The organism is Pseudomonas sp. H1_D05, assembly GCF_054682705.1.
The window spans coordinates 4122031-4179701 of sequence record NZ_CP162825.1 but is presented as its reverse complement, the minus strand read 5'-3'; the positions used below and the strand labels follow the sequence as shown (position 1 = coordinate 4179701).

At 55.4% G+C, this 57671-nt stretch carries 49 protein-coding genes, 4 tRNA genes and 2 pseudogenes (2 of these 55 only partly in view); 16 read left to right on the top strand and 39 right to left on the bottom strand.

Going from position 1 to position 57671, the window contains the following annotated elements; genetic code table 11:
* From AB4O11_RS18850 to AB4O11_RS18815, 8 genes are all read right to left on the bottom strand, one after another.
* Positions 1-639: the 5' portion of a nucleoside hydrolase gene (locus AB4O11_RS18850; RefSeq protein ID WP_093432149.1), read on the bottom strand. The gene continues 390 nt to the left of window position 1, outside the view; the window shows 639 of its 1029 coding nt (coding positions 1-639); the start codon lies at positions 637-639; the stop codon falls past the left edge of the window.
* Between the two features lie 31 nt (positions 640-670).
* Complete coding sequence (gene rbsD, locus AB4O11_RS18845; protein WP_414926907.1) at positions 671-1075, bottom strand: D-ribose pyranase; 405 nt, start codon at positions 1073-1075, stop codon at positions 671-673.
* On the bottom strand, positions 1072-1989 hold the full coding sequence (gene rbsK, locus AB4O11_RS18840; protein ID WP_460127843.1) for a ribokinase: 918 nt from the start codon (positions 1987-1989) through the stop codon (positions 1072-1074). The genes rbsD and rbsK overlap by 4 nt, the downstream gene beginning before the upstream one ends.
* A 24-nt stretch (positions 1990-2013) precedes the next feature.
* Entirely contained in the window at positions 2014-3033 is a 1020-nt protein-coding gene (locus AB4O11_RS18835; RefSeq protein ID WP_186624928.1) for a LacI family DNA-binding transcriptional regulator, read from the bottom strand.
* Between the two features lie 3 nt (positions 3034-3036).
* Complete coding sequence (locus AB4O11_RS18830) at positions 3037-4014, bottom strand: ABC transporter permease (RefSeq protein ID WP_007913478.1); 978 nt, start codon at positions 4012-4014, stop codon at positions 3037-3039.
* Positions 4011-5564, bottom strand: a complete 1554-nt coding sequence (locus tag AB4O11_RS18825) for a sugar ABC transporter ATP-binding protein (protein WP_093432137.1) — start codon at positions 5562-5564, stop codon at positions 4011-4013. Before AB4O11_RS18825 ends, AB4O11_RS18830 begins: the two co-directional genes overlap by 4 nt.
* Positions 5565-5620: 56 nt before the next feature.
* Complete coding sequence (locus tag AB4O11_RS18820) at positions 5621-6577, bottom strand: sugar ABC transporter substrate-binding protein (RefSeq protein WP_016984936.1); 957 nt, start codon at positions 6575-6577, stop codon at positions 5621-5623.
* Positions 6578-6777: 200 nt separating this feature from the next.
* On the bottom strand, positions 6778-7233 hold the full coding sequence (locus AB4O11_RS18815) for a hypothetical protein (RefSeq protein ID WP_093432134.1): 456 nt from the start codon (positions 7231-7233) through the stop codon (positions 6778-6780).
* Between the two features lie 350 nt (positions 7234-7583).
* Between AB4O11_RS18815 and AB4O11_RS18810 the strand changes: the two genes are divergently transcribed.
* From AB4O11_RS18810 to AB4O11_RS18800, 3 genes are all read left to right on the top strand, one after another.
* On the top strand, positions 7584-8672 hold the full coding sequence (locus AB4O11_RS18810; RefSeq protein WP_034152752.1) for an asparaginase: 1089 nt from the start codon (positions 7584-7586) through the stop codon (positions 8670-8672).
* 196 nt (positions 8673-8868) lie between these two features.
* Complete coding sequence (locus AB4O11_RS18805; RefSeq protein WP_371748305.1) at positions 8869-9138, top strand: DUF1654 domain-containing protein; 270 nt, start codon at positions 8869-8871, stop codon at positions 9136-9138.
* 4 nt (positions 9139-9142) lie between these two features.
* Entirely contained in the window at positions 9143-9832 is a 690-nt protein-coding gene (locus AB4O11_RS18800) for an endonuclease (protein WP_093432123.1), read from the top strand.
* A gap of 106 nt (positions 9833-9938) precedes the next feature.
* Here AB4O11_RS18800 and AB4O11_RS18795 read toward each other — a convergent pair whose 3' ends face one another.
* Both AB4O11_RS18795 and AB4O11_RS18790 read right to left on the bottom strand, forming a co-directional pair.
* On the bottom strand, positions 9939-10130 hold the full coding sequence (locus AB4O11_RS18795; RefSeq protein ID WP_460090350.1) for a hypothetical protein: 192 nt from the start codon (positions 10128-10130) through the stop codon (positions 9939-9941).
* A gap of 11 nt (positions 10131-10141) precedes the next feature.
* Positions 10142-10510 (bottom strand): penicillin-binding protein activator LpoB, encoded by a 369-nt coding sequence (locus AB4O11_RS18790; protein WP_093432120.1) that lies wholly within the window; start codon positions 10508-10510, stop codon positions 10142-10144.
* A 249-nt stretch (positions 10511-10759) separates the two neighbouring features.
* Here AB4O11_RS18790 and csrA point away from each other — a divergent pair, with 249 nt between their 5' ends.
* The gene (gene csrA / locus AB4O11_RS18785; protein WP_003179932.1) at positions 10760-10954 is read left to right on the top strand and encodes a carbon storage regulator CsrA; all 195 of its coding nucleotides are present in this window, start codon (positions 10760-10762) and stop codon (positions 10952-10954) included.
* 225 nt (positions 10955-11179) lie between these two features.
* Here the strand turns inward: csrA and AB4O11_RS18780 are convergent, their stop codons facing one another.
* Positions 11180-11635, bottom strand: a complete 456-nt coding sequence (locus tag AB4O11_RS18780; RefSeq protein ID WP_460090348.1) for a DUF2214 family protein — start codon at positions 11633-11635, stop codon at positions 11180-11182.
* On the opposite strand from AB4O11_RS18780, the gene AB4O11_RS18775 reads away from it, so the two are divergent.
* From AB4O11_RS18775 to AB4O11_RS18755, 5 genes and pseudogenes are all read left to right on the top strand, one after another.
* Positions 11624-11836, top strand: a complete 213-nt coding sequence (locus AB4O11_RS18775) for a hypothetical protein (RefSeq protein ID WP_139213399.1) — start codon at positions 11624-11626, stop codon at positions 11834-11836. The genes AB4O11_RS18780 and AB4O11_RS18775 overlap by 12 nt on opposite strands.
* Before the next feature lie 538 nt (positions 11837-12374).
* Entirely contained in the window at positions 12375-13331 is a 957-nt protein-coding gene (locus AB4O11_RS18770) for a tyrosine-type recombinase/integrase (RefSeq protein WP_460127839.1), read from the top strand.
* 192 nt (positions 13332-13523) lie between these two features.
* Positions 13524-13821 (top strand): annotated as a pseudogene (locus AB4O11_RS18765) (site-specific integrase); the annotation flags it as partial.
* A gap of 736 nt (positions 13822-14557) precedes the next feature.
* On the top strand, positions 14558-15382 hold the full coding sequence (locus AB4O11_RS18760) for a phage antirepressor KilAC domain-containing protein (protein ID WP_460127837.1): 825 nt from the start codon (positions 14558-14560) through the stop codon (positions 15380-15382).
* Positions 15383-15706: 324 nt separating this feature from the next.
* Positions 15707-17095, top strand: a complete 1389-nt coding sequence (locus AB4O11_RS18755; RefSeq protein ID WP_460127835.1) for a primase-helicase family protein — start codon at positions 15707-15709, stop codon at positions 17093-17095.
* Positions 17096-18006: 911 nt separating this feature from the next.
* Here AB4O11_RS18755 and AB4O11_RS18750 read toward each other — a convergent pair.
* Together AB4O11_RS18750 and AB4O11_RS18745 are read right to left on the bottom strand one after the other, a co-directional pair.
* A complete protein-coding gene (locus AB4O11_RS18750) occupies positions 18007-18378 on the bottom strand; it encodes a hypothetical protein (protein ID WP_460127833.1) in 372 nt (123 codons plus the stop codon).
* A 35-nt stretch (positions 18379-18413) separates the two neighbouring features.
* Positions 18414-18770 carry a hypothetical protein gene (locus tag AB4O11_RS18745; RefSeq protein WP_460127831.1) on the bottom strand — a complete coding sequence of 119 codons (357 nt, stop codon included), beginning with the start codon at positions 18768-18770 and terminating at the stop codon, positions 18414-18416.
* Between the two features lie 249 nt (positions 18771-19019).
* Between AB4O11_RS18745 and AB4O11_RS18740 the strand changes: the two genes are divergently transcribed.
* Complete coding sequence (locus AB4O11_RS18740; RefSeq protein ID WP_460127829.1) at positions 19020-19187, top strand: helix-turn-helix domain-containing protein; 168 nt, start codon at positions 19020-19022, stop codon at positions 19185-19187.
* A gap of 119 nt (positions 19188-19306) precedes the next feature.
* Here the strand turns inward: AB4O11_RS18740 and AB4O11_RS18735 are convergent, their stop codons facing one another.
* The gene (locus AB4O11_RS18735; protein WP_460127827.1) at positions 19307-20239 is read right to left on the bottom strand and encodes a hypothetical protein; all 933 of its coding nucleotides are present in this window, start codon (positions 20237-20239) and stop codon (positions 19307-19309) included.
* A gap of 829 nt (positions 20240-21068) precedes the next feature.
* Between AB4O11_RS18735 and AB4O11_RS18730 the strand changes: the two genes are divergently transcribed.
* Both AB4O11_RS18730 and AB4O11_RS18725 read left to right on the top strand, forming a co-directional pair.
* The gene (locus tag AB4O11_RS18730; RefSeq protein WP_460127825.1) at positions 21069-24101 is read left to right on the top strand and encodes a phosphorylase family protein; all 3033 of its coding nucleotides are present in this window, start codon (positions 21069-21071) and stop codon (positions 24099-24101) included.
* A 462-nt stretch (positions 24102-24563) separates the two neighbouring features.
* On the top strand, positions 24564-25277 hold the full coding sequence (locus AB4O11_RS18725; RefSeq protein WP_460127823.1) for a recombinase family protein: 714 nt from the start codon (positions 24564-24566) through the stop codon (positions 25275-25277).
* Positions 25278-25577: 300 nt separating this feature from the next.
* Here the strand turns inward: AB4O11_RS18725 and AB4O11_RS18720 are convergent, their stop codons facing one another.
* From AB4O11_RS18720 to AB4O11_RS18710, 3 genes are all read right to left on the bottom strand, one after another.
* A complete protein-coding gene (locus AB4O11_RS18720) occupies positions 25578-27374 on the bottom strand; it encodes an ATP-binding protein (RefSeq protein WP_460127821.1) in 1797 nt (598 codons plus the stop codon).
* The gene (locus AB4O11_RS18715) at positions 27371-28552 is read right to left on the bottom strand and encodes a hypothetical protein (protein WP_460127819.1); all 1182 of its coding nucleotides are present in this window, start codon (positions 28550-28552) and stop codon (positions 27371-27373) included. The genes AB4O11_RS18720 and AB4O11_RS18715 overlap by 4 nt, the downstream gene beginning before the upstream one ends.
* Positions 28553-29184: 632 nt before the next feature.
* Positions 29185-32388, bottom strand: a complete 3204-nt coding sequence (locus AB4O11_RS18710; protein ID WP_460131113.1) for a P-loop NTPase fold protein — start codon at positions 32386-32388, stop codon at positions 29185-29187.
* A 415-nt stretch (positions 32389-32803) separates the two neighbouring features.
* On the opposite strand from AB4O11_RS18710, the gene AB4O11_RS18705 reads away from it, so the two are divergent.
* Positions 32804-33022 (top strand): hypothetical protein, encoded by a 219-nt coding sequence (locus tag AB4O11_RS18705; RefSeq protein ID WP_460127817.1) that lies wholly within the window; start codon positions 32804-32806, stop codon positions 33020-33022.
* Positions 33023-33185: 163 nt separating this feature from the next.
* Here the strand turns inward: AB4O11_RS18705 and AB4O11_RS18700 are convergent, their stop codons facing one another.
* Positions 33186-34178 (bottom strand): YiiX/YebB-like N1pC/P60 family cysteine hydrolase, encoded by a 993-nt coding sequence (locus tag AB4O11_RS18700; RefSeq protein WP_460127815.1) that lies wholly within the window; start codon positions 34176-34178, stop codon positions 33186-33188.
* 102 nt (positions 34179-34280) lie between these two features.
* Between AB4O11_RS18700 and AB4O11_RS18695 the strand changes: the two genes are divergently transcribed.
* On the top strand, positions 34281-34988 hold the full coding sequence (locus tag AB4O11_RS18695; RefSeq protein ID WP_460127813.1) for a hypothetical protein: 708 nt from the start codon (positions 34281-34283) through the stop codon (positions 34986-34988).
* Positions 34989-35060: 72 nt separating this feature from the next.
* On the opposite strand, the gene AB4O11_RS18690 is transcribed toward AB4O11_RS18695, so the two are convergent.
* Together AB4O11_RS18690 and AB4O11_RS18685 are read right to left on the bottom strand one after the other, a co-directional pair.
* Entirely contained in the window at positions 35061-35318 is a 258-nt protein-coding gene (locus tag AB4O11_RS18690; RefSeq protein ID WP_460127811.1) for a bacteriocin immunity protein, read from the bottom strand.
* A gap of 8 nt (positions 35319-35326) precedes the next feature.
* Positions 35327-36142: pseudogene (locus AB4O11_RS18685) on the bottom strand (S-type pyocin domain-containing protein); the annotation flags it as partial.
* Positions 36143-36363: 221 nt separating this feature from the next.
* Here AB4O11_RS18685 and AB4O11_RS18680 point away from each other — a divergent pair.
* Positions 36364-36954: an abortive infection family protein gene (locus tag AB4O11_RS18680; RefSeq protein ID WP_460127809.1), complete on the top strand. Its 591-nt coding sequence runs from the start codon at positions 36364-36366 to the stop codon at positions 36952-36954.
* Positions 36955-37395: 441 nt separating this feature from the next.
* On the opposite strand, the gene AB4O11_RS18675 is transcribed toward AB4O11_RS18680, so the two are convergent.
* A tRNA-Val gene (locus AB4O11_RS18675) sits at positions 37396-37472 on the bottom strand.
* A gap of 183 nt (positions 37473-37655) precedes the next feature.
* On the opposite strand from AB4O11_RS18675, the gene AB4O11_RS18670 reads away from it, so the two are divergent.
* The gene (locus AB4O11_RS18670) at positions 37656-38939 is read left to right on the top strand and encodes an NAD(P)/FAD-dependent oxidoreductase (RefSeq protein WP_093432114.1); all 1284 of its coding nucleotides are present in this window, start codon (positions 37656-37658) and stop codon (positions 38937-38939) included.
* A 47-nt stretch (positions 38940-38986) separates the two neighbouring features.
* Here the strand turns inward: AB4O11_RS18670 and AB4O11_RS18665 are convergent, their stop codons facing one another.
* The 18 genes from AB4O11_RS18665 to AB4O11_RS18580 all read right to left on the bottom strand — a co-directional run.
* Positions 38987-39958: an XdhC family protein gene (locus tag AB4O11_RS18665; RefSeq protein ID WP_460127807.1), complete on the bottom strand. Its 972-nt coding sequence runs from the start codon at positions 39956-39958 to the stop codon at positions 38987-38989.
* 1 nt (position 39959) lies between these two features.
* Positions 39960-41195, bottom strand: a complete 1236-nt coding sequence (locus AB4O11_RS18660; RefSeq protein WP_460127805.1) for a c-type cytochrome — start codon at positions 41193-41195, stop codon at positions 39960-39962.
* Between the two features lie 2 nt (positions 41196-41197).
* On the bottom strand, positions 41198-41737 hold the full coding sequence (locus tag AB4O11_RS18655) for a (2Fe-2S)-binding protein (RefSeq protein ID WP_038369461.1): 540 nt from the start codon (positions 41735-41737) through the stop codon (positions 41198-41200).
* Positions 41730-44561, bottom strand: coding sequence for a xanthine dehydrogenase family protein molybdopterin-binding subunit (locus AB4O11_RS18650; RefSeq protein WP_460127803.1), 2832 nt, complete (start codon positions 44559-44561; stop codon positions 41730-41732). The genes AB4O11_RS18655 and AB4O11_RS18650 overlap by 8 nt, the downstream gene beginning before the upstream one ends.
* A gap of 411 nt (positions 44562-44972) precedes the next feature.
* Positions 44973-45049: transfer RNA gene (locus AB4O11_RS18645), tRNA-Asp, on the bottom strand.
* Positions 45050-45142: 93 nt separating this feature from the next.
* Positions 45143-45219: transfer RNA gene (locus AB4O11_RS18640), tRNA-Asp, on the bottom strand.
* Between the two features lie 56 nt (positions 45220-45275).
* A tRNA-Val gene (locus AB4O11_RS18635) sits at positions 45276-45351 on the bottom strand.
* A gap of 216 nt (positions 45352-45567) precedes the next feature.
* Entirely contained in the window at positions 45568-46344 is a 777-nt protein-coding gene (locus tag AB4O11_RS18630; protein WP_093432102.1) for an SDR family oxidoreductase, read from the bottom strand.
* On the bottom strand, positions 46341-47552 hold the full coding sequence (locus AB4O11_RS18625) for an O-succinylhomoserine sulfhydrylase (RefSeq protein ID WP_093432099.1): 1212 nt from the start codon (positions 47550-47552) through the stop codon (positions 46341-46343). Before AB4O11_RS18625 ends, AB4O11_RS18630 begins: the two co-directional genes overlap by 4 nt.
* Before the next feature lie 73 nt (positions 47553-47625).
* Positions 47626-49131, bottom strand: a complete 1506-nt coding sequence (gene purF / locus AB4O11_RS18620; RefSeq protein WP_016984539.1) for an amidophosphoribosyltransferase — start codon at positions 49129-49131, stop codon at positions 47626-47628.
* A gap of 41 nt (positions 49132-49172) precedes the next feature.
* Positions 49173-49733: a CvpA family protein gene (locus AB4O11_RS18615; RefSeq protein ID WP_007913461.1), complete on the bottom strand. Its 561-nt coding sequence runs from the start codon at positions 49731-49733 to the stop codon at positions 49173-49175.
* 98 nt (positions 49734-49831) lie between these two features.
* Positions 49832-50482, bottom strand: coding sequence for an SPOR domain-containing protein (locus AB4O11_RS18610; RefSeq protein ID WP_116255297.1), 651 nt, complete (start codon positions 50480-50482; stop codon positions 49832-49834).
* The gene (gene folC, locus AB4O11_RS18605) at positions 50466-51773 is read right to left on the bottom strand and encodes a bifunctional tetrahydrofolate synthase/dihydrofolate synthase (RefSeq protein ID WP_460127801.1); all 1308 of its coding nucleotides are present in this window, start codon (positions 51771-51773) and stop codon (positions 50466-50468) included. The genes AB4O11_RS18610 and folC overlap by 17 nt, the downstream gene beginning before the upstream one ends.
* Entirely contained in the window at positions 51770-52690 is a 921-nt protein-coding gene (accD, locus tag AB4O11_RS18600) for an acetyl-CoA carboxylase, carboxyltransferase subunit beta (protein ID WP_007913458.1), read from the bottom strand. The genes folC and accD overlap by 4 nt, the downstream gene beginning before the upstream one ends.
* Before the next feature lie 203 nt (positions 52691-52893).
* Positions 52894-53520, bottom strand: coding sequence for a phosphoribosylanthranilate isomerase (locus AB4O11_RS18595; protein ID WP_460127799.1), 627 nt, complete (start codon positions 53518-53520; stop codon positions 52894-52896).
* A 65-nt stretch (positions 53521-53585) separates the two neighbouring features.
* The gene (gene truA, locus AB4O11_RS18590) at positions 53586-54410 is read right to left on the bottom strand and encodes a tRNA pseudouridine(38-40) synthase TruA (RefSeq protein WP_034152768.1); all 825 of its coding nucleotides are present in this window, start codon (positions 54408-54410) and stop codon (positions 53586-53588) included.
* A gap of 272 nt (positions 54411-54682) precedes the next feature.
* Positions 54683-57322, bottom strand: a complete 2640-nt coding sequence (locus tag AB4O11_RS18585; RefSeq protein WP_460127797.1) for a FimV/HubP family polar landmark protein — start codon at positions 57320-57322, stop codon at positions 54683-54685.
* A gap of 208 nt (positions 57323-57530) precedes the next feature.
* A protein-coding gene (locus AB4O11_RS18580; RefSeq protein ID WP_093432083.1) for an aspartate-semialdehyde dehydrogenase crosses the window boundary here: on the bottom strand, positions 57531-57671 show its final stretch. 870 nt of this gene lie beyond the right edge of the window; 141 of the gene's 1011 nt are visible here — the last part of the coding sequence; its start codon lies off the right edge, out of view; its stop codon occupies positions 57531-57533.

Here is a 57671-nt window from a genome sequence, read left to right as displayed (position 1 = left end):
GCCGCTTTTCAGAACCACTTCAGCCGCTTGCGGGTCAGCAAACAGGTTGAATTCCGCCACCGGAGTGATATTGCCACCGTTGAAGTGCGCCCCACCCATGATCACCACTTCCTTGATGCCCTGAACAATTTCAGGCTCCTGGATCAGCGCCAGCGCCAGGTTGGTCTGTGGACCGAGCATGGCGATCGTGATGCTGTGCGGCTTGGCTTTTTTCAGGGTATCGATCAGGTAATTGACCGCATTGCCTTCAGCCAGCCCCTTTTTCGGTTCGTGCACGGTGACACCCGACAGGCCTTCCTTGCCATGGATGTTCTCGGCGTAGATCGGTGTGCGCATCAGCGGCTTCGGCGCGCCAGCATAAACCGGTACGTCCTCGCGCCCTGCCCACTCGCGCGCCAGTCGTGCGTTACGCGAAGTCTTGTCGAGGCGCACGTTGCCGGCCACGGTGGTCAGCGCGCGAATGTTAAGTTCGTCCGGCGAGGCCAGGGCGAACAGCAAGGCGACCACATCGTCGGCACCCGGGTCGGTGTCGATGATCAGGTCGATTTTTTCCGCCGCCTGGGCGCCGGTGGCAGTTATTACGGACAAAAGCAGCAGGCTCCGGATGAATTGATGCAGTTTCTGAGCATAGCGTTGCATGGCGCATTCCTTGTGCTTGTGAAATCAAAGGTTAAAAGGTGACTCCAGCGACCAGCACGATGTTGCAGTACGGCTGGCATTCCCCTGTACGAACAATCGCCCGAGCCTGTCGGCTGAGAACCTTGAATTGCTCGTGACTGAGCAGATCACGACGGCCCAGAGCGCCCTCTTCACTCAACTGCTCCAGGGTATTCAGCGCGGTCGGTTGCTTGTCGAAGATTTCTTTGGCCAATGCATGGCTTTCCACTTGCATCTCGCTGAGCACGACCTTCAGGGTGCTGACGAAATCCGGGACACCGTGGGTCAGCGCCAGATCAATCAGCTCGACACCCGGCGGCACTGGCAGCCCGGCATCACCAATGACCACCATGTCGCCATGGCCCAGGGACGCGATCAGCCGCGACAATGCGACGTTGAGCAGAGGAGTCTTTTTCATGCGGGTTTAAAGGCCTGTACGTCGGATAGGGTTGGAATGGACGGCTGTGCGCCGGCGCGGGTTACCGATAACGCGGCGGCGATCTGCCCGAAACGAATCGACTCGGCCTCGGACTTGCCATTGGCCAGCGCAGCGGCGAAACCACCCACGAACGTGTCGCCTGCGGCCGTGGTGTCGACAGCCTTCACTTTGGGCGCCGGGAAATGCTCAAAGCTTTGGCCATTGGCGAACAGCGAGCCTTGCGCACCAAGGGTAATAATGACTTTGCCCGCACCCATGGCGATCAACTGACTGGCTGCACTTTCTGCCGTTTCCTGCGAGTCCACCGGCAAGCCGCTCAACACGGTCGCTTCGCTCTCATTGGGGATCAGGTAGTCGATCGCCGCAAACCAGTCCGCCGGCAGTGGACGACTGGCCGGTGCCGGATTGAGGATGACAACTTTACCCAGCGCGCGCGCACGCTTGAGCGCATGCCCCACCGTGGCATCCGGAATTTCGAGCTGGCAGATGATCACGTCTGCGGCTTGCAGCACCGCATCAAACCGGTCGATCACTGCGGGCGTCATGGCGCCATTGGCGCCGGCGACGATGACAATGGCGTTCTGACTGTTGTCATCGACCACGATCAACGCCACGCCACTGGAGTCATCGACGATGCTCACTGCCTGGCAATCGATCTGTTCGGCCAACAAGGCGTTGCGTAGTTGCACGCCATAATCGTCGCTGCCAACACAGCCAACCATCGCCACCTGCGCGCCCAAACGCGCTGCGGCCACCGCCTGATTGGCGCCCTTGCCACCGGAAACCGTGGCAAACGAATGACCGATCAACGTTTCGCCGCCGACCGGCAGCCGTGGCGCCCGGGTCACCAGATCCATGTTCAGGCTGCCTATTACCACTACATTTGCTGGCATACATCATTACTCGTCAATTCGGTTTCAGCGGTATTCGGTGAACACGCCGGACAACGGTGCAGTGGATTCGCGCAAGACAATACTCGGGGTCACGATCCGTTGATCAGTGCCCAGGCTCGGCGTGGCAATCCTGCGCAGCAACACTTCGGCCGCCATCTCGCCCAGTTGCAGGATTGATTGCCCCACCGTGGTGAGTGCCGGGTAGACGTAACGACTCATCTGGATATCATCGAAACCAATCACCGACAGCTCGCTCGGCACGCGCACATTGCGCTCCGCCGCCGCTCGCAGCACACCAATGCCGATCATGTCGTTACCGGCAAAGATTGCGCTCGGCGGATTGCGCTCGAGCAGAATCGCCGCTGCGTTGTACCCGCCAGTACTGGTGAAATCGCTTTCCAGCATGCGCTCCTGACGGACGTCAACGCCCGCCTCTTTCAGCGCTCGGCAATAACCGGCCAGACGCATCTGCGCAACACTGGTGCTGGCCGGGCCGCCGATGGTGGCGATGTCGCGGTGCCCCAACTCAAGCAAGTGCCGGGTCGCGAGGTAAGCGCCGTATTCGTGGTCGATACGCACCAGATCGGCATCGACGCCATCCAGACCTCGGTCGACGATGACCATCGGCGTTTTCACCCCGGCCAACCCCTGCGCCAGACCGCTGTCACCGCCAGCGGAAGCAACGATCAAACCGTCGATGCGTTTCTCCAGCAACACGCGCAAATAGCTGCGCTGCTTGTCGGGATTGTCGTCGGAGTTGCAGAGGATCACGCAATAGCCGTTACGCTCGCAATAATCCTCGATGCCCCGCGCCAACTCGGCGAAATACGGGTTGAGACTGTTGGGCACCAGCAGGCCGATGGTTGCAGTGGTCTTGGCTTTGAGCGAGCGCGCCACCGCACTCGGCACATAGTCGAGGCTCTTGATCGCCGCCTCGACTTTCAACCGCACCTCCCGACTCACCGGCCGGGTGTTGTTCACCACATGCGACACCGTCGTGTAGGAAATCCCCGCGAGGGCTGCCACATCCTTGATCGTTGCCATCTCTTAGCCCCGGCGACTGGCGCGCTGACTGCGATAAGTGTCGAGCACCACCGCGATCACGATGACGGCGCCGGTGATGATTCGTTTGGTCGGCTCAGTCGCACCGATCTGCGCCAGACCTGCCGCCAGGACCGAAATGATCAACACGCCAAAGAATGTGCTGATCACCGAACCACGCCCGCCCATCAGGCTGGTACCACCGATAACCACAGCTGCGATTACCTGCAACTCCAGACCGGAACCGGCATTCGGGTCAGCGGCTTCCAGACGGGAAATCTGGAACAGCGCAGCGATACCGGCCAGCAGCCCCATCAGGCTGAAGACCAGAATCTTGTAGGGTTTCGGATTGATCCCCGCGAGGCGCACCGCCTCTTCGTTGGTGCCAATGCCGATCAGGTAGCGACCGAATACGGTACGGGTCAACACGGCCTGAGCGATGATAATCACCAGCAAAGCAATGATAAACGATGGCGAGATGCCGAACGCGATCGGGTTCGACAGCCAGGCAAACGAATCACCGATGTACGCGGTGCGCGATCCCGTCATCTGATAAGCCAGACCCCGAGCCATTTCCAGCACGCCCAGGGAGACGATGAACGATGGAATCCGCCACGCCACCGTGATTGAACCGGTCACGGTGCCAGCCAGTGCCGCCACTGCCATGCCGAGCAACGCTGACGGCAACACGCCCCAGCCCCAACCGAGAATGGCGACGCTGACCGTCGAAGCGGCAAGCGCCAATACCGAACCCACCGAAAGGTCGATGCCGCCGATGATCAACACGAAGGTCATGCCGACCGCCAGCACCATCAGATCAGGGATCTGGTTGGCCAGCGTACTGAAGGTGTTATAGGACAGAAAGTGGCTGCTCAAGACCGAGAACAGCGCAATCATCGCCAGCAAGGCGCCGGCCAGGCCCAGATAAGTGCCCAGACCGTAGAAGTTGCCACTACGTTTGCCGGCAGGAGATGCAGTTTTCATGGGAGATCCCTAGGCGCCGCTTCATTGAGCAACGCATCACGTTTTTGGTAGCCGGCGAACGCGGCGGCAAGCAAGTCATCCTGGGTCCAGCTGTCGCGCTCGAAGGTGTCGATCAACCGGCCGGCCGACAACACGCCGATGCGGTCACAGATCAGCATCAACTCACGCAGATCACTGGACACCACCACCAGCGCTTTGCCCTGGCGCGTCAATTCGCCGAGCAAGGCATAAATGTCGAACTTGGCGCCGACGTCGATGCCACGGGTCGGCTCGTCGAACAGCAGCACCGAACAGTCGCGCTCCAGCCAGCGGCCGATCACGACCTTCTGCTGGTTGCCACCGGACAACTCTGAAACCAGTTGTGTCGGACTCGAACTGCGGATGCGCATGGCGTCGATCTGACGCTGCGCCAAAGCGATCTCGTCGCCATTGTTGACGACACCGCCACTGGAGATTTCCGGCATGTTGCCCAGTGCGATGTTGGCGCTGATCGATTGACTCAGCAGCAGGCCTTCACCCTTGCGGTCTTCGGTAATCAACGCGATACCGTTGCGCACCGCATCGACCGGCGAGCGCACACTGACCACTTTGGCCGGGGAGCCGAGCGCGATGGTGCCGCTGTCGGCAACGTCCGCACCAAAAATCAGTCGCAGCAGTTCTGTGCGCCCTGCCCCGATCAATCCGGAAATCCCGAAGATCTCGCCGGCACGGACTTCGAATGAAACATCGCGCACTTTGTCAGAGCGATTCAAACCCGTGACAGTCAGCGCCGGGGCGCCGATATTGCGCGGGCCCATGTCGATGTGTTCGCCCAGTTCACGACCGACCATCAGCGTAACCAATTGCTCGCTGTTGTAATTGGCCATCGGCTCGACACAGACCAGATTGCCGTCGCGCAGCACGGCAATGCGCTGTGCGACACGGGCCAGCTCTTCGAGACGGTGGGAAATGTAAATGATCGAAACGCCGCGCGCCTGCAACCGGGTGATCTGCTCGAACAGCATTTCGACTTCACGTGCGGTCAGCATCGCGGTCGGCTCATCGAGAATCAGCACATGGCAATCGCCAATCAGGTTACGGGCAATTTCAACCATCTGCTGATGCCCGATCCCCAACTCGCCGACCAGCGTATCCGGATCAATCGCGTCGAGACCGACTTGCGCCATGGCTTCGATCGCTGCTTTGCGCAGTTGTTTTCGGCTGATCCAGCCGCCGTTGCTTGGCAGGTTGTCGAGAAACAGGTTTTCCGCGACCGACAGTGTCGGCAACAGATTGAGCTCTTGCATGACCATACGCACGCCGAGCTCTTCAGCCTGGGTGCGGCTGCCCGGACGATAGTCCTTGCCCTGGAATTGCATCTGGCCGGTGGTCGGCGTGACCAGTCCGCCAATGATTTTCGACAGGGTACTTTTGCCGGCACCATTCTCGCCGGTCAGCGCCAGCACTTCACCGCGCATCAGCGTCAGATCGATGCCGGTGAGCACCGGTTGCGCATAGGTCTTACCGATACCGCTGACCGAGAGGACAGCGTTCGGGGCGGAAACTGACATAAAAACTCTCCATGCGCTCGCCCGGACGGACGAGCGCCGTTGTGTCGCCAGAAGACTTACTTGGTGACCAGCTCGACCGGTGTTTCGATCACGCCGTTGGCGCCGCTGTCGACTTTCTCGCCCTTGATGATTTTCAGCGCGGTTTCGATGCCGAACACTGCCTGCTTGGCAGCGAACTGGTCAGCCGTGGCCAACACGCGGCCATCCTTCAACATTGGCTTGATGGCGTTGATGTTGTCGTAACCGACCACCTGAACCTGACCGGCCTTGCCAGCGGCACGTACTGCGGAAACGGCGCCGACGGCCATGCTGTCGTTACCGGCCAGCAGTGCTTTGACGTCCGGGTATTCGCTGAGGATCGAAGCGGCAACCTTGTTGCCCTTGTCGATTTCCCAGTCACCTGATTGCAACGAAACGATCTTGATCTGTGCGGCGTCCATCGCATCCTTGAAGCCAGCGGTACGTTGCTGAGCGTTGGTCGTGGTGGACACGCCTTCAATGATGCCGACTTCGTCACCGGCCTTGAGCTGCTTGGCCAGGTACTCACCGACCAGACGCGCGCCTTTGCGATTGTCCGGACCTACGAAGGGCACGCTGATGTTTTTGCTTTTGACGATGGCCGGATCGAGTTGGTTGTCGATGTTGATCACGGTGATACCAGCATCGACGGCTTTCTTGATCACCGGCACCATGGCCTTGGAATCGGAAGGCGCGATCACCAGTGCATTGACCTTGGCCAGGATCATTTGCTCGACGATGCGGGTCTGGCCAGCAGTATCGGTTTCATCCTTGATGCCATTAGAGATCAGGTCGAAATCGGCGGAGTGTTCTTTCTGGTACGCCTTGGCGCCATCTTCCATGGTCAGGAAGAATTCGTTGGCCAGAGACTTCATGACCAGCGCAACTTTGGGTTTTTCGGCGGATTCGGCGAATGCCGAGGAGACAGGTAGTGCGGCGGCTGTGGCAGCCAGCATAGCGACAGCAAGAAGACGTCCAGCGAATGGCAGCTTCATGGGTTCACTCCGATCTTATGATTATTGTGAGCAACGCTTGCGCTGGCGTAAGCTACTTGGCTATCTGCAGGGCCATAGTGCCCCGAGAGCGCCGCGCAAACGTTTGCGTAGACCGAACTATGCGAATCCCGCCGACATTTGTCAACAATCAGAAATCGGTATTGATTAAAGGACGAATCCGTTGCTTCGTCCCTTGATGCTCAGGCTGTGGTGTTGACCACGTTGCCGCTGGTGGAGCCCTGGGACATTTCCTTGAGCAACGCCGCCGCGACCTCCATGAGTGCGCCGCTGGTCTGCGCGATCTGACCCTGAATGGACATCACCGCCTGCGACTTGGCCTCAGGCGTCGGATAGCTCGCAGCCTGAGCCGCCGCCAGTTGCTGTTGCTGCTCCTGCAGTTGCTTCTGCAACTCTTTCATCCGCTTGAGCAGCATTTTCACGGTGACATTCAGACTGTCGCCGCTGTCCGCGCTATCGGCCTGACTGGCTTCTTGCGCAGGGCCGCCGGTCCTGACCTGGTTGCTCGGCTCTTTTTCAACGCCCAGCGCCTCGTCGGAAGCGTCCGCTTCTGCCTGGTTCATTGCATTGATCGTCGCTGCGGTTTTACCGCCGATGGTGACTGTACCCGGGTTTGAAAAACCGATCGTCAGTGACATGTGAACTCCCTAAAAAAGCGTTTCCCAGAACAACCATCGGCCTCAAGGCCGGTTTCTTTAGTAAAGAATCCCGAGCCGGCAACCGGTTTCATTCGAAAAGAAGCCGTAGTCCCTTTCGGTGAACCGAACGCGAAAGCGTCCATTGTTCGGAAACCCGGATAAACGCTTCGCCCCACCATTTGCAAATCCATAAAATCTTGATGTAAATCATCAAGTTAAACATTTCTCTAAAGCAAAGTAGGGCTGGTACAGATCCTGCTCCCTAGCCTGCACCCCGAGCATTCAGATCGGCTTGGGGCGCATCTAGATGAACCTGCATCAGCACCGTCTCACTACTAGAGAGAAAAATAATGAAATCTGCTTTCAACACTTTGGTTCCGGGCGCTTTGGCCCTTCTCCTACTCCTGCCCACCGCCCTTCAGGCGAAAGAAGTCGAAACCCAGACCAAGCTCGCTAACGTCGTAGTCCTTGCCACCGGCGGCACCATCGCCGGCGCCGGCGCGAGCGCCGCCAACAGCGCCACCTATCAAGCGGCGAAGGTTGGCGTCGAACAATTGATCGCCGGCATTCCCGAGCTGAGCAAACTGGCAAACGTGCGTGGCGAACAAGTCATGCAGATTGCTTCGGAAAGCATCACCAACGAAAACCTGCTGCAACTGGGTCGTCGCGTGGCCGAACTGGCCGATAGCAAAGACGTCGATGGCATCGTCATCACCCACGGCACCGACACCCTGGAAGAAACCGCTTACTTCCTCAACCTGGTAGAAAAAACCGACAAGCCAATCATCGTCGTCGGCTCAATGCGTCCGGGTACCGCGATGTCCGCCGATGGCATGCTCAACCTGTACAACGCCGTGGCCGTGGCCAGCAGCAAAGAAGCGCACGGCAAAGGCGTACTGGTGACCATGAACGATGAAATCCAGTCCGGTCGTGACGTCAGCAAGATGATCAACATCAAGACCGAAGCGTTCAAAAGTGCCTGGGGCCCATTGGGCATGGTGGTTGAAGGCAAATCCTACTGGTTCCGCTTGCCAGCCAAGCGTCACACCATGGATTCGGAATTCGATATCAAAAATATCAAGAGCCTGCCTGACGTAGAAATCGCTTATTCCTACGGCAACGTCAGCGATACTGCCTACAAGGCTCTCGCACAATCCGGTGCCAAGGCGATCATCCATGCCGGCACCGGTAACGGCTCGGTCTCCTCCCGCGTGGTTCCAGCCCTGCAAGCGCTGCGCAAGGATGGCGTGCAAATCATTCGCTCGTCCCACGTAAACGCTGGCGGCTTCGTTCTGCGTAACGCCGAACAACCAGACGACAAATACGACTGGGTTGTCGCTCACGACCTGAACCCGCAGAAAGCCCGCATCCTGGCAATGGTCGCCCTGACCAAAACCAATGACAGCAAAGAGCTGCAACGGATGTTCTGGGAATACTGATGGACTTTCGCCCGGTCAATTCTTGATTGGGCACCCTGCACCACTCGCCTGACGGGCGGGTGGTGCAACGCTCACAAAGCTCTCGCACTTTTCCTACAAAAAACTCGACACGACCTACACCAAAATCCGAAAACCGCTGTCAGAGGATTTTCTTGTATTTTAAGCAGTTGCGAAAATGCTTACAGTTAAATACTGTATGCACGTACAGCTTAATAAGGATAACCTCGTGGCCACCTCCCCTGATGCTCCTGACGCTTACGAACGCATAGGCATGCGCGTTCAGAAAATCATCAATTCCCCCACCGCACAAAAAGCCAAAGCCGCACTGATCTTTCGTCTTCCGGACGAGCCGATGGACGAGTGGGAGCGCCTGCTTGAGGAAATCGACGAGAACGACAACGTCACCCTCGCTTATCGCGACGACGGTGGCGTGCAGATTTTTTGGGTTGTGCCGAAGGAAGATTGATTCAATGAGTGTCCGCTGTTTTGCTTTGCTGTTGTTGTTTTTCGCCATGGGTGCCCAGGCTGGCGCACCCCGCACATTCACCGAAGCCAAGAAGGTCGCCTGGAAACTGTATGCGCCGCAGTCCACAGAGTTTTATTGCGGGTGCAAGTACACTGGCAACAAAGTTGATCTGAAGGCTTGCGGTTACGTACCGCGCAAGAATGCCAAGCGCGCATCACGCATCGAGTGGGAACACATTGTGCCGGCCTGGCAGTTCGGCCATCAGCGCCAATGCTGGCAGGAAGGCGGACGCAAGAACTGCACCCGTTACGACCCGACCTATCAAAAGGCCGAAGCCGATTTGCATAACCTGGTGCCAAGCATTGGCGAGGTCAATGGCGATCGCAGCAACTTCAGCTACGGCTGGTTGCCCGTGCAGTCCGGGCAATACGGTTCGTGCCTGACCCAGGTCGACTTCAAGGCGAAGAAGGTCATGCCCCGCCCGTCGATTCGCGGCATGATCGCCCGCACGTACTTCTACATGAGCAAGCAATACGGCTTGCGCCTGTCGAAGCAGGATCGCCAATTGTATGAAGCGTGGGACAAGACTTACCCGGTGCAGGACTGGGAGCGTCAGCGTAATCAGAGCGTGGCATGCGTGATGGGACGCGGTAATGAGTTTGTCGGCCCAGTGAACATGAAAGCCTGCGGCTGATTGCAGCGCAGACAAAAAAGGCCTCGAACGTGATGTTCGAGGCCTTTTCATTTGCACCTGATTAGCGGCTTTGTTGTGTCGCCAGCAGCCCATCAAACTCAGTGACTCACGAGGTATGCCACGCTCTTTGATCAGGTATCTGCGCAATATTCATGACGGCTGTCGACTCTTCGGCAATCCAGCCGTAAAAGCCGTCAGTGGCGGTGTCGGCGATTTCCTGGAGAATGTTCTTTTCCATGTCGACGTCAGCCAACTCAATCGCTTGCCCCGCTGCTGCCATATCAACTGGCAGAGTCACCGCCCGTTCGTTTACGGCGTGAGCGGATGCTCGACCAGCACCGACTCAACGTTCTGTTTCTTGGCCTTCACCAACGCTGCATCCACTTGCACCTTACGTGCTTCAGCTTCAGCCTGAGAGTTGAACGGACCAATCAGAATTCGCGTTTTGCCGCTGCTGTCCTTGATCACCGTAGGCACGAAGGCGTGCTCGATGAGCCAGCCACTCAGGTCGCTGACAGCCTGTGGCGTTTCACCGCGCACTTCGAGATCCCATTGTGGTGCAGCGGCCGCCGCCGGCGCCGTCACTGCTGCCGACTGTGGTTTTGCTGCGTCTGCATTCTTGCCTTCACCACACCCTGCCAATACCAGTGCCGCGACTACCCAAACCAATTTGCGCACAACGCTTTCCTCGAAATTCTCAAAGCCGCGATCTTATCATTCATAAATACTTCGCGAGCCCCGCAAAATGGGCACAAAACAACGAGATTGATGCTTGCAGCCTCTGTATAGTTACGCCCTGGGAATTAATGCCGCTTCTGCGCGTCAGAAAGAGGCACCCAAACCGTGAGACTTCGCACTAATCTATACGTACACCGACCTCTGCACTGTCTGAATCAGGTGCCCTACAAAGCAATCAAGGAGAAGACCATGCTGATACTCACCCGCAAAGTCGGTGAAAGCATAAACATTGGTGATGACATTACGATCACCATTCTGGGCGTAAGCGGCCAACAGGTCCGCATTGGTATCAATGCTCCGAAAAACGTTGCCGTGCACCGTGAAGAGATTTACCAGCGCATTCAGGCTGGCCTGACCGCCCCGGACAAGCCACAAACTCCCTGAGCCAGATCGCAGTCAGTAGCCAGTCCGTTTACCTTGTGGAATGACTGGCTAGAGATTCACGCGCCGTATTGCCATCCGCTCCCCACTCTGTTGGGCACGGCGCCTGACACGCAAAACCCGACTCCCCTTCCAACCTCTCCCCGCATGCTCTTGCTGCCCGATACTACCTGCCATCCCCGAGGCTGGCTGTCGGACATTTCCGATAGAGCGCAGAGAATTCGCCCTCTAACCGAATGTCACACCACGCGCCATGCCTGTGGCCGCAATCACCATGAGCACCAGCAACAACGCCTCGACATGACTGATTCGCGCGTACAGCTTCGCGCGCCCGGCATCGATTGCTGCGCCGCGTGCGGAAGCGATCCGCCACTTGACCAACGTGATCATCGGGGCGAGTTCTACAATCAGGATCAGCACAAACAGCATCATCTTCAGATGAAACAGTGGCTGATGAAGATAATAGTCAGTGCCCTTTTCAAAGCCTCCAAAAACCCGCACTCCCCCTGTCACCAGCAGAATCAATGCAGAGATGCCCCATAGGTTATCGGCCAGCAAAACGCGCCGGGGCTCGCCTGAACCGGCAGCAAGGCGACTAAACGCCGTGCCACGCGTCAGTACCGCCCAGAAACCCAAGGCAAATGCCAGCAGATGAACAGCTGCAAGAAACCAATGAACCAGCATCGATACCCCCTCATCGCAGAGTTGAAAATCGGCCAGTCAGTAGTAGTTGAAAAAACCAGGATGTGCCTGCGGGGTGTCGCCAGGCCTTCAGGAGAGATCGAAAGGAAAAATTTCAGCCAGTTGAGGCAAATCGCAGGCAAAAAAAATCCCAAGCAGCTGATGGAAGCTTGGGATTTAAAAATGCATAAACCGTGGTGGTGAACGCGGGACGAATGTTACTTAATCCCACGAACAGTAACAACATTTTTTTGATAACTGGCTGGTTAGTAACACTCGTAACCTGTTCAATATCCACACTTTTTCAAAGGGCGCTGGCGACGAACGGTGAATCGTCAACCAACTGCCTGACCCGACGACGCAGAAATTCGATCAGAGGCGGGAGGCACGACGAGGACTTGCGCACGCCATTCAGCAAGGACCGCTAAACGGTGAAGCACGACGCGCAGTGGATCAACAGGCCTCGCATGGAATTTCGAATGCCCTGAGATCGACTAAACGCGAAGTCCAGCTGGCGCCCTGAGGAGGGTTTTGCAAAAGTTTTGCAAATCGCAGACAACAAAAAAGGGCCCACCTTTCGGTGAGCCCTTCTAGACCGCCCAGCAGAGCGGATTTTATTTGGTAGGCGCGATTGGACTCGAACCAACGACCCCCACCATGTCAAGGTCTGCTAGGAGCAAGCTCCAAGCGTTGGTTCTCTTGGGTTTCACAGAACGCCCATTCACATCATGAGGCGTCAAAAATGGCCAATTTCCGCTTACTTCCATCAGGCAACTGGAACGCTCAGGTACGAATTAAAGGTAAATTTCCCCAGTCGAAAACCTTCAGCACGAAGGCAGAGGCAGAGTCATGGGCGAAACGGATCGAAGCCGCAACGCTGGATCGCAAGTATCACACTATATATACGCTGGGCATGACCTATTGCGAAACCATGCTCAAGGGGAAAGGTAGCTACGACCATGCACTGAAAATTGTGGAGCATCTGGGCAGACACTTCACACAGCCCATCGACGAAATCACCCCGCAGATGATAAACGACTTCAAAATCATGCGATTAAAAAAGGTAAAACCGTCCACATGTAGGACGCAGCTTGCATTCATGTCCCGCTTCTTTAGGTTTGCCAAACGTGGATTGTTGATCGAAATTCACAACCCTGTGAGTGATATCGCGCTCCCAAAGCCAGACCGGTCTTCAGACAAGGTGATTAGTGCAAGCGAGCTTGAGCGGTTACTAGCGAAGTTGTCACCCATTATGAAACCCATTGTCGAACTAGCTTATGAAACTGCCATGCGGCGATCCGAAATTCTGAAGCTGACCAGAGATCGTCTGCACCTCAAAGATCGTATTGCCGATGTCATAGACGGAAAAAACGGCACACGGTCAGTCCCCCTCACCCACCGCGCTGTTGAAATACTCCAGCTTGCCCAACTGTTAGCCACTGTTGCAGGCCATCCGAACGGCCAAGTGTTCACGGTTACTCCACACGCCGTATCTCAGGCGGTACGTCTGGCACGCGTAAAGGCAGGTTTAGACAGTACCGTCCGACTTCACCAACTCAGGCACACCAGAATAACGAACGTTGCGAAAAAGGGATTTAACAACGCCCAGATCATGATCGTGTCAGGCCATCGAGATACACGGTCTGTCGCGCGGTACTCACACCTGAGTGTTCGGGATGTCCTTCATCTTATCGACTGACCCCCAACCTCCGGGCCAACGCAATCGCGTTGGCTCTCCCTCTTCCCATAGCCCCATCTGTAGGGATACGGCCTCGACCGTGGCGCTACGCGCTGTTGATAGCGTGATCCGTTAGCAACCACAGGATTCTTTCGCTCCAATCCGCAGATCTATCAGGACGTGATCCGGCATCTGGAGTCGATGCGAGACACTAGAGCCGTTCGCCTGATCCCAGAACTGGAAGCCGTATGCGGGAAACTAGGCCACGCACCGTCGAAGTGGTTCGGTCGCTACAAGACGAGCTTGGCATCACCGACCAAAGAAAGACATTCCACAGCTTCCACCACTCGCTCATCGATGATCTTCAGGACGCCGGGGTGCCGGGGTGCCGGATTCGCTGATCAAACGGGTCGCTGGACACTAAGACGGTACGGTCACGTTCAGCATCTTTGGCGGCCGCAGCCTCGTGAAGGCGATGGTGGAGGCTCTACGCCATATAAAGATCACTTAACTGCCCCGCATCGACCCGACCCAGGCAAAAACGCTCAAAACTACGGGAGAGCTGCATGACAGCGGCATCGGTGGAACTCGCCGCGCTACATAGACATATTTTAATGAAACGCATGCATGTCTAGCCATTGTAAACATTTGGCAAATAAAGAGATACATCACTTAAATTAACTTTCCAACTAAAACGCGGTATATGTCGGTTAAATTTATTTTCGTTAAATTTCGAGGTAAATTATTGACCAGCTAAAACAAAAAGCTAAGATGGCACCACACCAGCTGATGACGACTAGCTGGCTCAATGAGCAACTTATCCAAGTCAGCATCCTACACTGCAATACAAAGCCGACTGGGTAGCAAAGCTCGTTACATGCAGCCGCGACCGAAAAATCAAGTGCAGCACCCACAGACCGCAAGCAAAAAAAAGTAATGTGCACCCACCGAAAATCCAAACACACTACTTAAATAATAGCGGTGTTTTACTAGAGTAAAATTATGACTGATTGATTATAGCCAGCCACTAAGAACCGCCATTTCAAAAATTAAAAAAGGTAAAAGCACCACACACCAAGAGAACCAAGCGATGCCATAACCCAAAATAACACACTATGTGAATGTGTTACGCAGCCTCCCAACGTGCAACTAATCTGCAAACCTCGACACCTCATAACACATGCTCATAATTGGAGCCATGAGGGATCCATGCTTCAAAAAAGCTATTTATACAAGTGAGAAAATATATGTTCGAATCTTCTATCTACAACCACGCAGCATCCCAAGGAAAAAACAAAGCTACCCGAATCAAAGGACGGAAAAACTTTGTACATCCTGAATTGATACCGCCGCATCTTCAGCAGGCCAGTATTGTAACCATGAGCAGCCTTGAGTTTTCTGTATTGACTGGTACGCGACATGATCATTTAATGACAGACATCCGTAAGATGCTGGAGGAGCAAGGTCTTAACACTTCCGACTTCTTGGAGACATACGTCGTCGAAGGCGACACCTATTCTTATTTTAACTTACAACAAGCGGAGGTCTATGACTTGCTGGCAGGGTATAGCGCCCCAATGCGACTTAAGGTGATTCGCCGCTGGCATGAACTAGAAGCGAAAATTAAAAAACCATCCTACGCTTTCCCGACCACACTTGCTGATGCTTTAAAGCTGGCCGGAGAGCTGGAAGAGAAGCGGACCGCGCTCACTTACGCGGTGAAAGAACTTGAGCAGAAGATTGCGGGAGACGCTGAAAAGGTAGAGTTCTACAATGATATCGCTAACACAGATGAATTGTTTAACACAGGCATTGTCGCCAAGACCTTAGACACCGGAAAGACAAAATTCCTAAACTACCTGCGCAAATATAAAATTATCATGGGTACCGGGTATAAACGGAATCTACCATACCAGCAGCATCTGGACGCTGGACGACTTGATGTAAAGTGGGTCAAAGCCACAGACCGTAAAACTGGAGAGCAATTTAGCAAGCCCGTCCCCCTGTTCACTGGTAAGGGCATGATCTGGATCAAGCAGTTCGTTGAGCAGAATGGGCGCTGGGGTTTATAAGAAGGCCAATATGACTCCCATTACTGTTGTAATCAGTGCGTGCCACTGCATCATCATTACTACAGTGGTGATACAGGCCAAAATGTGAGATGCGAAGCTAAGAATGAAGTCATCAAAGGTCTTGGAGAAGCATTCTTAGAAGGAGGCTGGTGACATTGCACTGGCCTTCCACTCTGCACATTGCAAAAAACTACCGAAATAATCCCAGCGACAGATGCTGTGCTCGATAAAGCCTGACCACAGAGCAATATCATGCTTACTCAAGCCAATAAGCCGCAGAGCAGAAGCAGATTTCGTGTTGACTGGAGAAAGTAAAAGATGTGATTGGAAATCACCCCACTCAAGCTCAATCACTCTAACTCTCTGGAAATCCCTGATTTACGGAGAGGCAATTCTTTAAAACTAAAAATCAATGAGGCATATATGCCCGCAAATGTAGTTGAACTAGCAAGCCCAAATATTACTGCAATTCGTACTGTGCAAGATCGATTCGTGATTGTACCTTCGACGGATAGCCGCCCAAAATTCCGCGACCTTCGAAACATGGGAGTTGCTCCACAAGGCAACCCGATGATGCTGACCCAGGCTTACCGAGATGCAGGCGGAACTGAAGTCCTAACGGGCGATTACCTGCTATCGAAGCTCCCTATCGTATTCGCTGAGGATTTCCGCCCCGGCGACTATCGGCGAATTATAGAGGTTGGCGGTAACAGACTTCTGAATATATGGACTGGCCCAGATATCCGCCCGAGTGGAAAACCAGTATCTAGACGCGATGCGGCGCCCTTCATTGAGTTCCTGCAACGCCTGTTCCCCATCCACGAAGAGCGGTACTACTTCCGAGATTGGCTAGCTCATACAGCCCGCTATCCCGGCCAGCGTATCAACGCCACAGTCTTGCTGCGTTCAGAACACGGGGTTGGTAAGGGCTTCCTTGCTGAAACACTGTTACCCGGTCTGCTGGGGAAATCCAGCGTAGGGACAGTGGCTCTAGGTGATGTGGTAGGCGATTTCAATGATGCCCTAGTGGGCAAGACACTCATTCTGATTGACGAGGTTTACAAAAATCCCGAGTCGACGGTTAACACCCTAAAATCCATCCAAGGGAACAAGACGATCGTGTTGCGACGAAAGCATATCCCCGACACAACGGTGGATAACTTCCTGAACTTCATTATGTCAAGCAATGACCATTTCCCATTGCCGTTGGAGCAGGAGGATCGCCGCTTCTGGGTGCCTGCTTTCATCACGCACAAGGAGTCGAAGAGAGAAACCATGTTGTTCATCAACACTATTCTTAAACCTTGGCTATTGGAGCAAGGCGGGATGCAGATTGTGCGGGACTTACTAGAAACGGTGGATCTGTCTGAGTTCCATCCGTGGGGTGATCCACCGATGACCGTCAGCAAAAGGGAAATGATCGGTTACTGCCCCAAAGAAAGGCTAGCGGAGTTCGTCGCTGATTATATTGAAGAACATCTAGTTGTGAAAGCCTTGGATATCGACGCCCAATACCACACAGCGACCGGGGAAATCTTGGGCAACCGTGCCGTAGCTCAGAAATTGTCAGAACTGGGCTGCAAGGCGAAAAGAACTACCGATGGGAGGATGTGGATCACTCCCAAGGGTTTGGTAGGCGATCTATCGGAGTCATCCCCGCCCGCCGAGTTGCGAAGAGCCTACTCAAGCACAAGGGGGCAATGCTGGGTATGACGGGTTTATGTCGGGTTGTAAAACAACCCGTCATAGCTGTAAGCCCCACACAACAAGGGTTGTGGCGATGTCATGACGGGTATGACGGGTTTACGCTGCTTTCTTATAGTAAGGGAATCATTGAGCTGTATGAGTGAACACGCCTAACTCAAGATGGAATGGGCAACCCGAGTGCGTCCACCTAGAAATGAAGCATACCTATATATTACATAGTGGAGTCTACGCCACAGAAGAATAATTTGTGCCCGAGGCACGAATTCCAACTCTATAAGGTTAAGGGGGAGATGGGGCGGACAGCCCTCCCCGCTTTGCTGTTGCTCTTAACCTTGCTTATTAAATTCTGGCACGAGCCACGATTGAGCAACCTAAAAGAAATAACAGCGACGGAGTCACAGGAAACTAGTTCGTGCCTATAGGCACCGCTTATACCTGCACAATTCAGAGCAAGAGCGGGAGCCCCCCCCTCTTTCCTCCCTTGGAACTTTAAGAATTGTAATCTTGCCTGAGGCAAAGGTAGGAATAATGGAGGTTGTAGACTTTGAAGTCTGATATCCGTGACTGTCAGTCACCATATCCTGCACGGTCCAGTCCAAAAGCGTGTAGGGCTCGCCTGCCAACCCAGCGATTACATACTCCACCGGGAGGCAATATAACAAATTTATCCAGCAGGGTGGATGGGGATCAGCCACCACCCGGCTTTTGATCTGGATGTTGACCATGCTGAGCGGCATAAGAAACCTGAGTGAACTGATCGCGAGCGTCCAAGGTTACCCCCGGGAAATGCACCAGCGGGATACGATTAGCTTCTTTTAAGTAGCCCTCTAGGTGAGCTAGGGGTAGCCCATCCCACGCACGTTAACGTCCAGATGTGATCATTAGCGTGCAGAGATGGGTTTGGGAGAGTTCTCCGCCTAGTGAACATCCACCGCCGTTAAACGAGTGTTTACCACCCTCATCAGCGTATCGAAGTCTGCGTTGATGAAGGCTGGGTGGGCAACGCAATCGAAGATGCGATATCGCATCGCACCATCATCAACTGACTCTACCCAGCCATTCTTGATGAGGCTTGAGATTGCACGTTCTACCCGTTCACATACGAGCGTAAGAAAATCAGACAACAGAGATGTGTCGATCCTCACAGCACGGTTACTGTCCATTCGCATCAGCAGAAGCAGCATCACTGCCACCTTGTCCCCGTCCAGCGCTGCGTAAGCCGCCAAAGCTTCAAACGCATACCGTGGAACATGTACTGCTTGGCAACTGGTTAATTCTCGATCAGTCATCAGTCACTTCTCGAGCATGAAAGCGGGGAGTTGGTTTACATCTGCTCATCGGGATTTTCCGATCTTGCAACGTTGGAGTTCACTGTACACACGAGGCTTCCACCCGGTTCAGGGCTGGCATCGACGGACAGAATCCACTTCGCTTCAGCAAGGTCGGCTATAGCCTTCTCAACCTGTTGAAGCGTGTAGTTGCAGTGCTTGGCGACCATCGCTTGGGTAGTTCGTACCACTCCATTGCCACCCATGATCGACATCAGCGTAAGCATGACTGACGTAGCGTGCGGGCAAGTTCCATTCAACCGGCTCAGCCCCATAAAGGCTGATGGACTGGCGTACAAGGCCTTACCTTCGCCATCAGCAGCATCTGGGGTTGTAACATTTAGTTCGTTCATCACGCAGCTCCTGGGGTCTTTAGTCAATTTAACTAGCTCACACGATGGCTCTAGCCTAGTCCTCAGACTGACCAGTAATGCCAACAAAGCAATGGAGGATGGTGCCATGTAAAAGACAATATTCACAGTATATTGTGAAGACGTAATCAGCCATGGGCACGACAGTTCACCCCTCACTCAGGGGGTTACGGCTTGGACGCAGGGTTGGCATTCGGTAGGGTTCTTCGCGAGCGACGGAAGCTCGCGGGTATGACGCAGGAACAACTGGCGCTGGAGGCTGATGTACAGCGGAACTACGTAAGCCTCATAGAGCGAGGCGTAAATCAACCAACAATCACCATTATCTTCAAGCTAGCCGCCGCACTCAAGTGTCGGCCATCCGCTCTCATTGCGGATGTGGAAGTGATCGCGAAGTAATATCTCCTCCCCTTGAGGAAAAGTGACGAGCCTCCTTCGGATAATCGACCCGCAGCTTCACGCAAGACACAACCACATTTCCTTCTCTGAACTGTTGTCAGAACGTGCGAACGATTGACTTATTCAGGCATCAGCAAATCATTATATTTGCTGGGCACCAGCGCTATCTCACCCCAAGCCAGCTTGTTCACCGCCAACCCACTACCATTCGTTGTGATTACTCCGTAGAACATAACGATCCGTCCCGTCGAATCATCGTTTATACCCTTGTCTCCACAGAATCCATCCGGAAGCTTGACAGTGAAATCACCAATTGCTGGATCGCACTCGATCCGAGTCATACGAGTCGAGAATGAATACTTCCCCGCGTTCCAGCTGCGCTTGATTCTCCCGAAGTACAACTTCGGCGACTGTTCAGTGTTCAGAATATCGGAAGTCAGCTCGGTCACATTCGTTATCAGTTCAGCCAGTTTGACCGCGTGCTGAGACCCAGGAAGGAAGAAATACTTGTCTTTGTTGACTTCAAAGTTTCGGCAAATCCCTGCAACAGTGGTTATTTTGCTCGGCAGCTCGAAGGATTCTCCTTGATGGCGACCTATCGGCACCGCTGAAAGCGGTCCACTAACATCCTCAACAGGAGTTTCATCATAGTCGGCGCTTGGTGTGAGCTCGATCTCTGGCTTGGACTGGAGAAATTCCTTTACGATTGTCAAATGTTCGTGGTCGATTGCTCGCTTAGCCTCCTCCCAAGAGTCATACCGTTTACCTTCAGGTTTTTTTGCCCTCAGAACACAAGCTACGTGCAGCCACCGTCGAAGGTGACGATAGAAAGGGTCACGCCTATTGGTGAAAAGGTCTTTCTCCTTTGGGGTTCGTTCAACGTTCGTATAGCAACCAGGGCAGAAAAGGTTGCCTACCATCTCTTCTTCGTACTCATCCGGCGCTACTCGCCGACTTGCCTTTAAAGACTCCCGGTTACCACCACCGTATTTCCAGCCGGGTAGGTGATGAGCGTAGGCAATTTTTCTCTTCGCAGACATCAGTTCATCCATGTAAAGGTTGCTATGCCAAATAGCCATACCAACTGACGAAAATCAAGGCCAAGATCGTTGAGCAGGCGCTAGCGAGAATATAGTCAGTCTGCCTCACCGAACCCGCAGCTAGACCAGCCCTCCTCTCCAGCACCTCAACACCAATTCGGCACCCGAGTGCGTGAGCTGTTTCTTGCCATGGGAATGAATCAGGAAGCGTTTGTGGACAGATATGGTCTCGCCCGGACGTACATGTCCCGAATCGAGACGGAAGGTGCTAATCAGTCGATTAAAGCTATCACGGTATTAGCAGATACTCCGAGAATGAGCATCTCAGCTTTATTCGAAGGTATGTGACCTAGGCTCCAATAAAGGAGTAAAGAATCAGGAGGTCACCGTTGAGTGCAGGGCTTTACTCATCCCGATCTTATGCGAGCTATGCAACCTAGAGCCTTACCCAGAGGCTTTAGCACCTGAAACCGATGCAGTGCGAAACTATGTCATGCCAACCAAAGAAGGCGTCAGACGCCTCTTTTCGATATTTTTTTATGCAGGTAGCTGTACTGCAGGGTTGCCGTCAATGCTATATGCCGCCATTGAAAATGGTATAGATTCACTGAGCAACCGAGCCCACCAAACCTGCCCGGGCCATTTCCTTCCCTCCTGACTATAGTAGATGCATCCCCGCTAATCGCTGCGAGAGACTTCGCAACACGGATGGCATTATGGCATTATCTGGTTTTTCGGCGTGCGGGCCGCAAATACCTGATGCTGCTGGCGCAGACTCTTAATGTACCGCTGGCACATCCCACACGCCAAGCCGCCTGCCCACATAAGGATAGTAAAATAAATGGACAAAATCCTCCTAGTAGTGATTACAGACACAGAATATAGGTCTATCTACCCCCATTTCACAATAGAGGGCGAGGCACAACACGTTGGCCTTGTAACCATTCAAAATGGGCAAATTGCCGGAAGGGAAATTGTCTTATGTAAGATGGGGGACATGGGTAGCAAAACTCAAGGTTCTGTTGGAGCAGCACTAGCCACTGTTATTGAACATGTTAAACCCTCACTAGTTCTAGAAGTAGGAATTTGCTTTGGATTAAAGAAAGACTTCAACATTGGCGACGTATGCATTAGCAAGCTAACATTTGACTATGAGTATCAGAAAGTTGAGGACGGAGAAGTCCACAACAGGCTTCGCCACCTTCACTCCTCTAAAAACATTTTTACGCAACTATCTCACTTTGGACTTCACTACAAGGCAGACTTTTCCGTTCGATCCGGAAACTACGCATGCGGAGATAAGGTGGTAAATGACGCCACTCTGAAGCAAGCGATAATAAAGGCTGTTCCAGACGTTGTTGCCGGGGACATGGAATCTTATGCACTAGCTCTGATCTGTGAAGAAAAAAATATTCCTTGGTGCGTGGTAAAAGCATCTTCCGATGATGGCGTAAACAAGCACGACGACGATCAACGAAGAGCAGCACATAATGCGGCTAAATTCGTCAGTGACTTCCTCGCAAGCATACGGGAAACTGCTACGCAAGCAAACATGGAGGTTGATGCAACCACTGACGAAACGTTTTTCCAAGAGATAACCCAAGAAATCACTGGAAAAAAGTCATTCAAGGTAGAAACACTCACTCGCAATAGAGTTGGCTTACACATCCATCATCACCCCGACATGGAAGGTGCTTGGATTATAGTTTATCTCTACAAAGCCAAAAGCATACCAGAAGCACTAAGAACGCTCCTCAAACACCTAGAAACACCACCAGTAAGAATCGATCTTTGCATTGTTTCTAGAGAGCTAATCACGGAAACGCAACTCAACAATTACTCCGAGCAACTTTCCGAAGCCGGCTGTAAGAAGATCTATGTAAATCCCGTAAAGAAATTTATATATGATCGCGTCGTAAAAGGTTTCGTCCAGGAAGTTAGTGTCATACCTGAAACTCGATACGTTGACCAAAAAGTATATAGATCCGGAGCTGCACCGCTTTCCAGTAAAACGTACGCAGCCAGCTTTATCAGACCCAGAAATAATTCCTTAGTGGTTCTTAAACCTATTAGCGTTATTTTAGGGCAAGGCGGCATCGGAAAAACAACTTTGTGCAAGAGCATTGCTAGCCACTTCTCTCGCCTCTCCGAAAAAGATGAATATCTCCTGCTCATCACTAAATCAGATATCCTGAACAAATACTCAAAACTACCCATAAACTCTATCACGGACTTATATAGAGAATATCGAAATGAAAATGGCGATGCAGTCAGCGCCATTGGAGACCGCAGCTTCGAAATTGCATTGAGCTCAGGCTCGCTTGTTGTAATGGTGGATGGTATCGACGAGATAGAGTCCGCGATCGGCCCAAGCTTCAATATGAAAGGCTTTATCGACTCTATCGGGAGCCTCAACGACACCCTTGGATCTTGCAAAGTATTTTTAACGTCCAGGCACCTAGGTGCAGAACGGTTCCGCTCGCTGGATAATTCCGATGTACTGGAGCTCAAAGGGTTTACCGCTGAAGACGTAGATGAGTATCTTGACCGTCTTGACCAACAATTACACCGTCGTATTCGAAAAATCATTACACGCATTCAAACGCCTAAAGGCTTCGTTAACCCATACCTTTTGAGTATTGCGGCAAGGATCTTTGCCGATTCGGATGGCACTGAAGACGTTGAATCCAATCACTTGGATGCCAATGAGCCATTTGAGTATATTCTCGCAAAAATGCTTGGTCGTGAGATTGAGAAACAGTCTCTCGGAGTTACAATCGACAGTTACTACGAGCTACTTGACTACATCATCATTGAATCAAACAACTCTCTCTCCCTTCAAGACTTTCAAGGGTACATTGAGACAATGCTCTGTCCTGCGGGGCTTTCACCAGCAGCCCTGTCAGATAACTATCTGAAGTGCCTGCTTTTCCGGGTATCGGAGCAACGGGTAGTAATTGATCAGGAAGAATATGTTGCTCTAATCCGAGCAAAAGGTTTATATAAAGTCATCACCAGCAGCTCACCTCTAAACGCGCAAGATATAAATAGATCTATGGCCATCTTCGGCGAAGATCTAAATGACTCGCTTGGAGTCAGGGAAAACGTAATACAGATGATGCTATCCAGGAGGGATAATATCGAATTAGCCAATAACAACCTCGCAAAACTCTTCGAGGGGTTCCGAACCTTTATCCAAAGCAAGGTTCCTCGAGCAAAAAATGCAATTTTTTCACTCCACGACTTCGTTATTCGGCTAAACCACCCTAAAAGCGCTTTGGAAACGACACAAGTCCTAGAGTTGCTTCACGGACCAAGCAAACTCAGCAACATGTATATCCTCGGAGACTTCCCTGCACTTGATCTTACGGGAAAAGTATTGGAATCCTGTGAGTTCAATGGCTATAGAAAATTCCTTCGCTGCAAAGTTGATAATACAACCTCTTTCAAAAAGTGCCGTATTATAAACTCTTCCGAGCTCTACTCCGACTCTTTGTTCCAAGCAGATTTTTTTGATGAAGAGTGCTTCCTAGATGAGCCGATGAAGTTGGCTATTGCTTCTGGCCTTGAGAGAAAGGAGACTCGTGAAGCTAGGATTCGCAACGATATCAAGCAGATACTTAAAGTAATGCGACTAGGATTAGGATTCAATCCCAAGAGCATGAATAAGATCAAACAGAACACAAGCCTTCTTAGCAGTAAAAGTTATGAACAAATTCTTAACGAACTTTGTCGCTCCGGCATACTTTCACTAGACCAGGAAAGCGGAACGTACAGTGTACGAACAGATTACCAAGCTGATGCATTTGTACTTTGCGAGGAAAACGACTCCAAAGGAGTTATCAAAGAATTGATTGAGGCTATGGCTGAATAACGATTTAAAGCAAAAGCGTCTGCATATTGAACTCCGAGTGCAGGCGCTTAGCATTAACCCCATCCGACCATCGCATCAATCCTAAAATTATTTACGCAAACAACTAATCCATATATATTGGCAATGAAAGACATATTTACACTAAAAACACTCTTGCACACACTTCACCCTACGTATCACATGGCATTCGCGCCGGGTCGCTAAGCCCAACGCCACTCGCACGCTGGATTTTATTTCTAACACGCTGACTTAGGCCTAGAGTTTCAAAACTGGAAAATACGCCCCTCCACGGCGCCATTGAGTGGGGCCGGCACCTCCGCAAAGTCGACGAATATAAAATTGTGAACGAATAACGCACCCCCTGTTCGAGAACGATAAGCAACACCGAGTTATAACGAATTGTAGACGAACGTCAGCAGTGTGTTAAATTAGTCTTGGTTAGACAAATTGGATGATTGCAAGATGAAACAGGTAGTGGCTTATGCACGGATGAGTACAGACGATCAGTGCCTTTCTATAGGTGGTCAGTTCGCCGCCATCAAGATCGCCGCTGAGACTCATGGGTGGGAAATCGTCGCCCAGTTCACAGACGAAGGAGTGTCAGGCTCCATTGATCCTCAGGAGCGCCCACAATGCCGCCTTGCCCTCGCCCTGGCGAAAGGTTTGGATTGCCCGGTAGTTGTTCATCGTCTTGACCGCCTCAGTCGTGACCACGCTCACTTCGTAACATTGCAAAAGAAATACACGTTCATCGAAGCCGAGGACGTACACGGCAGTGGTTTGGTGCGGAACATCAAGAGCCTGCTTGCCGAAGAAGAGTTGATCAAAATTCGCAAACGGACAAAGGACGGTCTTGCAGAGCTGAAGAAGCTCGCTGCGGAGGGCAATGTCGAAGCGCAGGAGAAGATCGCCCGTCGTGATGCTGGCCGTGCGAAAGCTTGGGCAGTGGGCAACGGTGCCGCAGTGGAAGCGAAGAAGCGGAATGCTGACAATCGGGCGGACGCAATCGCTCATCACATCAAGGCGTGCCTGTACGATGGTTGTACGTCTTTCGCTGCCATTGCCCTGTGTCTCAACTCCAAGTGCGTCAGCACGGCCAAAGGGAAGACGTTCCAACCAATGACAGTATCCCGCATCATGACTCGCCTTAAGTTGTCATTCGATGCCAAGGAGTAAAACAGTAAGGCCAGCCGAATAGATAGCCATGTAGCAACCTCTGAGGCCGCAAAAAAAGATGGGCGCTACGCCTTTGCAAACCCACTAGATATTTCAAGATCATACTCCATGGCGCCTTGCAGGTCGCCAACTGGTGTTAAGACTCGGCATCCATCATTTTGAGTTTCACGAATCGTCGGATACGACCTCTGATATTCCGCCACGAATTTCTGGGAGAGAATCAATTTAGGGCGGGTACCGATTTTAGAATCCCTCGCCCTACTTCCCACCCCTCTGGGTGATCCGATTCGTCGGCAATGATTACCCCTCCCCTGCTGGGGCATCGCTCCAAAGTCTGTCGAGATCGACATCCTCGCTGGCAGGTTGCTTGTTGCTGGGTAGTCGGTCCACCTGGATCACCATTGGCAGCTCAAACGCGGTACCAGTAACCACGCAACATCCTTGTGGGAGCCCCGGGATAAGGCCGCGTGACAGAGCATCCAGCGTAGAGATCGTGTTATCGATTAAGTACAGGTCACGGTCATTTACCAAGCGGTGGATGAAAAAATTGTGTAATTGCGAGACGATGGTGGACGATATGTCCGCCGGCCGCTGACTGGCGATGGTAATGAACATCCCAAACTTTCTCCCCTCCTTGATGATCTCCTCGAACTGCTCGAGCCGATAGTCCTTCCACGTTTCGCTTTCCCTCGCGGATTGGTCGGACAGGATGTTGTGCGCCTCGTCGACGATGAGATGGATGGTGCGGTTAGGCGGATTTGCGACTGTGTTTTTGTGACTGTTGTAATAATGCTTGGCGAAGAGCAGCGGCAAAACCTTCTTGACCTCGTTGTTGCAGCGACGCATCGAGATAACCGTAAGCAGGCGCTCGTCCGGTGGCACATCCGAAACAGACAGCACCTTACGTAGGCTGGCGAGCGAAGACTCGACTCGCTTCAGAAGCGGCTGGATATGCTCATACTGAACGTATCCGGCGTTCAGATCGGACATCAATTGTAAGTTTACGCGAATCACAAGATGGTCGAACTCATCGAGGCCTTCGACGTCAAGCGTTTCTACGGTTGGCGCGATGAGCGCGGTGTATCGAGCTGCATCAGTGCCGATGAACGACGCTTGGTAAGTGAAGCGGCCGCCAGTCCGGTGCCAACTGACGTCCTCCAGCATATCCTGCACCTGCTGGTTTCCCATGCGTCGAGCCACTGTTCGCATCAAATCCAGGGTCGCCGGTTTGACCTCACCTGCGCAGAACGACTTCTGGAACATCCGCGCAGCATAAGTCGCAAGTGAGCGAGGGATAGCTCCATAGCGTTCCCAGCCCGCGATGACACGGTTTAGAAAAGGCCTTTGCGTGTTGGGCGTGGCTTGAAAGAGTAGTGACATAGTTTCGAGCTGCCAAAACTCCTGCAACGCTAAGGGGAAGCGGGAATTGGCGTCGTTCATGTCAGGGTTGGTCAGCGTGGACAGCTGGTAGACGGTCTTGTGATCTGCCGCCGCGAGCTGCTCGCCTCCGTACTCACCATTAAAATCCAGTATTATGAAGCGGCTCTTACCGTTGATGAGAGGCAGTTTCTGATCGAAAAGAACAGTGTATAGCTTCGCCAACGTATTCGATTTGCCGCTACCGGTGTTACCGAAGATGCCAATGTGGCTGTTGAAAAGCCGTTTCCACGGTAGCCCGACCGCGATCTCCTCTTTAAGCATCGACCCGATTCTGAAATCGCTGTCTGACTTGCGGTCGAAGATGGATCTTATTTTCTCCTCGGGTAGCAAGTAGGCCGTATCCTGGATCATTGGCAGGTATTTGATCCCCTGAGTGAAGCCTGAGTTGTCGAAGTATCCAATCGGCCTAGCCTCCACCTTCCGAACAAACGTTATGCGGCCGTCATGCGTCTCAGAGCGGCTCTCGTCCAGAAACTCACCCTCAACCATGCAGATAATGTCGCGGAAGCCACGTTGGATTGACAGATACTCCCGGATTGAGACGCCCTTGTATTTCTGCCCCTCATAGAACAAGGTTTCCTTGCTCGACTGCTCGTCGATCTTCAAAACCAACTTTGTGCCATGGACAGCGATGACCTCGCCAACGCGGATGCTCATACGAGGTCCTCGAAGCCTGCATCCGCCGTAGGCGGTGCTGCTGGAGCTGCAGGTGCTCCACGTGAAAGAGCCGCAGCCTCTGGCCAAACTAGTACCTGCTCATTGAATGCGGTGAAGTCCATCACCCCATCCTGCAACATCAGGCACTTGACGTTGCGGTGTCCCTTGAACTTGTCTTCCATCGCGGCGTGCCCGGACTTGCTGTAGCAGCAGACAAACACCTCTAAGCCCGGATTGGAAAGAGAGCGCATCACGAGGTTGAGGATATGCTCGTCGGCAAACGAGAATCCGAAGGTTACGAGCACGGCGTTGGGCTTCTCCAACTCGTAGCTGAGCAACCGCAGCATCTGATAGTAGTGCTCCTCGTAAACCGTCTCATGGAATTTCCACTTGGTCGGGTTGACTATGGGCATCTGCTCATATTCATCCCAGAACGCCTTCAACTCTGCATCGGAAAACTCTGTGTCTGGCACATCAGCAAGTGTTGACGCAGGGTTGTTAAGCGCCTCTGAAAATGGTTGCAGTAACGCTATAGCGTCGCCATTCAACAAGCCTTCGCGGCCAGACAGGTCGTAGCCAACTTGAATTACGGCGCCCAACTTGCTCCAGTAGACCGACCCATGCAGATGGATAAGGTTAATTTGAGGGATACTGCTCTGGTAGCGGCCAAAGACGCCGGTCTGACAGAGATAAGACCCGTAGTTTCGGGCCTGCAGGATACGCCGCGTAAATCCCCGCGCGCCGTCATTCAGCACGAAGTCAGTGTGGCCCTCCTTGATTAGAGCGTCAGCCACCAGGGGGAAGCAGCCGTCATAGTTCGTCGTAAAAACATTGCAGCGACGATCCAACGCTTTACGGCGCTTCACCATCTCAAGCACTGTAGATAGAAAGGTGCGATAGTTCTTGATAACCGTGGTACCTGGCTCTTCGGTCACGGCATGCATCAAGCTGAGTTGCTCGGCGGGACGAATGCAACTGGCGTAGTAATGCATGAACAGGGGGACCAAGCGTCGATCTTTCTCTCGCTCGAACTTGGTGGCCAAGTCTTCCAGCGTGTAGCGAGATTCGCCCTCACCGGTCTGCACCTGCAACTGAAGGGTCGGGAGCAGGCCGGACGATGCCCCCGATCCGAAGAGGAAGTTGATGTCTTGATTGTAGATGTCGCAGATAGAAATCACTGGCTGCCCCCTTGCTGCATTGTTGAAGGAGTGAATGATGCCAAGAGACAATACATGTCGCTGAGAGCAGAGTGCCGCTACTTGAGACTGTGAGTTAAACCGCAACTGCTGACAAGCAGACATTCGTCTGCTGAATTCGAATGACCGATATGGGTCGTCTTCTGCCGGGGATCGAAAGGAAGCGCGCCGCTCAAGTCGATCCAAAGAACTGGTTAGGTCGAACGCGAGAAATGGGACAGGTTTGGCATTAGCTGATCTGTGTTACACCACACGATATTCGAAAAAAACGTTGACGGTGCTATGTCGGGCAGCTACGGCATTAGGCCCCGACCGATCAGGCGTGAGGAATTTTTAAATCTGCCAGACTTTTCGCAGTTATATTTCGCCACTGACTGACGGGCGGTCTGACGGGCGGTGTGCGACCTAGGCGACATTCCAATTTTGAAAAGCCTAGGTATCCGCAGCTCCAAAGATTGGCTTACAACCGACAGGGGACCGTCTGAAGAAGCCATTCAAAGGCGTCTATCTGCTCCTTCAGATTCTCGAAAGCTCCAAGGTGCGTCACCCTCATAGGGCCTAGGCCCCTTTTTATGGCCGAAAGCTAGGGGCGATTCATGAAGAGGACGATCGGTTTACGGAAAAAACTTTTCAGTTAACAGCTTCATCTGTCGTTTGATTCCCTTCTTATTGGACAGACTTTCGTACACCTGAGGCAGCTCGTCTTTGCGTTGCGTCACAACTTCCATGTAGGTATCCATAAGGTCACCTGGTGCCCAAGTGATGAGCTGCTGGACCCGGCTATTAAGAAACGCTCCGGCCTCTGCGCTATAGGGAGTGCCAGAGCCGACCAGATTTAAAAGCTGGAGCAACCGCCCACCTTCCACCTCATTGACCGGTACAAAAGTTGGAATCAGTATCCCGAAGTTTGCCAGCAAATAGAGGCCCGCAGGAGGAGTACACTCGGAAGAGTAGAGAAGCTCGCGCAGCTCTGTCCCCAAAACGGAGCGATCTGATTGAGTCAGCAGCTTGATCACAAGGTTCAGTGCCTCCATGTGGAAGATTGCCGGCTCAGCAAACGGCGACTGTTTGGAAATGGCTGTGAGATACGACAGTGCAGCGTCGTGTGCATGCTTAATAGTGCTAACGGGCCAGTTTAGCTCCAGCAAACGTTGCAGAGTTAGCAAGTGCAACCTTGACTCATGGCCGATTACTGTCGCCCAGCCCTGTGCATCGAGTTTAACGAAACGCTCTTCAAACAAGTGCTCTCTGAGCTTTGTTAGCATCGGATGATCCGAACTCAAGATTCTCTGTAGGATCAGAGGATCGAGCTCTTTGAATGAAGGCACGTTTGCCGGCAACAATGCGCTCTCAGCAAACCAATTCAGCAGCTCGTCTTCATTCAAACCGTATGGGTGAAGAGCGTGAGTAAGCAGATCGAAATTCCGGTAGATGAAAGATGAGCCTATCACTCCAATACTGTTCGTTTTGACTTGTCGTACGAACACAGGCGCCATCAGCTCCAAGGTATCTGGGTGAACGCAAGCCTTCATAAGCTCTACGCTGGATACCACTGACTTCACCAAAGCATCAAAAAATAGAGGCGACTCTTCGAGGGCATTCGAAATACCGGTGAGCGCTGCGAGCTCTGCTAACATCCCTTGACGTAAGTAAATGCATGCAATAGCTAGCTTCGCTCGAACCGATGTGAGACCTGCAGAGTAGGAATTTATGATCCCTGCAATCTGGGGAACGTAGTTCTTATACATGGCTAGAGCAAGCCAGAACCGGTCATCGCTGGCGTTGGAAGGTAGGTGATTGAGGATCTGCAGCAATTCTGGGTCATCGAACTGAACGCTCTGATCAATGCTGCCTAACCGAAGCCTCCCGAAATAGGTCACGAAACACAATTCCCAAGCCGTATCTGCCATGGGTGTCATTGCATTGGTCAACTCAGGGGTAGATGTGATCTGTTTGAGTGCGTCCTTGACGCCAACACTGTCGAGCTTGATGTGGGAAATGTCGATCACTCGCAGATCTTGACGCCCTACGATTAGGTGGAACAGATTCTCTGCACTGCTAATCGTCCTGACATTAAACGGCTCGTCAAGGGCATCGAGATACGCGTCGTAGGTCATAATTACGTCGATCTGTTCGGCGGAGTTCTCTGCGCCGTATGCGAATTCATGCATCTGATCGAATTCAGATGCCAGACTCTTCAGTTTGTTGCTGAACAGCGTCTTGCTAAGTCCCGCCTTCGTCAGACCTCTGATCGCCACGTAGTAATCGGTGTCACCTTCTACGTTTTCCATCGAGGCACTACCAGCCAATCTACCAGAGACTTTTGGTAATGCTGAGGCGATATCGAAGCCTTCGATCGCAGTTGCGAGGTGAAGTGTTTGCAGCAGACTTTTCACCGAGATGTCACCTTCCAGGTATCTACTGAAGGAGTCCATAAATCCGAAGTATGTGCTGAGCTCAGCCAGTTTCTTGCCGTTCTGTTCCTCGAAGGCTGTCGCAAGCGGCTGATCAATGAGCTCTGCGATGGCAATATCTTTCGACGTCTGAAAATGCACCTGCAAGATCTGGATGGGCCATCCGGAGTCGACGTCCTCGCCATAGAGTCCTGTCAGGAGTTCACGGGTTTTTCGGAGTTTGTTATCGTCAACCGGATTGTCCTCTTCCGTCTTAGCTGCTCCAGCGTCCTCTGATTTCGAGGTAGCGCCATCGCTCAAAAGCGTTTCGATGGGCGTGCCATTATATTTGCAGATCGCGATGTAAGCAGCGATCACCCCCATCTTCGGATCGCCAGCAGTGACGAGCGATGTGGTCGCAAGATCATTGATGAAGCGCTTCTGGAGCCTCGGGGTGACCAGACCATTTGCCATCGGGCTGTGGCGCTTCAAAATCAAGCTGCAGATATCGGCCTGTTCAAGCGACAGAGTTCCAAAGCTTTGTGTCCATAGCGTACGAAATGCATCTTTCCATCCGGAGGTAATGATTGGAGGCGCTCGGAAAACTACCGGGAATTTCTTTGCTATGAAGTCCTTAGAGTCGTAGCTCTTTTCGTTATCACCGTTTAGATACTTGGACACCTTCGTCGAGCAGAAAGGAACGATGATACTCAGATTCTGCCTACGGCTAACCGAAGTGAAAATCTCGAGGTCACTCCACACAGAGCGCAACGCCTCTCGCGGCAGCCTGTCCAGGTTGTCGATCACAATAATGAAGTTGGTGCCGGAGACGGCTTCAAGGTGTTGATCCAGCGTACGCTTCAGGTCGAGAGGGCTGACTTCTTTGCTGATCTCAATCGTCTCGGTGATGTGATCATCTGAGCTACCTTTAAGAATGCTGGAGAGATTCCATTTCTTCTTACCTTTCCCGCGATTTGCAAACATTGCTAAGACCAAGGTCACGGCAGGGAAGATGATGCCCAGCACATAGAGCCCGTGCTTCCATATTTCTAACGGGTCTGTTCGGTGAAGCTGAGATAGGTAGTCGCGGAGAAGAGTGGGACTAAGTACGCCGCCAGCGATCAGGAGGATGGCCCAGATGCTGATATGACTGCGCGTATCTTTGGTGTAGCTGACGTGCCTACCCAAGGCAATATCGCGATTTCTCAGAACGCTTTCTCTGACTGATGCCTTGGCACTAGGAGGGATCGCTTTGAGCACTTGTTCAGTAAGCAGTTCGATGAAATTGCTTTTGATCGAGCCCTGATAATTCTGCTCGCAATCAAACAGCCAGAGCCTAGTCGCGGAGTCCACGTCCACGATTTTCTTTTCAAGCATCTGAAGAATCGAGCTCTTGCCAGAGCCAAACTCACCATCAAGACCGATGACTTTGTGATTTTTGTCATCGAGCAGGTAATTGTGGATGGCTGTCGCGACTCGATCGTGACTCCCCCCTTAAAGGCATCAATCTCGGCAGGGTTTTCGCTTTGGAAGTTCAGAATATCCATATAGTCCATTGCACCAGGTCAGAGTGGGCGAGCAAAAAGAGGGGCCAGTAGGTTGAAGATACGTTGAGAAGTGGCCATCTGCCATGGATAAATGATGGGCGTCACGAGATTCATTTATGTGCTGATGTTTGATGATGAGACTCTCGTGGCATGAGATAAACGGGTTTTGGTATCACGAACCTAGCTGGTAAGCCGGGACTGAAGCAGACATCTCGGCAGACCAGTACCTGGCCTGCCCCACCTAGAACCGAGTTAGGCTAGGACTTCCGCCCTACCACTCAAGGACGATAGCTATGTCACTTAGCCCAGAAGTTACAATCGCCACAGCAGACGCACTGACACTGTTGCTGCATAACCAGCACGCTCTGGCTGCTGCAATTGAAGAAGTAGCGCTATGGGTGAGGGCTAACGGATCAAGCGAAATCCATGAAAACGCCGCTACAGCGCTAAAAATGCTCGATGTAAACGCATCCGCCATCACTAAGGCGATCAATCAAATACGCCAAGGCTGATATTTTGTATTCCCATAAGCCTCCTAGTGACGCTTGCCGGTGAACGCAGAGCCTGTTGTGAAAAGGAGCGATGGAGGATGCTGTCTCTGTCTCTGTCTGAAACTACGATCGCTAGGAATTGGACCCGCAGTGATACTAGACAGTTACGGTTCAAATTGCCGCACTATAAGCTACTCAAAAACTGTCGAGCAGAATCTCTTCTCTTTGTGTGAAGCTCTACCAGTAGTGCGTACAGATCCCCCTCGAGCTGAAAGTAACGGCGCGGGAAGCGCTCATTCAGTTCGCGGTACTGGGAACACACAAATGCAAATCGTTCAATTGTCTTAGTTGCCATACTGATTTCATCTCGGGCGGATTGGGCCAGCACAGCAGAAGTGAGCTCCCGACTTACAAAGCTTTCAGCACTGTAACGCCAAGGATTAATTGAGACGTCGTACCTCCAAAAATCTAGGTAGCCGGAGCGCTGCAAAGCTTCGCAGATGGCGTCATCGTACTCCGGATGATCGACCACACACTGCGCAACTTGCTCGTGCACCTGCACATCTAGCCCAGAGATTTGCCGTACCTCCCCGAGGAACTGATTGGTATTAAGTCGCTGTTGCTCAAGTGGATTGAAGCTTTGGGCAAACTCCAATTCACTTTCGGAAGCCTCCCGCACGCAACCAGAAACTTCGATTAGCACCGCAGATTCAAAAATATCTTGAGGCGTACAGTAGTTAGCGTCAGCTACCAAAGGTACAGATGCCTCAGCATATGCTAGGGCAACAAGACGCGAGCAGAACTGGCGGTTTGTCAGGTCACCTCTCAGTTTCTCTACGATAACGCCAGCCGCCTCTCGCTTCGAATACTGTGTTCCGACCTTTCGGCGAGCATACATGATGGCTTCATTTACAACGCTGCTCCGATCAGGGCGATTTACTCGTAATACAGTTGCACGACTGGGCGAGTCCCATAATAAGCGTTGAAGATTGTCCGAATGAACACCCGTCAAATCCGAATGGATGTAACTACCGGCACCGACGTAGAGCATGGCGTGGGAGTAATCGCTTTTGGTCACTTTACGAACAGCCGCACTAGGGAGCTCTCCAACACTGCTTAGGAGAATATCCCCTGGTTCAAGCAGCCGGATATCCAAAAGGTATTGTTTGCTAGGCATAGACTTATCCTTGTCGCTGTCAGATCGCCCCCTAGCCGAGGGTTCACGAGGCAAAGTGCTATTATGCCACGACCCATAACAGTATCCACAGGGAGGTGAGCCATGCTCTATATGCTATTGCCACTTGAGCAGCACTACGATTCAGGGTTTGGTGCTGTAGCCGACTCGTTCAAGGATGCTGCTGACTCTCTCAACGACTCGACCAATCCGTCGGCTTTCAATTCCCACTTGCCGGTGAGCTTCCTATATCGCCACGCCATCGAGCTATATCTCAAATCAGCAATAATCACGCTCCATAGGAAATTTTCCATTCCCTACGGCGACCAACCTGGTTCAAGTGAGCCTACCGTCATGGTGGGCCAGCGACGCAAGCCCCTCTACAACGTCCATGGATTAGGTCCGTTATACACTCAGTTATGCGCACTTCTGAATCAAGAAGCAGATACCCTTGCTCAAGTCCCTCGCACCGATTGGACCCTTCCACCCGAACTCGATGGGTGGATAGCAGCGATCGAGGCAACCGACTCATCAAGCACGTACTTTCGATATCCAGTAACGAAAGACGCAGACCTCGATGGAAAAAAGTCCACGATGCAGAGAGAGGACGCAGCCAAGCTATTCGAACGGATGCATAGCGGCGGCCCGCCGGTGAAAGCCCTACTAATGGTTAACGACGATTACGAAGTCGTTGAGTCATTTACTCATAATGATATTAACGCCAAAGCATTGTTGATCATTTTGAAGGAGGCGTCAGAGGTCTTCCATGGCTTGCACGCTATGATGTCTTACACCTTGGCTGGTGGTAGGTAAAATCGACTGTTAGGTGAAGCGTGATCCAGAACCACGCTTGCTGACGTCACACCTTCTCCCAGGAGCTGAAAGTCAGTCGCCCTTGAATCCCGGTAAGCCCTGAGCAGCACGCCAGGCCTTCACAACACGTGTAACGTCTTCGGCTGATCCGTTCGAACTGCCTTCAGGGTAGTAGATGAGGTCGGTGCCATCAGGGTGGCCGGTCAACTCGCAGAATTGATCTAGGAGGATATCTAGCACGTCGTCAGTTGCTGCCTTGTTTTCCGCTAGCAGCTTGTGCATGAAGCTGATGAATTCGTCTTCTGTGTAATCGGTGATATCGGTTTTCATTGTTAGCGTCATCCGTTTCTATGAATGTCGATGTAATGCTTGGGGGTTACGACGTTCAGGTTATCGACATCGTAGACTTTGCCGCCCTTGGCCACTTCGTCTGCGTGATGAAGTTCGAACGAGCCTTCGGTGAATTGTTCCACCAGTCCGCTACCACCTACAGCTTTCCAGAGTGCCCGCCTGAAACTGTCGAAGCTTCCAAAGCTCTTACCCCGTAACTGATCAGCAATCTCTGTCGGTATGGGCGCACCGAGTCCAGAAGTTGCCCCGGCTAGCCATATGCCCGTCACATCCTTTCCCTGTCCCGTAACGGTGCCGGGATCAAGGCGGACATTCATCACGATATACAGCGGCTGAATGCCAGACCCAGCCGGGAATACCAGAATGAAGTCTTTGTATGTATCAGGGTAGATCGGGCTGACAATGATGGTATCAGCCTGTTCTGTAGGCGGATAAATCCATATCTGAGGTGCTTGTGGTGCACCCTCTAACGGCGGAATCCCTGAGATACTGGATGGGTCAACGGCTGGCGTTCATGTGAGTGTTACTCCGTCACCGAAGTCAGCCACTTGCTGAGAGCCTTGCTTGTTGAATTGCACCACCGGGATCATCTCCCAGTCAGTGCGCTTCTGAGTGTTGTACCCGTAGCCCTTTAAGGTGCCGTCTGCCTGCTGTTCGACGTGGATTCGAACACGTGTCCGGGCTTTATCAAGTAATTGCAGTTGTTCCTCTGTGTACAGGCTGCTGTCACCCAAACTGGACGGCCACAGTAGTGCAACGAAGCCAGCCAAAGCACCAGCAGCAACGCCGGTAGTGAGAGCCCCCTGATAGCTGATCGCCAGTCTGCTATAGAATGCGTAATGGTTCCCCAAACTCTCACTGCATATCAGAGTCAGAAATGCATCCACTATCCGAAGAAGCAGAAGCACTCCAGAACATCCTGGTGTCACAAGCTACAGGCGGAAATGAGGACGAGACGGCGTACCTGACACTCAGACGCGCCGTTCTGGATGATCCTACCCTCGTTACAATGGTGCCTCGTTGCGTGAACACCTGCCGCAGCCTGGGGCAGTTCTGGCAGTACATCAAGAACAAATACGGCACTTACGCTGAGCGACGGACCTACCTATGGGACGAGTTTCGCCCACTGCTGGACTACGTTGAGAAAGGCGGCTCATCACCAGCAGATCATGCGGTCACTGGTGCGATTGAACGATTCGATTCTGAGCATGTGAGAGTTGCATGGACGAAATCGTTGGAGAGGCGCACCACAGACCCAGAAGGCGCTATTACCATGGCACGAACCCTTCTCGAATCCGTCTGCAAGCACATATTGGAAGAGGCCGGGACCGAGTACGACGAAACGCCAGATCTGAACAAGCTGTACCGCCAAACTGCTGAATTGCTCAACCTTGCGCCATCTCAACACACAGAGAAGGTCTTCAAGCAGATCCTTGGCGGCTGCACGTCAGTGGTGGAAGGGCTTGGAGCGTTGAGAAACCGTCTGAGCGACTCTCACGGCACAGGAAAAGCTGGAGTAAAACCAGCTCCACGGCATGCGGAGCTGGCTGTGAATTTGGCGGGCTCACTTGCCCTATACCTTCTCAGCACATGGGACGCTAGATCGAACGCATGAGCCCCCTCCCACACCTTCAACCTCACCAGACTACCCGGAAGAAATAGTACACGTCATAGCAAGTAGCGCTAACCGCCTGACAATCCTTTTCATTGATGCCTAGACAAGCCTTCAATACATTAATTGGCATGGTCTTGCACTGACGCAACAATGCCAGCTGGCGAATCATCCAAGAACTATCACACCGGCACGCAAAGTCACCGCCGTAGCCAACCGCCACCACATTACACGCTCACCAAGACCTATCGAGAACACAATGCCCCACTCCCGTCCTGCTAGATACAAAATAATCACAGGTCAGAACAGGTCTTGCAGGCGTTCACATTGCCCAGTGTGAACGAACCCTATATTTTGTGAACGTTCTGCATGAAATCCAGACAACAAAAAAGGGCCCACCTTTCGGTGAGCCCTTCTAGACCGCCCAGCAGAGCGGATTTTGTTTGGTAGGCGCGATTGGACTCGAACCAACGACCCCCACCATGTCAAGGTGGTGCTCTAACCAACTGAGCTACGTGCCTGCTGTGAGGCGGCATTCTACGGAATTCCGGAGGGGTGTCAACACCTTTTTTTCACCTAACCCTATGAATATGCAAAATATTTAATTTCGGCTCGCCGACGCAGATTTTCCGGTGGCTGGCGGAGGTTTTTCAACTCGGGTAGGATCGACGCACTCGTAAAATATATTAAACAGAGGCTGCAGGATGGCGAACACCCCTTACCCAGAGTCTTATTACGCTGCGTCGGCCAATGCCGTACCGCCCCGCCCTGCCTTGCAGGATGATGTGGAGACGGACGTCTGTGTGATCGGCGCGGGGTATACCGGATTGTCCTCAGCGCTGTTCCTGTTGGAGAACGGTTTTCGCGTCACCGTGCTGGAGGCGGCCAAGGTCGGGTTCGGCGCCTCCGGGCGTAATGGCGGGCAGATCGTTAACAGTTATAGCCGTGACATTGATGTGATCGAACGCAGTGTCGGGCCGAAGCAGGCGCAGCTGCTCGGGCAGATGGCATTCGAAGGCGGCCGGATCATTCGCGAGCGCGTGGCCAAGTACAACATCCAGTGCGACCTGAAGGACGGCGGCGTGTTCGCGGCGCTGACGGCCAAGCAGATGGGCCACCTGGAATCGCAGAAGCGCCTCTGGGAGCGCTTCGGTCATACGCAACTGGAACTGCTCGATCAGCGCCGCATTCGCGAAGTGGTTGCGTGCGATCAGTACGTCGGCGGCATGCTCGACATGAGCGGTGGGCACATCCACCCGCTGAACCTTGCGCTGGGCGAAGCGGCGGCGGTCGAGTCTCTCGGCGGCACGATCCATGAACAGTCACCCGCCGTGCGCATCGAGCGCGGCGCCAACCCGGTGGTGCACACGCCGCAGGGCAAGGTCAGGGCCAAGTTCATCATCGTCGCGGGCAATGCCTACCTCGGTAATCTGGTGCCGGAGCTTGCGGCCAAATCAATGCCGTGCGGCACGCAAGTCATCACCACCGAGCCACTGGGTGACGAGCTGGCGAAAGCGCTGCTGCCGCAGGACTACTGCGTTGAAGACTGCAATTACCTGCTCGACTACTACCGCCTCACGGGCGACAAGCGCCTGATCTTCGGCGGCGGTGTGGTGTATGGCGCGCGCGACCCGGCGAACATCGAAGCGATCATCCGCCCGAAAATGCTCAAGGCCTTCCCGCAGCTCAAGGATGTGAAGATTGACTACGCCTGGACCGGAAATTTCCTGCTGACCCTGTCGCGCTTGCCACAGGTCGGGCGCCTGGGCGACAACATCTATTATTCGCAGGGTTGCAGCGGCCATGGCGTGACCTACACGCATCTTGCAGGCAAAGTGCTGGCCGAAGCGCTACGCGGTCAGGCCGAGCGCTTTGATGCGTTTGCCGATTTGCCACATTACCCGTTCCCCGGCGGGCAGTTGCTGCGTACGCCATTTGCGGCGTTGGGCGCTTGGTATTACGGCTTGCGCGACAAATTCGGGATGTAAAAAAGGGCCGCTGAACAGCGGCCCTTCTTATTCAACACAGAACGGTTTCAGAGTTGGTCTCGGGCAATCCCGTTACGGATTCGCAAGATATCCGCCAGCACCGCCAAGGCAATTTCCGCTGGCGTCTTGCTGCCGAGGTTAAGACCGATCGGCGCATGAATCCGCGCCAACTCCGCCTCGCCCAAGCCGCCAATTCGACGCAAACGCTCGAAGCGCTTCTGTGACGTCTGCAGCGAGCCCATCACGCCAATGTAGAACGCTTCGGTGCGCACCGCTTCCATCATCGCCAGGTCATCGATACGCGGATCGTGAGTGAGCGCTACGACTGCGGTATCACGATGACAGCCACCGTCAGCAATGAACACCGACGGCAACTGCCGACGAATCTCCACGCCATCCAGCACCACGCCTTCAAGCACCTCGTCGCGCGGATCGCAGAGAATCACCTCAAAACCCAATCCAACGGCAAACTCGGCACACGCCTGCGCCACACTGGAATACCCGGCGAGCAACAAACGCTGCGCCGCACCGACACGAGCGCGCACCCGATCAATCTCACGCTCGATCCGCGCGCCCTGCTCGCGATCAGCGAACAGACTGCGTGCACCGCTGGCCAGATCGACCTCGCGAATCAAGCGGCGCTGACCGAGCAGCGCCGACTCCAATTCACGCAGATGCGCCTGTACCTCGCAGTCGGCGTCAAATTTCTCTACCAGCACATCGAGAATTCCGCCACAAGGCAGGCTGACCCGCGAGCGCGGATCATCACCCTCGCCGTAACGCACGACGTTGACCGCATCGAGAAACGCACCTTCGGCGACGCGCTCGAGAAAATCCTCCTCGACGCAGCCGCCGGACAGCGAACCGATCCACTGTCCGCCATCGTTCACCGCCAGCAGCGAACCCGGCGCACGCGGTGCCGAACCATAAGTCGTCAGCACGGTGCAGAGCCAGATGCGCTGCCCCGCCACCGACCACTCCAGCGCGCGGCGCACCACTTGTAGATCGAGATGCTGCATGTCAGTGCGCCTTGTGCTCGATGGACGGTGCGTCGGCTTGCAGCTTCTGCACTTCACTCACCGCCAACTCAGCGGATTGACCACCCCAACCTTGACGCAGGTAGTTGAGCAGATCAGTCAGTTGCTCAGGACTGAGCTTGCCAGCGAAGCCCGGCATCGGTTGCATGTGCTCGAACCCGGAAAACTTCTGCTCGCCGATACCATCCTCGATCACGCGCAACAGGTTGCGTGGGTCTTCCAGACGCAACGTGGTATTACCGCGCATGGCCACCGCGATATGCGGCTTGCCTTCGCCACCGACCGCATGGCAACCGGCGCAGACGTTCAGGTATTCCTGCTGGCCGCGCTGGGCGCTGGCGCTGAGTTTCTCGACTGGCACGTCAACGAGGGCTTTGGCTACCGGCGGTTTGTCGCCGAGCAGGAACGTCGCCATCGCCGCCAGATCGGCATCGCTCAGGCCTTGAGTGCTGTTGTGGAACACCGGGAACATCTCGTTGAACATCGTCCCTTGCGCGCTCATGCCGTGCTTGAGGAACGTGCCCAGATCCTGCTCGTTCCAGCCGCGCGCGGCCAGATCAGTGGCCAGCAGGCTCGGTGCCAGATAACCATTGAGGATGCCGCCAGTCAGACGCTTGTCCAGCTGCATTGCGCCCGGCAGGCCGCGCGGTGTGTGGCATTCGCCGCAGTGACCGAGTACTTCGACCATGTACTGGCCGCGCTTCCAGGCTTCGCTTTTGCCTTCGGCCGGCTCCAGTTTCAGGGCTTTGCCGTACATCATGTTCCAGCCGATCAAGCCCGGACGCACATTAAACGGGAAGCTCAGGCTGGTAACCGGGGCTGCGCGCTCGATCGGCTCGATGGTTTTCAGATACGCATGGATCGCATCCGAGTCTTCGCGCGGCATCAGGTGATACGAGGTATACGGCATAGCCGGATACAAATTCGCGCCATCGCGACGCTTGCCTTCAGTCAGCGCCGCGAAGAACTCATCATCGTTGTACAAACCAATGCCGTGCTCTTTGCTCGGGGTAATGTTGGTGCCGTAGATCGTGCCGAACGGCGACACAATCGGCAGGCCACCAGCGAACGGCGCACCACCGGGTGCAGTGTGGCAAGCCATGCAGTCAGCGGCGCGGGCGAGGTATTCGCCGCGCTTGACCTGATCATCGGCGTGGGCAAACAACACCGGCGCAGCGAGGCCGACCGCCAGGGTCAGGCGAGTCAGAAAAAGCTTCATGCTTAACCCTCCTTGACCAGGCCGAGATCGGTCAGCACGTTGCGGGTAGCGTTGTAGTAACGCACGTACCCGGTGCAACGGCAGACGTGATGGCCGAGGCTGTCCTCGATGACTTGTTCGAGCTTGCTTTGCACGGTCGGCTGGCGCTGCAGCTTCTCGACCAGCACGGTCGCGGCGTTGACGAAACCTGGTGCGCAGTAGCTGCACTGGAAGGCGAACTCGTCGACGAAGCGTTGCTGGATCGGATTCAGCTCGGTGACCTGGCCGCTCTCGTCACGCTTGGCGTGAGACTCGATGGTGCGGACTTTCTTGCCTTCGAAATAGTGCGCGCCGGTGATGCAAGTGCGCACTTCTTCGCTGGTGCCGTCCGGGTTATCGACGATCACCACGCAGGCGTGGCAGATGCCCTGACCGCAGCCCAGGCGCGAACCGGTGAGGTTCTTGTATTCATGCAGGTAGTCGATCATCGGCAGGTCATCAGGGATGTCCACCGGGCCGACGGATTGACCATTGAGGGTCAGTTGAAGCGGACGGTTAGCCATTGAGGGCCTCCTTGATGCGCGCAGCAGTGATTGGCAGGTCGCGAACACGTTTACCGATGGCGTGCGCCACGGCGTTACCGATGGCACCGACGATCGGGATCATCACCACTTCGGCGATGCCTTTGGACGGATCACTTGGCGACAGTGCCGGCAGAATTTCCGACGTCTGTTTCCACACGGCAACGTGACGCGCCATCGGCAAACGGTAACGGTTGAAGTTCCAGTCACCCTCCCCCGGCCCGCCTTCGTACAGCGGCATTTCCTCCATCAAGGCGTGTCCGATGCCCATGGCGATACCACCTTCGAGCTGGCCCTTGACCAGTTCTTCGACCAGCACCCGACCGCACTCGACCCACGAATGGTGGTTGAGCACTTCGACTTCCGCCGAGCCTTTGTTGACCTTCAGTTCGACCAGTGTCGCGACCGGGCTGTAGTAAGTCACGGCAGCGTTGTTCAACTGGACAACCGGGTAATTGATGTTCTGGCGATCCAACAGGTGGAAACCAGCGGTGCTCATCAGCGCCTTCTTCGCCTTCGGCGCGCCATCGCCATATTTCACCGCCAGACCGTCGAGCGGCAGACGCTCGCGCACGCCGTCGATGCTGTATTCGGCCTCGGCCCAGCTCCAGCGGTTGAATGCGTGAACGGTAGCGCCGGTCACCGGGCCACGCTCGTGAGCGTGTTTGGCCAGCTCTTCGAAGCTCAACGGCTGCATGCCGTTGGCCGTGAGTTTGCCGTCGACCCAATGCGCATCTTCGCGACGCACCACGTAAGGGTTGGCTTGACCGCCATAAGGGCCCTGACGCCAGATTTCCATGGCCGCCGGCCACAAGCCGTTGTTGAACAGCACGCGTGCCGCTTCACGGGTGGCGTGACTGAAGTAGTACGCCGAGTTGGTCGCCGACGAGGCCGAAGCCAGTTTGCCGACCCAGCGCGGGTTGCGCAGCAGGCTGTCCTGCTCGGCCTGACTCATGATGTAAGGGTTGCCGCTGGTGATCAGCTGCATTTCCTTCCACTCGGTTTCGCCAGTCTTCACTTCGTGCGCCGGGCTGCCGAGGAAATCGGCAACCACTAGGGCTTGCGAGGTGGACATGCCGGTGCCGATTTCAATGCCGATGTGGCGCAGAGTGATACGACCGTCAGCCGTGAATTCGATGCTGGCCATCGGCGCTTCAGAACCGGTGCCGAAGTCTTTCTGGCAAATGGCAAAACCGACGCCGTACCAGTTGTCCGGGTCTGCCGCTTCGCGTTGTTTCTTGATCGCGTCGCGGTTTTTCCAGACTTCGTGCACCGAGGCTTTGTCGAGAATTTCATGCAGGCGCAGAGCACCGGCCGGAATCGCGCCCTGGGTGTTTTTCATGCCGGAACGCAGGGCGTTCTTGCGACGCAGATCGATCGCATCGACACCAAGGCGATTGGCGATTTCGTCGACCATCATCTCGGTCGCCGCCATGCTTTGCAGGGTGCCGTAACCGCGCATCGAACCCGCCTCAACACCACGCGAGTGATAGGCGGTGACCTGCAGGTCGTTCTGCGGCATGTAGTAGATCGACTGCGCGGCTGTTGCTCCCACTGCGGCTACGGATGGGCTGTAATTGATCCGGCCGCCACCGTCGACGCTCATTTCGGCACGGAAAATCTTGAAGGTGTAGTCATTCTTGTCCACGGCCAACTGGTAGCGGATGTCGAACGGGTGGCGCTTGATGCCACTCTGGAACTGCTCGTAGCGGTCGTTGGCCAGACGCACCGGCACACCTGCGCCATACAGCGCCGCGAGGGCTGCGTAGTAGACGAAGATGTTGTGGTCTTTGGAACCGTAACCGACGGTGTAACCCGGGTGCATGTTCAGGTTGTCGAGGCCGAAACGCGACGGCGCGATCATCTTCGCGGTTTCGGTCGCTGCCTCCAGCGGGCACTGGGTGGCCACGACGAAATGCAGGGTTTTGGTTTTCGGGTCGTACCAGCCGTTGCCGTTGTCCGGCTCCATGGCGGCCGGCTCGATCGACGGGGTCTTGTAGCGCTCGTCGAACACCAGCCAGTTGTCTGGTGGCGTATCGATCTCTTGCTTCATGCGGTCAGCGTAGAACAGGCCGCGCTCGGTCAGGTTGCCGTGCAGGTTCGGCTGGGAATTCCACACCGGACGACGGTTCTTCAGCATCGGGAACAGGATCGAATCCTTGAGGCTGGCGAATTCGTCTTCGTCGGCCGAGGTCGCGCCGCCGACGCGCACGTAGCGGAAGCTGCCGTAGGGGTCGCCTTCGTAGAACGGCGCTACATTGCCATAGCGGATTGCTTTGTCATTGAATTTGAGTTTGTTCTTGGCCTGGCGGAAACGCTCGAAGTCGTTCCAGATCAGGATTGCCACCGGGTGACCGATGAACATCGGCACTTTGCCTTCTGGCAACAGTGGATCCGGCGCGTGCTCTTCGGGGAAGACGATGCCGTCCTTGTCCAGATCAGCGGCGGTGACAATGCGGTCAGGCTGCAAGTCAGCGCCAAGCCACGACAGGTCGTAGCCGTCGTAGATGCGGTCAGCCTTGATGGTTTTCAGCAGCATGGCGTGGCCTTGCTGCTCAGGCCAGCCCGGCATGTCCTTGGAACGGATGTCGCGGGCAAAGACTTTGCTGCCGCAGACCTTGGACAGTGCATCGTTGCGCTGACGCGCCTTGCCGTTGTTGCCGAGCCACTTCTCGGACGGCACGGTGACGGTATTTTCCATCAAGGCAGCCAGCGCCTGACTGCTGAGCGGCGTGAGCGTGACGCTCACACCCGCCACCAGCCCGCCCTGGAGGAACGAGCGCCGGGATATTTCACGGTTGGACATGGATCATCCTCTGGGCGGTTATGTGTCCGCCCTTCTGGTTATCTACTGGGGAATCTCGAGTCTTGCAGAAGCCTTTCTTGGCTAAACGAAAGGCGTGATGACAGTGCAAAGCTGACCGAAAGGTTAACTTTAAAGGTTTCTGCGCTCGCAGCAAACAACCAGTTACAAAAATTTGACTAAAGGATCAGAAAATCAATGCGACGTGGCACCGCAGGAGCTCGTTGAACATACCAACGCTCCCACATGGGGATTTGTGTCGAATTCAGAATCAGGGGGAAGGAGCAGAGGGAAAAGCCAAATTTCAGACACAAAAAACCCCGGTCTTTCGACCAGGGTCTTTGCTATCGATTCCGAATCAGCCAACGGCTGTTTTCGGTGCTTCAAGGCGTTCAGTGGTCCTTGGAGCAGATATGGCGCAGCGGACGGGACTCGAACCCGCGACCCCCGGCGTGACAGGCCGGTATTCTAACCGACTGAACTACCGCTGCGTATCGCTTTGAGCTTGCGCTCAAGTAACTCGTTTTGACTGCAAGCTTCGGTGCTTTGCAATCGCGAACCAGACAAGTCTGATTCGTAAAATATGGCGCAGCGGACGGGACTCGAACCCGCGACCCCCGGCGTGACAGGCCGGTATTCTAACCGACTGAACTACCGCTGCGCGTCGGTGCAGGCACTTTCAGCCTACGCTCTTGCTTACGCAAGTTTCTCGGGGAGTGGTGGGTGATGACGGGATCGAACCGCCGACATTCTGCTTGTAAGGCAGACGCTCTCCCAGCTGAGCTAATCACCCGTTTGCATCTCCGAGGCCGCGAAATTTACGCAGGTAGCGAACCTAAGTCAATAGCAGGATTGAAGTTTTTCTGAAAAAGACGAAATTGCTTCAATCCTGCAAAACTGCTTTCGCGGGTAACCCCGCTCCCACAGGGGTATGCATTCCAAATGTGGGAGCGAGCCTGCTCGCGAAGGCGTCAGTTCATTCAACGCAAATTCAGGCGAAAAAGGCGACCTACTCGCTGTAGATCATCTTTTTCGTCATGCCGCCATCAACGACGAATTCCTGTCCGGTAACAAACCCGGCATTCCTTGACAGCAACCAGGCAACCATCGCCGCCACATCCTCGACCGTCCCTACCCTGCCCGCCGGATGCTGAGCATGATCGGCATCCGCCAAAGGCTCCGCTCGACGTGCAGAAGGATCGCGCGCGTCGATCCAGCCCGGACTGACCGCGTTGACGCGAATCTCCGGCCCCAGACTGATCGCCAGCGCATGCGTAAGCGCCAGCAAGCCGCCCTTGCTCGCCGCATAAGCCTCGGAGTCCGCTTCCGACTGCCGCGCACGAGTAGAGGCCAGATTGACGATCGAACCGTTGTGCGCACGCAGATACGGCGCACAGTGCTTGGCCAACAGCATCGGCCCACTGAGATTCACCGCCAGCACCCGATTCCAGTAAGCCAGATCGAGGCTTTCCAGTGTGATGTTGTGCGGATCAGCGACCGCCGCGTTGCACACCAGCGCATCGAGACGACCAAACTGACCCAGCACCTCAGCCACACCGAGCGCCACCTGACTTTCCTCGGCAACGTCCATGGCAATGAACCAGGCATTTTCGCCCAACACCTTCGCCACTTTCGAACCGCGCGCCCGATCCAGATCGGTCAACACGACTTGCCAGCCCTCGCTGATCAGCCAGGCAGCGATGCCCAGACCGATACCGCGCGCGGCCCCCGTGACCAGTGCGACGCGGCCATGGGTACCTGCTGTCGGCGTAGACAACTCGATCACAACGCGGCCAGACCGCGCGCCAGGTCGGCTTGCAGGTCGGCGACGTCTTCCAGACCGACCGCGATGCGAATCAGGCTGTCACGGATGCCCGCCGCTTCACGCTCTTGCGGCGCCAGACGGCCGTGAGAGGTGGTGCTCGGGTGCGTGATCGTGGTCTTGCTGTCGCCGAGGTTGGCGGTAATCGAAATCAGTCGGGTCGCATCGATGAAGCGCCAAGCGCCCTCTTTGCCGCCCTTGACCTCAAAGCTTACAACCGCACCGAAACCCTTCTGCTGACGCTGGGCCAGTTCGTGCTGCGGATGGCTCTTGAGACCGGCGTAATGCACCTTCTCAATGCCGTCCTGCTGCTCCAGCCATTCGGCTAGCGCCTGAGCATTCGCGCAGTGCGCCTTCATCCGCAGGTTCAGGGTTTCCAGACCTTTGAGAAAGATCCACGCGTTGAACGGGCTCAGGGTCGGCCCGGCAGTGCGCAGGAAGCCGACGACTTCTTTCATCTGCTCACTGCGACCGGCCACCACACCACCCATGCAACGGCCCTGGCCGTCGATGAACTTGGTCGCCGAGTGCACGACGATGTCTGCGCCCATTTTCAGCGGCTGTTGCAACGCTGGCGTGCAGAAGCAGTTATCGACGACCAGCATCGCGCCTTTGGCGTGAGCAATTTCAGCCAGTGCGGTGATATCGACCAGCTCGGCCAACGGGTTGGAGGGCGACTCGACAAAGAGCAGTTTGGTGTTGGATTTGATTGCCGCATCCCAACCCGACAGGTCGGCCAAAGGCACGTAATCGACTTCCACACCGAAACGCTTGAAGTACTTCTCGAACAGGCTGATGGTCGAACCGAACACGCTGCGCGAAACCAACACATGGTCGCCGGCACTGCACAGGCTCATCACCACCGCCATGATGGCGGCCATGCCGGTTGCGGTCGCAACGGCTTGCTCGGCGCCCTCCAGCGCAGCGATACGCTCTTCAAACGCGCGCACGGTCGGGTTGGTATAACGCGAGTAAACGTTACCCGGCACTTCCCCGGCGAACCGTGCGGCCGCGTCGGCAGCGGTGCGGAACACATAGCTGGAGGTGAAGAACATCGGATCACCGTGCTCACCTTCCGGCGTACGGTGCTGACCGGCACGTACGGCCAGGGTATCGAACGCTACGCCTTCGAGGTCGCTGTCCAGCCGACCGGCATCCCATTCCTGACTCATGCTGTCACTCCTTGCCGTATTCTCGAAAATTGAAAGTCAGATACAAAACCGGCCCCTCAGGGCCGGTGATAACTCAGTTGTTGTACAGATCGATGATCGCACTGACCGCCTGGGTCTTGACCTTCGAGGCATCGTTGCGTGCCTGCTCGATCTTGTCCAGGTAAGCCTCGTCGACGTCACCGGTAACATACTTGCCGTCGAACACCGCGCAATCGAAATTCTCGATCTTGATCTTGCCGCCGCCAACCGCTTCGATCAAGTCAGGCAGGTCCTGATAGATCAGCCAGTCAGCGCCGATCAGATCCGCCACGTCCTGAGTCGAACGGTTGTGTGCGATCAGTTCGTGCGCGCTTGGCATGTCAATGCCGTAGACGTTCGGGAAGCGTACCGCTGGCGCTGCCGAGCAGAAGTAGACGTTTTTCGCGCCGGCTTCGCGGGCCATCTGGATGATCTGCTTGCACGTGGTGCCGCGCACGATCGAGTCGTCGACCAGCATCACGTTCTTGCCGCGGAATTCCAGCTCGATGGCGTTGAGCTTCTGGCGAACCGACTTCTTGCGAGCCGCCTGGCCCGGCATGATGAAGGTACGACCGATGTAACGGTTCTTGACGAAACCTTCGCGGAACTTCACGCCCAGGTGGTTGGCCAGCTCCAGCGCCGCGGTACGGCTGGTGTCCGGAATCGGGATAACCACATCGATGTCATGCTCTGGACGCTCGCGCAGGATCTTCTCGGCGAGTTTCTCACCCATGCGCAGGCGAGCCTTGTAGACCGACACGCCGTCGATGATCGAGTCCGGACGCGCCAGGTAGACGTGTTCGAAAATGCACGGGGTCAGGGACGGATTGGTCGCGCACTGACGGGTGTGCAGCTTGCCGTCCTCAGTGATGTAGACCGCTTCGCCCGGCGCCAGGTCGCGAATCAGGGTGAAACCGAGCACGTCCAGCGAAACGCTTTCGGAGGCGATCATGTATTCAACGCCTTCGTCAGTGTGACGCTGACCGAACACGATCGGACGAATGCCGTGCGGGTCACGGAAACCGACGATGCCATAACCGGTGACCATCGCCACAACGGCGTAACCGCCAACACAACGGTTGTGCACGTCGGTCACGGCGGCAAACACGTCTTCTTCGGTCGGTTGCAGCTTGCCGCGCTGGGCCAGCTCGTGAGCGAACACGTTGAGCAGCACTTCCGAGTCGGAACTGGTGTTGACGTGACGCAGATCGGATTCGTAGATCTCTTTGGCCAACTGCTCAACGTTGGTCAGGTTACCGTTGTGCGCCAGAGTGATGCCGTAAGGCGAGTTGACGTAAAACGGTTGGGCTTCGGCCGAAGTCGAGCTACCCGCGGTCGGGTAACGGACGTGGCCGATCCCCATGTGGCCGACCAGACGCTGCATGTGACGCTGTTGAAACACGTCACGCACCAGGCCATTGTCCTTGCGCAGGAACAACCGGCCATCATGGCTGGTCACGATACCGGCAGCGTCCTGGCCGCGGTGCTGGAGCACGGTTAGCGCGTCATACAGCGCCTGATTGACGTTCGACTTACCGACGATACCGACGATGCCACACATGCGACGCAACCCCTACTTAATGGATCTGAACTGAACAACACTCACTGAGGCGTTTTCGCCGACGGCAAGAGTTGCTCCTTGAACGGAATATCAGCGGGTACGCTGATTCCGCTGGCAAGCCACTGACTGCTCCACCCGAGAATCAGGTTTTTGGACCAATCAGCGACCAATAGAAATTTTGGTACGAGCTGTGATTCTTTCCACCACCCGTCCTGCTGTACCGGCCCCAGGCTCAACAGCCCGACCGCCACGACCACCAGCAACACGCCACGCGCTGCGCCGAAGGCCATGCCGAGGAATCGATCGGTCCCGGACAACCCGGTGACGCGAACCAACTCGCCGATAAGATAATTGATCATTGCGCCCACGATCAGTGTGGCGACAAACATGATGGCACAGCCCGCGATCACGCGAGCCGATGGGGTTTCGATGTATCCGGCGAGGTACTCGGACAATGAGCCACCGAACATCCAGGCGACGACTCCTGCGATGATCCAGGTCACCAGCGATAATGCTTCCTTGACGAAGCCGCGGCTCAAACTGATCAAAGCGGAGATGGCGATGATTGCAACGATCGCCCAGTCAACCCAGGTAAATGGCACAGTGCAGCCTACAGACGGATAAGGCGGCGCATTTTAGCAGAGCGCATGCCTCTCGGTAAGCTGCGATTGTCAGTGCATTTCAATCGAGGCGATAGTTTTTAACCACGCTCGGGCTGGAAGCGCACGACAAAGCCCTTGAGGTTCTGCTGACGACCCAACAGATCACGCAGACGATCGGCTTCGGCACGCTCGATCAGCGGACCGACAAATACCCGATTCTTGCCATCGGCCGAACGGATATAGGCGTTGTAGCCTTGGCTGCGCAGGGTCTTCTGCAGGCTTTCGGCGCTGGCGCGGCTCGACAGACTGGCCAACTGCACCGACCAGCTCACCGACAGGCCATTGGCATCGACGCGGCTTTGCGTGGTGTCAGGCTTGCTCGAGGACGCAGTGATCGGCTGAGCAGGAGCCGGAATCGGCTTGGCCACCGCCGGCGGCGCAACAGGCTTGGTGATCATGATGGGAGCCGTCGGCGTCGCGGCGACGGGCGCAGCAGGCGCTGTGTCTTCGGCGACTTCTTCATCAGTCGGCACCGGCTCTTGCGGCAAGGCTTGCGGCTCGGGAACAGCCACCGTTTCCATCTGCACTTGCGGCACGACAGGCGCTTGCGGCGCGGCGGGTGCTTCGACGGTCACCTGACGTTGCTCGTCCTGACGGGAAAACAGCATCGGCAGGAAAATCACTGCCAGCGCGACCAGCACCAAAGCGCCAACCATGCGCTGCTTGTACGCTTTATCCAGCAAAGCCATTTGCCGCTTCCTCCGTGGAGCGCCGGGCCAGCCATTCAAGGGCCTCGGCGACACAATAAAATGATCCGAACAACAGAATCTCGTCGCCACTGGTGGCTACTGCGCACTGCCCTTCCAGCGCAGCGGCGACACTGTCGTAAGACGTGACCGACGCGCCAAGGTTCTGCAATGCAGCGTTTAATTCAGCCACCGGACGGGCACGCGGAGAATCCAGCGGCGCCACCGCCCAATGCTCGACACTAGCATTCAATTCGCTGACAACACCATCCAGATCCTTGTCGGCCAACAGACCAAACACCGCCAGGCGCTTGCCGACCGGTGGTCGCGAGGCCAGACGACGAGCCAGATACTCGGCGGCATGCGGGTTATGCCCGACATCCAGCAACAGGTTCAGACGCTTGCCGTTCCACTCGAAGGAGCGGCGATCCAGTCGACCGACCACGCGAGTGGCCTGCAAGGCCGCGACAATCTGCGACGCATTCCACGGCAAGTCGAGCAGCAGATACGCCTGCAACGCCAGCGCGGCGTTCTCCATCGGCAGATCAAGCAGCGGCAAGTCACGCAATTCGACAACCAGACCCCGCGCGTCAGTGCCGCGCCACTGCCAGTGCTGATCAGTGATCCCGAGGTCGAAATCACGACCACGAAGGAAGAACGGACAGGCCAGCTCACGCACTTTATCGAGCAACGGTTGCGGAGGATTCAGATCGCCGCACAGGGCAGGTTTGCCCTGACGGAAAATTCCGGCCTTCTCGAAGGCCACGGACTCGCGGGTATCGCCCAGATAATCGGCGTGATCCACGCCAATACTGGTAACCAGCGCGATATCGGCATCGACCACGTTGACCGTGTCCAGCCGCCCGCCCAGCCCGACTTCCAGCACCACCGCATCCAGCCCGGCCTGCTGAAACAGCCAGAACGCCGCGAGGGTGCCCATTTCGAAGTAAGTCAGGGAAGTGTCGCCGCGGCCGGCCTCGACTGCTGCAAAGGCTTCGCACAGCTGCGCGTCAGTGGCTTCGACGCCATTGAGCTGCACCCGCTCGTTGTAACGCAGCAGGTGCGGAGAATTGTAGACACCAACGCTCAGACCCTGCGCCCGCAGCAATGAAGCCACGAATGCGCAGGTCGAACCCTTGCCGTTAGTGCCGGTGACCGTGATCACCCGAGGCGCCGGCTGGCCCAGCCCCATGCGGGACGCTACCTGTTGCGAACGCTCCAGGCCCATGTCGATGGCCGACGGATGCAACTGCTCAAGGTAGGCGAGCCATTCGCCAAGGGTGCGCTCGGTCATAGGCCAGCAGGGACCGGTGGAACCACGATCGGCTCGATTGGCGCGGCGACGAATTTCGGCGTCGGCTTGCCAGTCATTTGTGCCAGCAGGTTACCCAGACGCGGGCGCAGTTCCTGACGGTGGATGATCATGTCGATCGCGCCGTGTTCCAGCAGGAACTCGCTGCGCTGGAAGCCTTCCGGCAGTTTCTCACGCACGGTTTGTTCGATAACGCGCGGACCAGCGAAGCCGATCAGGGCTTTCGGCTCACCGACGATCACGTCGCCAAGCATCGCCAGGCTCGCCGAAACACCGCCGTAGACCGGGTCGGTCAGCACGGAGATGAACGGAATGCCTTCTTCACGCAGACGCGCCAGCACTGCCGAAGTCTTGGCCATCTGCATCAGCGAGATCAGCGCTTCCTGCATGCGCGCACCACCGGAGGCGGCAAAGCAGATCATCGGGCAGCGGTTTTCCAGCGCGTAGTTGGCGGCGCGAACGAAGCGCTCACCGACGATAGCGCCCATGGAACCGCCCATGAAGGCGAATTCAAAGGCCGAAACCACCACTGGCATGCCCAGCAAAGTACCGCTGACGGAAATCAGCGCGTCTTTTTCGCCAGTCTGCTTCTGGGCAGCGGTCAGGCGATCCTTGTACTTCTTGCCGTCGCGGAATTTCAGACGGTCAACCGGCTCCAGATCGGCGCCCAGTTCGTTGCGACCTTCGGCATCGAGGAAAATGTCGATGCGCGCACGTGCGCCGATGCGCATGTGGTGGTTGCATTTAGGGCAAACGTCCAGGGTCTTTTCCAGCTCTGGACGATACAACACCGCCTCGCAAGACGGGCATTTGTGCCACAGACCTTCAGGGACCGAGCTCTTCTTGACCTCGGAACGCATGATCGAAGGGATCAGTTTGTCTACTAACCAGTTGCTCATGCTTTCTTTCTCCAGTACCGGCGGCCCGAACGCTCTGGTTCGCAGCCCCGCGTATGCCCTTCAGCTAAATTCATGTGTGTGGCGATGGTGGTGGAAAGCCACGGTCAGCGCGAAACATGACCTGCGTGCGATCCAGAAACCCTCAGCCGCGCCTGCTTTGTGCAAGTGCATTGATGGACGGCGGCAGACTGCCAGCCGTCACATCAATATGGCGCTTTGCGTACCGCGTTGATGAACGCGCGAATCTTTGCGTGATCCTTGATGCCTTTGCTCACCTCTACCCCACCGCTGACATCTACCGCGTACGGCTTTACCCGAGCCACGGCGTCTGTGACGTTCTCTGGGGTCAAACCACCCGCGAGAATCAACGGCTTGCTCAAACCTTGCGGAATCAATGACCAGTCGAAGGCCTCGCCGGTTCCGCCCGGTACGCCTTCGACATAAGTGTCGAGCAGTACACCGCTGGCGCTCGGGTAGGCATCCACCGCTGCGGCAATATCATCGCCCGCCCTGACCCGCAACGCCTTGATGTACGGGCGATGCCAGCCTTCGCAATCTTCCGCGACCTCATCACCATGGAACTGCAACAGATCCAGCGGCACGGCATCGAGGATTTCCCCCAACTCGCAGCGGCTGGCGTTGACGAACAGGCCCACGGTGGTCACGAACGGCGGCAATGCCTGAATAATCGCTCGCGCCTGCTGCACTGTGACCGCACGCGGACTCTTGGCATAGAACACGAACCCGATCGCATCTGCCCCGGCCTCAACGGCGGCCAGCGCATCTTCTATGCGGGTAATCCCGCAGATCTTGCTGCGAACGGCTGACATATCGAGAAAAACTCCGAGGTAAAATCCGGGAAAGTCCCGGATGGTAACAAAAGCGTTCGAGGGCGTCAGCCGTCAAGTTCGGAGAAACCCGTAAGGAAATGTGGCCCGATAAAACGCTCGGGCAACGGGAATTCGTCGTGGTACTCAACCTGCACCAGATACAAGCCGTACGGATGCGCCGTAACGCCACCGGAACGGCGCTCGCGGCTTTCCAGCACTTCCTTCATCCACTCGACCGGGCGCTCGCCGGCACCAATGGTCATCAACACGCCAGCGATATTGCGCACCATATGATGCAGGAACGCATTGGCGCGAATATCGAGCACGATCATCTTGCCGTGACGGGTCACGCGCAGGTGATGCATCTTCTTGATAGGCGACTTGGCCTGGCACTGGCCGGCGCGGAACGCACTGAAATCGTGAGTACCGATCAGGTACTGCGCAGCTTCAGCCATGCGCTCGACGTCCAGCGGGCGGTGGTTCCAGGTGATTTCTTCGTTGAGATGCGCCGGGCGGATCTGATCGTTGTAGATCACATAGCGATAACGCCGCGCGATAGCTTTGAAGCGCGCATGAAAATGCGCCGGCATCACCCGCGCCCAGCTGACGCTGATGTCATGCGGCAGATTGATATTGGCGCCCATGACCCAGGCTTTCAGCGAACGATCGACGGTCGTATCAAAGTGCACCACTTGCCCGCAGGCATGCACGCCGGCATCGGTGCGCCCGGCACACTGTAGCGAAACCGGTGAATTGGCGACTTTCGACAGCGCTTTTTCGAGTTCTTCCTGCACCGTCGCCACACCCGTCAACTGACGCTGCCAGCCGCTGTAGCGCGAGCCTTTGTACTCAACGCCCAGCGCGACGCGGTAAAAGCCGTCGGGGGCCATTTCGGCGACCGGGTTATCTATGTTTGCCAAGGTGGGACAGCCTGCTGTTTGTGCAAAGGCGGGCATTATAAGGCTGTGGTTCAGGGATGCCAGAGAGTTCTCTGTCGCCTGTAACACCGCTTTCGCGAGCAAGCTCGCTCCCACAGAGGAAATGCATTCCAAATGTGGGAGCGAGCTTGCTCGCGAAAGCGGTGGATCAGACACCACTGGATCCCGACCAAACAAAAACGGCAGCCTCAATGGGCTGCCGCTTTCGTTTACCGCTGGCCTTACTACAAGCTCGAGAGCATGTCCTTGGCCTCGCCACGTTGCTTCTCGTCACCCTCGGTCAACACTTCGTTGAGGATGTCGCGCGCACCATCGCTGTCGCCCATGTCGATGTAGGCCTGAGCCAGATCGAGCTTGGTCGCCGCTTCGTCGGTGCCGGCGAGGAAGTCGAAATCATCTTCGCCCAGATCATCACCCTTCATTGCATCGGCTTCGGTGAAAGTCGGTTCGGCGATGCTTTGCGACAGGCGATCCAGCTCGGCGTTGACGTCATCCAGCTCAGCCGCGAACGCATCCGGTTCGGCCGCTGGATTGCTGTCCATTTCGTCGGCCAGCGACAGATCGAAATCGGCCGGCAGCTCCAGATCATCTTGTGGCACGTCAGCCACCACTGGCGCCTCGACCGGCGGCAGATCCTTCACGCCGTCGTCCAGGTCCAGCAGGAAGTCATCGTCCGCCAGATCAACCGCTGGAGCTGCCGGCTCGGCACCGAGGTCCAGATCGAGGTCGAAGTCCGACAGATCATCCAGATTCTCTTTGATGTCGGTCTGCTGTTGCAGCACCGATTCGAAGCTCAGGTCGTCGTCCGCCGGGAATTCATCCAGCTCGACCGGCGCTTCAGGCTCAACCACCAGCGCAGGCTCTGCCGGCGTGATGTTGTCGAGATCGTCCAGGCTCAGATCAAACGCGCTGTCGAGGTCATCTTCCACCGGCGCTGGCGCCGGTGCTTCAGGCTCATCGAGCAGCAGATCCTTGACGTATTGCGCATCCAGCTCGGCAGCCACGGCGGCAGCGGCCAGACCACTGGCAGCGACGACGGCCATGGCCGGGAAGCGGCTTTTCAGTTCTTCGACCTTGGCGAAGTTGTCGCCGTTGGCCACCAGCTGACGCTCCTGACCGACGAACGCGTCGCGGTCGCCCTGCTGACCGTAGACTTCCATCAGTTTCAGACGCAGATCACTGCGCTGTGGCTCCAGGCTGACGCCCTCCTCGAGCAGCGCGGCAGCCTGATTCAGGCGACCGGCGTTGATATGCGACTGCGCCTTGTCGAGCACGTCATCGGATCGCTCGGCGGCGGGAGCTACCAGCGGCGCGGCAATCGGCTCAGCCATCACGATCGGGGCGACTACCGGAGCCACTACGGGTGCAGGTGCCGGAGTGTTGAGCTTGACGCTCGCCGCCGGGGTTTCCAGACCTTCGAAGCTGCTTTCCGGCAGATCCTGCTCGGCGGAGAACTCTTGCTCTTCCGACAGCGCGCGGGCCATGCGCATGTGTTTTTCGGCCTCTTGCTGCGCTTTGCGGCGACGCGCCAGCAGCAACAACAGGAGCAGCAGAACCACAGCACCGCCGCCCACCAGACCCAGCAGGATCGGATTGGTCAGCAGTTCGTTGAAGGTTTTCTCGTCTTCGACCACCGGTTTCGGCGTAACCACTGGCTCGACGACTGGCGTTTCAGCCGGTGGTGCAATGGCGGACTCTGGCGTCGGCGCTGCGTCTGCCGGAGTAGCTGGCGGGGTGGCGGCGAGCTCAGCCGTGATTGCAGGCACCGCCGGTGCGGCAGGATTGGTGGCCGGCGCAGTGCCCGCACCTTCAGCTTGCAGTTTTGCCAACTGATTGTTCTTCAGCTCGATCAGCTTTTGCAGCTTGTCCAGCTGACTCTGCAGATCGGACATGCGGCTTTTCAGTTCCTCGTTGTCACGACGGGTCGTGTCGAGGCTTTCCTGAGTGACCGCGAGCTTGTTGCTCAGTGCCTTGGCATCACCTGCCGGGCCTTTGCCGCGCGCCTTGGCGCTTTCAGCGGAGACCAGGCTCAGATTGTCCTGAGCGTTCTGAGCTGCACCGGTGTTACCGCGACCACGGTTGGTCGCATCGAGCTGCTGCTGACCAGTGCCCGGTTTGGCCACATAACGACGACCCTGACGCCAGGCTTCATTCTGCGCAGCGACTTCGGCAATCGCTTTCGACTGCGGCAATGCCGTGCTTTGCACCGCATCCGGCAGACGCAACACCTGGCCGGTTTTCAGGCGGTTGATGTTGCCACCGATGAATGCATCCGGGTTCAGCGCTTGAATAGCGAGCATGGTCTGCTGCACCGAGCCGCCGGTACGCGCCTTCGCGGCGATTTCCCACAGGGTATCGCGCGGCGTGGTGGTGTATTGCGTCGGGTGCGTGGCGCCAGTGGTCGGCGCGGCGATGGTCTGCGACGGCGCTGGCTGTGCGGCGGCGTCAGCGGTCTGTGGCGAGAACTTCGACGGATCCAGCAGCACGCTGTAGTCGCGCAGCAGACGGCCGTTCGGCCACATCACCTGCACGAGGAATTTGACCATCGGCTCCGACAGCGGCTTGCTCGACGTTACGCGCAGCACGCTTTTGCCGCTGGCGTTGAGCACCGGGGTAAAGGTCAGATCGTTGAGGAAGGCCTGGCGGTCGACGCCGGCCTTGGCAAAATCTTCAGGTGAAGCCAGGCTCGGCACCACTTCGGCAGCAGTGAGATCCTTGACGTCGAGCAGCTCGATTTCAGCCACCAGCGGCTGGTTCAGGGTCGACTTCAGGGTCAGCTCCCCGAGCCCGAGGGCATGCGCCATACCGGAGGACAGCGCCGAGGCGGCCGCTATTGCTAACACCAGTTTGCGAACTTGAACCATAGCCTCATCCTTTGTTTGAACGTTCCTCGGCCAGCGAGAAGATGTTGAATACCGCTGCCGTAAGGCATTGCGCGCGACGACGACAGATGTCGCGCGCGATCATTTCTTTGATGCCCCGGAAAGTCCCGGAGGGTGACACGTTATCAAGCGATCTGGGCAAGCATAGCGCTCACCTAGAATCAGTCGACAAATTGTTGCCAAGTATCTTTTACAGCAGGTCTTTTATCAACAATTCAGCCACCTGCACAGCGTTAAGGGCCGCGCCTTTGCGTACGTTATCTGACGTCAGCCACAGATTTAGTTCCGCCGGATCGTCGACACCGCTGCGCACGCGACCGACATAGACAAC

Coding starts and splice junctions, on each gene's coding strand:
- rbsD (WP_414926907.1), bottom strand. CDS start 1,075: ATGAAAAAGACTCCTCTGCTCAACGTCGCATTGTCGCGGCTGATCGCG.
- rbsK (WP_460127843.1), bottom strand. CDS start 1,989: ATGCCAGCAAATGTAGTGGTAATAGGCAGCCTGAACATGGATCTGGTG.
- AB4O11_RS18835 (WP_186624928.1), bottom strand. CDS start 3,033: ATGGCAACGATCAAGGATGTGGCAGCCCTCGCGGGGATTTCCTACACG.
- AB4O11_RS18830 (WP_007913478.1), bottom strand. CDS start 4,014: ATGAAAACTGCATCTCCTGCCGGCAAACGTAGTGGCAACTTCTACGGT.
- AB4O11_RS18825 (WP_093432137.1), bottom strand. CDS start 5,564: ATGTCAGTTTCCGCCCCGAACGCTGTCCTCTCGGTCAGCGGTATCGGT.
- AB4O11_RS18820 (WP_016984936.1), bottom strand. CDS start 6,577: ATGAAGCTGCCATTCGCTGGACGTCTTCTTGCTGTCGCTATGCTGGCT.
- AB4O11_RS18815 (WP_093432134.1), bottom strand. CDS start 7,233: ATGTCACTGACGATCGGTTTTTCAAACCCGGGTACAGTCACCATCGGC.
- AB4O11_RS18810 (WP_034152752.1), top strand. CDS start 7,584: ATGAAATCTGCTTTCAACACTTTGGTTCCGGGCGCTTTGGCCCTTCTC.
- AB4O11_RS18805 (WP_371748305.1), top strand. CDS start 8,869: ATGCACGTACAGCTTAATAAGGATAACCTCGTGGCCACCTCCCCTGAT.
- AB4O11_RS18800 (WP_093432123.1), top strand. CDS start 9,143: ATGAGTGTCCGCTGTTTTGCTTTGCTGTTGTTGTTTTTCGCCATGGGT.
- csrA (WP_003179932.1), top strand. CDS start 10,760: ATGCTGATACTCACCCGCAAAGTCGGTGAAAGCATAAACATTGGTGAT.
- AB4O11_RS18775 (WP_139213399.1), top strand. CDS start 11,624: ATGAACCAGCATCGATACCCCCTCATCGCAGAGTTGAAAATCGGCCAG.
- AB4O11_RS18780 (WP_460090348.1), bottom strand. CDS start 11,635: ATGCTGGTTCATTGGTTTCTTGCAGCTGTTCATCTGCTGGCATTTGCC.
- AB4O11_RS18770 (WP_460127839.1), top strand. CDS start 12,375: ATGGCCAATTTCCGCTTACTTCCATCAGGCAACTGGAACGCTCAGGTA.
- AB4O11_RS18760 (WP_460127837.1), top strand. CDS start 14,558: ATGTTCGAATCTTCTATCTACAACCACGCAGCATCCCAAGGAAAAAAC.
- AB4O11_RS18750 (WP_460127833.1), bottom strand. CDS start 18,378: ATGACTGATCGAGAATTAACCAGTTGCCAAGCAGTACATGTTCCACGG.
- AB4O11_RS18745 (WP_460127831.1), bottom strand. CDS start 18,770: ATGAACGAACTAAATGTTACAACCCCAGATGCTGCTGATGGCGAAGGT.
- AB4O11_RS18740 (WP_460127829.1), top strand. CDS start 19,020: ATGACGCAGGAACAACTGGCGCTGGAGGCTGATGTACAGCGGAACTAC.
- AB4O11_RS18735 (WP_460127827.1), bottom strand. CDS start 20,239: ATGGATGAACTGATGTCTGCGAAGAGAAAAATTGCCTACGCTCATCAC.
- AB4O11_RS18730 (WP_460127825.1), top strand. CDS start 21,069: ATGGACAAAATCCTCCTAGTAGTGATTACAGACACAGAATATAGGTCT.
- AB4O11_RS18725 (WP_460127823.1), top strand. CDS start 24,564: ATGAAACAGGTAGTGGCTTATGCACGGATGAGTACAGACGATCAGTGC.
- AB4O11_RS18720 (WP_460127821.1), bottom strand. CDS start 27,374: ATGAGCATCCGCGTTGGCGAGGTCATCGCTGTCCATGGCACAAAGTTG.
- AB4O11_RS18705 (WP_460127817.1), top strand. CDS start 32,804: ATGTCACTTAGCCCAGAAGTTACAATCGCCACAGCAGACGCACTGACA.
- AB4O11_RS18700 (WP_460127815.1), bottom strand. CDS start 34,178: ATGCCTAGCAAACAATACCTTTTGGATATCCGGCTGCTTGAACCAGGG.
- AB4O11_RS18695 (WP_460127813.1), top strand. CDS start 34,281: ATGCTCTATATGCTATTGCCACTTGAGCAGCACTACGATTCAGGGTTT.
- AB4O11_RS18690 (WP_460127811.1), bottom strand. CDS start 35,318: ATGAAAACCGATATCACCGATTACACAGAAGACGAATTCATCAGCTTC.
- AB4O11_RS18670 (WP_093432114.1), top strand. CDS start 37,656: ATGGCGAACACCCCTTACCCAGAGTCTTATTACGCTGCGTCGGCCAAT.
- AB4O11_RS18665 (WP_460127807.1), bottom strand. CDS start 39,958: ATGCAGCATCTCGATCTACAAGTGGTGCGCCGCGCGCTGGAGTGGTCG.
- AB4O11_RS18660 (WP_460127805.1), bottom strand. CDS start 41,195: ATGAAGCTTTTTCTGACTCGCCTGACCCTGGCGGTCGGCCTCGCTGCG.
- AB4O11_RS18655 (WP_038369461.1), bottom strand. CDS start 41,737: ATGGCTAACCGTCCGCTTCAACTGACCCTCAATGGTCAATCCGTCGGC.
- AB4O11_RS18650 (WP_460127803.1), bottom strand. CDS start 44,561: ATGTCCAACCGTGAAATATCCCGGCGCTCGTTCCTCCAGGGCGGGCTG.
- AB4O11_RS18625 (WP_093432099.1), bottom strand. CDS start 47,552: ATGAGTCAGGAATGGGATGCCGGTCGGCTGGACAGCGACCTCGAAGGC.
- purF (WP_016984539.1), bottom strand. CDS start 49,131: ATGTGTGGCATCGTCGGTATCGTCGGTAAGTCGAACGTCAATCAGGCG.
- AB4O11_RS18610 (WP_116255297.1), bottom strand. CDS start 50,482: ATGGCTTTGCTGGATAAAGCGTACAAGCAGCGCATGGTTGGCGCTTTG.
- folC (WP_460127801.1), bottom strand. CDS start 51,773: ATGACCGAGCGCACCCTTGGCGAATGGCTCGCCTACCTTGAGCAGTTG.
- accD (WP_007913458.1), bottom strand. CDS start 52,690: ATGAGCAACTGGTTAGTAGACAAACTGATCCCTTCGATCATGCGTTCC.
- AB4O11_RS18595 (WP_460127799.1), bottom strand. CDS start 53,520: ATGTCAGCCGTTCGCAGCAAGATCTGCGGGATTACCCGCATAGAAGAT.
- truA (WP_034152768.1), bottom strand. CDS start 54,410: ATGGCCCCCGACGGCTTTTACCGCGTCGCGCTGGGCGTTGAGTACAAA.
- AB4O11_RS18585 (WP_460127797.1), bottom strand. CDS start 57,322: ATGGTTCAAGTTCGCAAACTGGTGTTAGCAATAGCGGCCGCCTCGGCG.